Annotated in this window: 24 protein-coding genes and 1 tRNA gene; 5 read left to right on the plus strand and 20 right to left on the minus strand. The window is 52.1% G+C overall.

Going from position 1 to position 42,698, the window contains the following annotated elements:
- Nucleotides 1-37: 37 nt before the first annotated feature.
- A tRNA-Cys gene (locus tag LQZ19_RS07865) sits at nucleotides 38-109 on the minus strand.
- Between the two features lie 405 nt (nucleotides 110-514).
- Between LQZ19_RS07865 and LQZ19_RS07870 the strand changes: the two genes are divergently transcribed.
- The 4 genes from LQZ19_RS07870 to cfpA all read left to right on the plus strand — a co-directional run bounded on the left by LQZ19_RS07870 (nucleotide 515) and on the right by cfpA (nucleotide 25,658).
- A complete protein-coding gene (locus tag LQZ19_RS07870; protein ID WP_411047121.1) occupies nucleotides 515-18,331 on the plus strand; it encodes a hypothetical protein in 17,817 nt (5,938 codons plus the stop codon).
- The gene (locus LQZ19_RS07875) at nucleotides 18,328-19,308 is read left to right on the plus strand and encodes a hypothetical protein (RefSeq protein WP_411047122.1); all 981 of its coding nucleotides are present in this window, start codon (nucleotides 18,328-18,330) and stop codon (nucleotides 19,306-19,308) included. Before LQZ19_RS07870 ends, LQZ19_RS07875 begins: the two co-directional genes overlap by 4 nt.
- 171 nt (nucleotides 19,309-19,479) lie before the next feature.
- On the plus strand, nucleotides 19,480-23,865 hold the full coding sequence (locus tag LQZ19_RS07880) for an Ig-like domain-containing protein (protein WP_411047123.1): 4,386 nt from the start codon (nucleotides 19,480-19,482) through the stop codon (nucleotides 23,863-23,865).
- A 29-nt stretch (nucleotides 23,866-23,894) separates the two neighbouring features.
- Nucleotides 23,895-25,658: a cytoplasmic filament protein CfpA gene (cfpA, locus tag LQZ19_RS07885; RefSeq protein ID WP_411047124.1), complete on the plus strand. Its 1,764-nt coding sequence runs from the start codon at nucleotides 23,895-23,897 to the stop codon at nucleotides 25,656-25,658.
- 119 nt (nucleotides 25,659-25,777) lie between these two features.
- On the opposite strand, the gene LQZ19_RS07890 is transcribed toward cfpA, so the two are convergent.
- The 19 genes from LQZ19_RS07890 to LQZ19_RS07980 all read right to left on the minus strand — a co-directional run bounded on the left by LQZ19_RS07890 (nucleotide 25,778) and on the right by LQZ19_RS07980 (nucleotide 41,524).
- Nucleotides 25,778-26,227 (minus strand): DUF192 domain-containing protein, encoded by a 450-nt coding sequence (locus tag LQZ19_RS07890; RefSeq protein ID WP_411047125.1) that lies wholly within the window; start codon nucleotides 26,225-26,227, stop codon nucleotides 25,778-25,780.
- Nucleotides 26,228-26,269: 42 nt separating this feature from the next.
- Nucleotides 26,270-26,863 (minus strand): hypothetical protein, encoded by a 594-nt coding sequence (locus LQZ19_RS07895; protein WP_411047126.1) that lies wholly within the window; start codon nucleotides 26,861-26,863, stop codon nucleotides 26,270-26,272.
- Between the two features lie 41 nt (nucleotides 26,864-26,904).
- Nucleotides 26,905-28,143, minus strand: a complete 1,239-nt coding sequence (locus LQZ19_RS07900) for a Crp/Fnr family transcriptional regulator (protein ID WP_411047127.1) — start codon at nucleotides 28,141-28,143, stop codon at nucleotides 26,905-26,907.
- Between the two features lie 98 nt (nucleotides 28,144-28,241).
- A complete protein-coding gene (murB, locus tag LQZ19_RS07905; protein WP_411047128.1) occupies nucleotides 28,242-29,198 on the minus strand; it encodes a UDP-N-acetylmuramate dehydrogenase in 957 nt (318 codons plus the stop codon).
- Nucleotides 29,182-29,520 (minus strand): hypothetical protein, encoded by a 339-nt coding sequence (locus tag LQZ19_RS07910; RefSeq protein ID WP_411047129.1) that lies wholly within the window; start codon nucleotides 29,518-29,520, stop codon nucleotides 29,182-29,184. The genes murB and LQZ19_RS07910 overlap by 17 nt, the downstream gene beginning before the upstream one ends.
- 588 nt (nucleotides 29,521-30,108) lie before the next feature.
- A complete protein-coding gene (locus LQZ19_RS07915; protein WP_411047130.1) occupies nucleotides 30,109-30,264 on the minus strand; it encodes a hypothetical protein in 156 nt (51 codons plus the stop codon).
- Nucleotides 30,265-31,687: 1,423 nt separating this feature from the next.
- On the minus strand, nucleotides 31,688-33,082 hold the full coding sequence (locus LQZ19_RS07920) for a DNA primase family protein (RefSeq protein WP_411047131.1): 1,395 nt from the start codon (nucleotides 33,080-33,082) through the stop codon (nucleotides 31,688-31,690).
- A complete protein-coding gene (locus LQZ19_RS07925; protein WP_411047132.1) occupies nucleotides 33,082-33,420 on the minus strand; it encodes a hypothetical protein in 339 nt (112 codons plus the stop codon). Before LQZ19_RS07925 ends, LQZ19_RS07920 begins: the two co-directional genes overlap by 1 nt.
- Nucleotides 33,420-33,713 (minus strand): hypothetical protein, encoded by a 294-nt coding sequence (locus LQZ19_RS07930; RefSeq protein WP_411047133.1) that lies wholly within the window; start codon nucleotides 33,711-33,713, stop codon nucleotides 33,420-33,422. The genes LQZ19_RS07925 and LQZ19_RS07930 overlap by 1 nt, the downstream gene beginning before the upstream one ends.
- Before the next feature lie 30 nt (nucleotides 33,714-33,743).
- Nucleotides 33,744-36,011, minus strand: coding sequence for a hypothetical protein (locus LQZ19_RS07935; protein WP_411047134.1), 2,268 nt, complete (start codon nucleotides 36,009-36,011; stop codon nucleotides 33,744-33,746).
- Nucleotides 36,012-36,014: 3 nt separating this feature from the next.
- Nucleotides 36,015-36,566 (minus strand): hypothetical protein, encoded by a 552-nt coding sequence (locus tag LQZ19_RS07940; RefSeq protein ID WP_411047135.1) that lies wholly within the window; start codon nucleotides 36,564-36,566, stop codon nucleotides 36,015-36,017.
- Complete coding sequence (locus LQZ19_RS07945; protein ID WP_411047136.1) at nucleotides 36,563-36,970, minus strand: ABC transporter permease; 408 nt, start codon at nucleotides 36,968-36,970, stop codon at nucleotides 36,563-36,565. The genes LQZ19_RS07940 and LQZ19_RS07945 overlap by 4 nt, the downstream gene beginning before the upstream one ends.
- A 35-nt stretch (nucleotides 36,971-37,005) precedes the next feature.
- Nucleotides 37,006-37,386: a hypothetical protein gene (locus tag LQZ19_RS07950; protein ID WP_411047137.1), complete on the minus strand. Its 381-nt coding sequence runs from the start codon at nucleotides 37,384-37,386 to the stop codon at nucleotides 37,006-37,008.
- Nucleotides 37,387-37,395: 9 nt separating this feature from the next.
- Entirely contained in the window at nucleotides 37,396-37,905 is a 510-nt protein-coding gene (locus tag LQZ19_RS07955; RefSeq protein ID WP_411047138.1) for an NlpC/P60 family protein, read from the minus strand.
- The gene (locus LQZ19_RS07960) at nucleotides 37,905-38,132 is read right to left on the minus strand and encodes a hypothetical protein (protein WP_411047139.1); all 228 of its coding nucleotides are present in this window, start codon (nucleotides 38,130-38,132) and stop codon (nucleotides 37,905-37,907) included. Before LQZ19_RS07960 ends, LQZ19_RS07955 begins: the two co-directional genes overlap by 1 nt.
- Nucleotides 38,133-38,142: 10 nt before the next feature.
- Nucleotides 38,143-39,642 carry a hypothetical protein gene (locus LQZ19_RS07965; protein WP_411047140.1) on the minus strand — a complete coding sequence of 500 codons (1,500 nt, stop codon included), beginning with the start codon at nucleotides 39,640-39,642 and terminating at the stop codon, nucleotides 38,143-38,145.
- On the minus strand, nucleotides 39,639-40,517 hold the full coding sequence (locus LQZ19_RS07970; protein ID WP_411047141.1) for a hypothetical protein: 879 nt from the start codon (nucleotides 40,515-40,517) through the stop codon (nucleotides 39,639-39,641). The genes LQZ19_RS07965 and LQZ19_RS07970 overlap by 4 nt, the downstream gene beginning before the upstream one ends.
- On the minus strand, nucleotides 40,514-40,924 hold the full coding sequence (locus LQZ19_RS07975) for a hypothetical protein (RefSeq protein ID WP_411047142.1): 411 nt from the start codon (nucleotides 40,922-40,924) through the stop codon (nucleotides 40,514-40,516). Before LQZ19_RS07975 ends, LQZ19_RS07970 begins: the two co-directional genes overlap by 4 nt.
- 9 nt (nucleotides 40,925-40,933) lie before the next feature.
- Nucleotides 40,934-41,524, minus strand: coding sequence for a hypothetical protein (locus LQZ19_RS07980; RefSeq protein WP_411047143.1), 591 nt, complete (start codon nucleotides 41,522-41,524; stop codon nucleotides 40,934-40,936).
- A 292-nt stretch (nucleotides 41,525-41,816) separates the two neighbouring features.
- Between LQZ19_RS07980 and LQZ19_RS07985 the strand changes: the two genes are divergently transcribed.
- Nucleotides 41,817-42,560, plus strand: coding sequence for a DUF4145 domain-containing protein (locus LQZ19_RS07985; RefSeq protein WP_411047144.1), 744 nt, complete (start codon nucleotides 41,817-41,819; stop codon nucleotides 42,558-42,560).
- The last annotated feature ends 138 nt before the right edge of the window (nucleotides 42,561-42,698 follow it).

Consider the following 42,698-nt stretch of genomic DNA (forward strand, 5'->3'; position numbering starts at 1 on the left):
ATGTAAAGAAATATCAAACAAAGTAGACTAAAAACTAAGGCGCCGATTGGAATCGAACCAACGCATAAAGGTTTTGCAGACCTCTCCCTTACCGCTTGGGTACGGCGCCGTATAGTTTCAAATGTAGCAAAAAACGAGGGCCTTGTCTAGGCCTTTCCTGCCTATGGCTTCCCGCCTTATTTTGTCCCCGCAGTTATAATTCTTGTCAAAAAAACCTGCGAAAAGGGCCATTCTACCGATAATATAGACCACTATTTATGGATGAACCGGCATGGGATGTGTTTTTTTCGCATTTTTTGGTTTTATTTACAATTTTCTGATCCGAAGGACAAATATTTTAATAAATCCGGGTAAAAAAATCTTTCATTTACTTTTACTTCTAATTAAAATGAAGTGTAAGTAAAAATGTAAATAAAAATGAAAGATCTAAGTGTCTTTAAAACACTTCATTACTCTCAAATTTTCGAAAATGTTTTTCTCAGCAATGATTTTTTACTTTTTACAGGGGTGCGTGATGATATCGTTTATTAAAAAGAGTGCGGCTTTGGTTCTGGCGGCTTGGATTCTGTTTTCTTGTGAAAGTCCTATTCAAGCAGGGTTGGGCGGTCGTGTAGATATTACGGGACCGGAAATAACCGTTCTTGACCCCGAAGCAGGGGATTATCTCAATGGTCTGGTAAACTTTAGCATCTTTGCCGACGATGACATCAAGGTGGAAAATGTCTTTGTATATGCCGCTCTGGAAGAAAATTTTCACAAAGAAAGTCCGGAATGGGTTGTCATTAACCCGCCGGAAAACGGAAAAATCTGGGTTTGGCAAAAAAATACCGCCAGTGAAGAGGATGGTATCCTCCTGGCACGGTTCAGGGCGGTGGATAATAGCGGAAAAACAAACGATACCGAGATTTTGTCCTATACGATTAAGAATTTACCCCCAAGGATCGACCTCAATATCCCCAATTTTAGCCTGAAAGATCGGACCCAGTTGCTTGGAGAGGAGCTTACCATCGCAAAAAACGGGCTTTCCATCGATTCCGGCGGCGTTTTGATCGGTTATGCCACAGATATTCAGGGGGTTAGGTACGAATCTCCAAAAATTAAGCTCTGGCGCGAGGGTACACCCAAACCGTCCCACTGGGCCGATGTGGATATACCAAATTGGAAGGAACTTGACCCCGCATCCTCCCTGGCAAATTCAAGGGGACGGGAATTCCGGTACTACATCACCAATCACCAGGAACTGGATGATTTGGACCCAACCAAGTTTAAGGACCCCCGGATCGCTAACCCGCTGCCGGTGGGAAATTACCAGCTCCAGTTCCTGGTTACCGATACCAGCAAGGGCGAGGGGATCAGCGCTATTTTCCCGCCCACCCACACTATCGATGGGGTTGAGTACGATTACCTGAAAGTCCGTGTGGTCCCTTCCAATGAAACACCCCGCCTGGATGTAAAATTTACCCCCAACAATACCTACCAAAGCGAATCCTTTGTCATCGAAGCAAAGGCATCCCACTCCATGGGCATCGGTGAGATAGATCTGCTGGTCAGAAAATCCGGCGAAACGGGGCAGCACTCCCTTGCTTGGGCAACAAACACAGAAAACCTGTACGATCAGGATATTAACGGCATAGCGACCAAATCCCGCAGCACGGTAAGCGCTTTCGTAATCCCCGGCTATTCCTACCCGCAAACCAACGGCGCAAACTATCTGTTTGACTCGGGAACCTACGAATTTACGATTCAGGCGGTCTCCAAGGCCGGGGCGCGGTTTAGCCATACCCAGACCATCTACATCGACAACACCCGCCCCACGGTACAAATAACCCTGGTAGCCCCCGGTGTCTATGTGGACCCCGCGGACCCCAACTATTACTCCCTGGTTCACCATGAGCAGGATCGCTCCTCCTTCTTGGCGGATAACGCCCAGCATATTCCGGAAGCGTATATCGTAAACGGCAAGGTAAAAATCAATGTGGCCCCCTTTGACCAGAACGGCCTGGGAATCCAGGAAGTGGATACTGCGGGCAGGGAAATACGGCGCCTCCGCTACCTCCTGGCCAGGGTGAAGTACACCGCCTACGATCTCGCTAATCCCACTGCCCAAACGAATAAACTAAAGAGTATCCTGCCTCTGAACTCAGCCGGCGCCGCTCTGGACATGGATCTTATGTACGACGCCTTACCGGGCGATGAACGTACTTGGCGTTCCCACGGCGACGGCGAGTGGATAGCGGGATTCATGGATAGGCTCCTGGGATCATCCGATACGGGGACCGGTATAAGTTCCACCGCAGCGGACATTATAACCCTGGATACCACCACGGCGATCCCCTCCTCTTGGAGCGGTGAGGGAGAACTGTACCTGTTCATCACCGCCAAGGATAAGGCCAATAACCTGGCCGCCCTGCTCAAGGGTACCGACACCATCGGCTACCACCTCCGGGTGAACCAGGGATCGGATAAGCCCTACGTTACATTTACCGATATCAAGGACACCGTAGACACTCCGGCAAAACTGAAGGGCGTCTATGACAATATCATGGAATCAACGGTGCGTATCCGGGGAACCCTGGAGGACGATGACGGCATTCTCGTTAGCCCGGCTTCAGTCGGGTTCAAGATTCTCAAAGAGGGCGATCCTGAGATCGATGCAAAAATAATACCCTTCAACGCCGAGCTGTATAACGGGCGGGAGGGTAAATCTCTTTCCTTCAACTTTAGCCGCCAGGATCTGGGCAAAGCCTATGGCATAACCAGCGCTCCCGGCCTTCCCGATGGGGTGTACCGTTTAATGGTATACGTGACGGACGACGCCGGTAAGAAGGACGGCGCCCCCACATCGAATAACGAGCCCGTAAAACCGGTCTGGTTTGCCATTGACGCCGAATCCCCGGGGATTGAAATTGTCGGCGTCAAAAATAATGACTTTGTGACAGAAGAATTACCCATGACGGTTAATGTGTCCGATGCCAACGGCCCCCTGCAGCTGGCAGTCAGACCTCCCCAATTAATGTATGAATCCAATATCGCACTCCAATACTGGAACCTTGACTACCTCCGGTGGATTAGCGGGATCGCGCCTGCAAACTGGTTTGACGCTATAACCGATAATCCATCTCAGCACTATTACTTTGGCACATACGGCGCGGATAAGCTAAGCGCCACAGGTATGCCCGCAGCGGCGCTGGTAACCTATATTCAAACCAAAGTACTTCCGGATGTAACGACTATTGCTGTACCGGTAACCACCACGGCTAATGACAAAACGACCACCCAATATAAATTCCACATAAAGGGTATTGATAATACTGCGACCCCTCACCTTACGGTGGGAATGATCGCCCAGGACAGGTTCCTCAAGGACACCACAAAAATCCTCTCGGTACAACTGGACAAGGAAAAACCCCATATTGAAATTACCAATGGGAACAGCAACATACGGTGGTTCCAGGGAATCGGCAGCATAAGCGGCAGAGTCTGGGATCCCTATAGCTCCGCCGAAATAACCGAAGCGGCCGCCACCGGAGCGGTCCGCCAGATCTATTACAAGAAAATCGCCTGGACAAGCCCCTCAACTCCACCGGCCGATCCGGGCCTTCCGGCCATCGGCAGCGAGGCAAGCGCCGGCTGGTTCCTGGCGGCCATAGATTTTCCGAATGAGCCCAAAGCGGGCTGGTCTGTTTCGGTGAGCGAAACCGATGCCGAGGGGATCTACACCCTGTACCTCTACGCAGTTGATCAGGCCGGTAACCGCGGTCCGGAGCCGACGGTAAGCCAGAAATACGGTTTAGATAAACATAGTCCTACTATAACTGTCAAAGTGGGAAATGTCCCCACCGGCGGTACTTCTACCGCAGCCCCCGAACCATTTAATCCCCCTTACCGGGATTTCCGGTTTGATCTTTCCGGGAACATTGCGGATAACCTGGGTCTGCAAACATTCACCATAACACAGAGCAAGGCGGGTGTAACGACTCCAATCCTTACGCCGGATGTCCCGCTCAGTCCCGGCGCCCTATCCCTCGACTGGATGCTGAGCAACCTGCCCAGAAAGGCTGATGGCAGCACCATCACTGATTGGACTACCGCTAACGGCGCCTATGACGGTACTTATACCTATACCCTCACCCTTACCGATATGGCCGGTCACACACCGTCCTCCACCCCTATAACACAGATTGTAAACATAGACACCAAGCCGCCTGTGGTTAAGATTACCTCCCACCATAGCTCACCAACACTGTCGGCTTTCATCCCAACGACCAGCATGATTCTGTCGGGCGAGATGATTGACGCGAATCCCGGGGATGTTTACTTTTGGGACGGTCCTATCGGAGCATCCCCCACGTCTCCCATTCCTGCTACCGCAGCTGCTGCGGAGTTGAGTACCGAATGGACAAAAGCCACAAACAACTCTTGGACTATTGAGTACAACCTTCCTGACGATGCAGTGCAAGGGCCCAGGCATATACAAATAATTGCCTTCGACATACTGGGTCACCGGAATACCGGGATAAGCTATACCGATAATAACGGCGATCCCTACCCGGCTTCTCCGAGTTATGATTTCCCCTACACCCTGGACAAATATGATCCCAAGCTAACGGAAACCGCTGTTGGGTCCGCATATGGGATCGGAAACCGGAAAAAGGTAGCCAGCAGCTTCAACTTAGAGGGAGTTGTAGGGGATGCTAATGGGGTACGGCGCATTACCATTACACAGTCATACCAGGGCGCCCCTACCGACCCCGCCTACAACTTTACCTATGAGGTGTTTAATTGCTGGAACGAGGCTACTTCTGCGTTTGTTTCCGGCGGCGCATATCTGCTGCCCGGATTGGACCATTCCTGGGACACGGGGCATAGATTTACTGTGGGCGGTACTTCTGTAGCCTCCGGCTTCAGCCTGCCCATGAAGAATACCGGAACCCCGGCTATGCCGATCCATGAGGTTAAGAGCGGAGAATTTGACTATATCATCACCGCCACAGATAAATTCGGCAGAGAGTCAAAGGAATACCGCTATGTAGTAGTGGATATAGAACCCCCGGAGGTAACACTCAAGGCCACCAATAAACCGGAGAATAGTTGGTATGACGGCCAAAATGCCCCCAAGGTCCTTGGTAATGCCACCGATGATCTTACCGATATAGACGCGGTCTTCGCCTGGTACGGCAAGGGAACCCTCTCCCCAAGCTATACCCCGCCACAAGCGCCGGCTTATGATACTATTGACCATATTATGTATAACCCGCCTGTTCCTGCAAAAACCTGGGAACGCGTGGGAACCACCGATTGGACTGTGCCCTTAAGCAGCATATTAGAGAACGACTTTGCGGAAGGGTATTATACCCTGTACGTTATTGCAGTGGATGGGGCCGGCAACATAGGCGGTAAAAAGACCGGTACCAGCCCAAGCGCCACCTACGCTCCCCTGAGATACGATTTCCGGGTGGATAAGGAAAAACCCACGGTTACAGAAACCCTGGTTGATCCCACGATCAATGTGGTTTACGATTCCGCTTCATTGACGGGAGCCCAAAAGAGCCCCCTCAGGAAAGGAAGCTTCGATCTTAATGTGAATTTAAAGGATAGCTATGGTGTGTACCGTCTGGAAGTAACTCAGAAACAGACCATTGAAATTGCCGGCAACCCCGTGGCTACCACAAAAACTATTCTTATAACAAGCTATTCCAGTAGTCCTACCGAACAAGCTGCGCCCTTCTCCAATTTGCCCTGGAATGAAGCCAATGCTGCGGACTCCGACGGAAACCGTTCCTATAGCAGCCCCATGACTGCGGTTGACGGCATCTACGAATATGAATTTACCGTGTATGACTTGACCTATTCCGACCCGGCGGTCAGAAAATCCGGCAAAGAGACCAGAAAGATTACCGTGGATACCACGCCCCCCAAGGTACATATCTTAGAACCGGGGGATGGTTACCAGACCTTAAGCAGCCAAATGAAAATCAGCGGTACCTCCACAGATGCCTACCCGGGAACCGACCGGGAAATATGGTATTGGACCGGGTCCGGAACAAGTATTATTCCGGGAAATATTTCGGGAATAGATGAGTTCAATGCGGCCAATAAGGCAGCCGGTAAATGGCAAAGGGCCGACGGAGGCATTGCTGCGGACTGGAACAAGCCGATTATTGCTCTGGGAACCCAGGAAGGCTACCGCAGGGTTGCGGTTGTCGCAGAGGATAGACACGGAAATGTTAGTCCCATCGAATGTTTTGATACGGGCACTAATACGGATCATGTGAATATCAGGTACTTCTCCAAGGACAATGCCCCGCCGGCTCTGCGTGAAGATATCATTGACACCAGGGGAAGGGTATCCAGGAGTCCCCTATTCACCATGGGCGGTAACACCAGCGATTCCAACGGCGTACAAAAAATCGAATTAAAACAGACCAGGGTTGGCCCCGAGCCATCCTTGGTACCAGAGACCATAACAGTTACCCTTAATCTGAACACCAATAGCGCTGATAAAAATCAAATCCAGTACTGGCTCTTTAAGGATCTGCCCTACGTCAGTGATACCGGCATCAGCCAAACTATCTCCAACCCGGCATCCATTGGCAGCGGGACCGGTCTTAGTTCCTTTACGCCCATTACATTAACGGGAACACCCTTTGCGGACAGCGGAACATTTGACTATGTCATAACCGTCTACGATGTTTCCGGAAGAATCACCGTGGAAGAACGGCATGTTACCATAGACACCCAGCCTCCAACGGTGGCGCTATCCACACCGCCGGTTAACCCGGCGCAGGATTCATGGCTCGCGGCAACCACTATCTTAAAGGGCAACGCCTATGATAGCGGCGGCAATAACTCCGGTGTGGACAGGGTGTATTTCTGGTACGGAGATCCTGCCAATCCTCCGACCCCGGCGACCTATGACACCAAGGCTCATCTCCAGGCCGTCGGCTCCGTTTGGACCGCAGTCAGTGCCGGAACGGGCGGCGCCTTTGAAATAACCCTGCCCATTTCCAACAGCACCTTTGTTGAGGGCAAGTACAAACTCCTGGTTCTTGCCCTGGATTTGGCGGGGAACATAGGCGGAACCACCAATATTTCCGCAACCACAGCACCGGTACCATACCTCTTCGGGGCCGATAAGGCTCCTCCGGATGCGGATGAATTAAGCGCCACCCTTCCCACCCAGGATCTCTATAAGACCGCTTTGTTCAGTCTGGAGGGCACCATATATGACTCCTACGGTATCAAGGATTATGAAAATGTTCAGATAACCCAGACCATAAACGGCAATCCTCCGGTACCCATTAAAATCTACGGTACCAATAGCAGCAATAGTGTTGCTAACTATACCGAAACCCAAGGCCATGCGTCCATTCCGTCCGGCAGACCTGCCACAACCCGGTGGTGGCAGCTTACAAACCTGCCCCGTAGACCCGATTCGGTTGGGAACCCAATGGCTCCCCTGGCGGATGGCAAGTACACCTATACTATTTCTGTTAAGGACAATGCGGGTAAAGAAACCACCATTACCCGGGTTGTGTATGTGGACGGAAATGCACCGGTAGTGGAAATAACCGGTCCTTCGGAGGTGGTTAACCAGAAATGGTATGACGGATCATCAATATCCATAACCGGAAGGGCCACGGATGCCGCCCCGAGTTCGGGGATAGACGCCGTGTATATCTGGTACAGCAGCGGAGACGGTACCGGAAGCGGCGCTGGAAACCCTGCGCCATCGGCCTTGGTCGTTGATGCGGCCGGCAACATTACTTCCGGCAGCGGATGGGCAAAGGCGGGCATCACGGTGGACACGGGCAATCCGGGTCTTGCCACTTGGAACAGCGCGTCATACAGCCTAAGCGCCGAAGGTCCGCGTACCGTATCGGTTAAATCCCGGGACAAGGCGGGTCACATGAGCGCCGCGGTAACCAAAACCTTCTGGGTAGACGATGCACCCCCGACTCTGCTGAACATACCTGCCGTAACAAGTCCGAGAAACAGCAACTTTACCCTGTCCGGTAATGCCTGGGACACGAACGGCCTTAAATCCGTAAGCATAGTCCAGAAGAAACTCGGCGTCTCCGGCGCCAACGCAACGGTTGAGATATTTAACGCCGCGGCCTTCACCGTTGGTTCCGGTACCGGTTCCGGCCTGGACAGCAGTAACCTTGCGGCCTGGACCATGGGCACAGAAACGCTCCCCCGCCGGCAAACGGCTGCGCACCCATACGCCTTGGAGGATGGGACCTATACCTATACCATCATCCTGACCGATAAGTCAGGGCGGATCACGGAACAAACGATAACGGTCCTGGTGGATACCACCGAACCCAAGAATATCAGCGGCAGCACAAGCGATATTACGATTACCTATCCCCAAGCCGCTGTTAGCGAAGATGGTGTTAACACCTGGATAGGCGGAACCAGCCTGACGATCAGAGGAAGCGCCAGGGATCACAACCGGAACCTTGACCCCACTCCGCCTGAGGGAACCCTTACACCCTCCGGAATATCCAAGGTACTTTTCTGGGCAAGCCATAACCTCAGCGCCACTCCGGCGGCCCCCGGCGGTCCAACTAATACGGGCGTTTGGCAGGCGGCCACCTACGATTCGTCCACCCAGGAATGGAACCAAACCTTCAACCTGGAAGATTTCAGCCTGCAAGCGGGAGCCAATAAACTCTGGGTGCGGGCCTATGATAATGCGGGAAATCTCAGCGCTTCCTATACCCGTCTTTTCGGGGTGGATCAGGACGATCCTGCGCTTACCGAAACTACCGTTATGAATGACTTCTCTCTTACTACGCATCCCGCCTCATATACCTATGCCCGTGATACTTTCTTTACCCTATCCGGCAAGGTCGAAGAAACCAATATAGACAGGGTGGTAATTACCCAACATGTCAGAAACGCCGACAGCAGCTATGTTAATGCAGCCCCGGTGGTGATCGCCACACTTAAAACCACCGGCGGCATTACCGGAAGCGGGACCACAAAAGACTGGACCTTGCCTGTCAACAACCTGCCCAGAAAATTCGCGGCAGATGGGAGTACCGTCGATTCAACACAAACCCTGACCCAAACTGAACTTGATGTTACGGATAAAACCTTCATCTATTCTATCAAGGCCTATGATCTGGCGGGAAAAGAAAGCAGCGTGGTTACCCGCACGGTTACTATTGACAAAACCGGACCCACGGTTGTTATTACAAAACCCATCCCCTCGGCCAGTTTCTCGGAATCCCCCATACAGATTAAAGGTACGGCCGTCGACGGCAACGCCGTACATTCCGTCTATTATCGTATTACCCAGACCCCTGCCGATAGCTCAGCGGCGGCTACGCTTCTTGAAGCAATCGCTCCCACCGTTGCGGGAAAGCGGACTTATCCCAATTCCTCTGCAAATTCAGTTTCCACCCAATGGTCACCGGCCGAAGGAGCCGAAGAGTGGTCTAAGTATGTAGACTTTTCCACCTATTTCGGCGGCGGCGGTATCGAAGAAGGTGCGCTGACACTATGGGTAATTGGTAAGGACATCGGCGCCAACTTCGGCGGCAGTTCCACAACAGCCGGAAACCCGGTACGCGTGGACTTTACCCTGGACAAGAATCTCCCGGTGATTGGCGATATCACGTATAACACCGAGACCGCTTATCAAAGCATTACCAGAATAACCCGGAACATTTACGCCAACGGCAATTTCTCCTTTAGTTTCGACGCCTGGGACACCAACGTTTTAGCGGCAGCCAACCCGGTGCTGGTAAAACGTAATGGCGCTACCCTTTCAACGGGTGTAACCGTCACATCACAGCTGCCAAATCCCCCTCAGACCGGCATCACCGCCGAAAAGAACAGGCGCGTAATAATCAGGCAGGAGGTCGGCAGCAGTGCAGGCCAGCTGGCGGACGACACGTATACTTACACCATTATTGTTACGGATGCTGCGGGTAAAACAACGGAGAAAACCATAAGCATAGTGGTGGACACCGTAAAGCCCGACTTGACCATCGGTAGTATTACTCCCCTGGTAACGGAGACATCCGGCGGCATCGAGACTAGTAATGTTAACGGATTCTTCTGGTTCAGCGTGAACGCCATGGATGCCGACAGCAATATTTTCCCCTATGTGATGTATCCCACATCCCCGACTCCCGATCTGGGCAGCGACGGCTCCGAATTTGGCGGGGTTAAATATTACTTAGCGCTTGATGGCGTAAGCGGCCACCCCATGGCGAGCCCCTTTACCGACGCCGGCGGCACGGTTCTAACCAAAAGCGCCTACCGGGGTCTTGTTGACAGCACCTTACTTAATCCAGGGGCGAAATATACCCTCCACGTATACGCCCGGGACGGTGCGGGGAATATTGCCCACACCAGTTATATCAACCCCCTTACGGTTAACCAGGACACGGACAAACCGGTGATAAATATTCCCGCCATGGGCGCCACCAATGAAACCGGCATTTCCGGAACCCTGAACTTGGATCCAAAGAATGGCGGCTACCCCATAACAGGGTTCGTCACCGATGACGACAATGTGGACGGCCTAACCAACGACACGAAGCTGTTATTCTACATTTCCCAGAAGGACCCCGCCTCCATCCCGGCCGCTAACTGGGAGCTGATTCCCTACAATAATACTGCCGGCGAAGGCAGGGTAAAGAAAGCGCAGTCCACGAGCAATTCGGATAAGGAATGGAACTTTACCTATACCGTTCCATCGGCCTATTTAGACGGGAGTTACCTGTTCAAAGTTGTAGCCTCCGATAAGGACAAGACCTTCCCCTACACACAAAACCAAACTCCTGCGGTAACCCTGAATGTTCAGGCTGTCAAAACGGTGGAGCCGATTTATAGGCTCAACGTGGACTCCAGGAATCCCGAGATAACGGTAACCCATATAGAAAATACCTATAAAGCCACCCAGACAATTACGGGAACCGTAAAGGAAGCCACCCTCAAAACCTTCAAGGTCACCCTGGACGGCAGCAAGGTTTATGACGCCTTCAATCCCGACGGCACCGTTAAGATCGGCGGCGATCTTTTACTCAGCGGCATTAATGAAACAAAAACCTGGACCCTGAACATTCCCGCTGCGGATTTCAACGCCCTGAATGACGGGCCCCACAGCCTCCTCTGGAGCGCGGAAGACGCGGTAGGCAATCCCGGTTCTCTGGGAAAAACCTTCTACAAGGATTCCTCCGGGCCGGATATTAACTTTACGAATATTAACGAAGACCAGATGTACATCATCAAAGGCCTGGACACTAACTCGGAAAGCATTTGGTACAATCCCAAGGTCATGAACACCGCCGCCATCATCACGAAGGATGAAGAGTCCCTTAAATTGATTGCGGATGTTATTACCGACGGCACCCCAAAACTGACGGGAACCTTCAGTGATGAATTCTCCACGGTCTTTGAGATCGTCTCCGGGAACCCGGTCATTAAGTTCTGGTACCGTTTCGATGCCCCCGGTGCATCCAACACCGATGTCAACCCATGGATTGAGGCGGGTACTACTGACTATCTGCCAAATCTGAGCGACCTGGATGGTTCACAAAAAACCGTGCGCTGGCAGATACCCCTTTCCGGCCTGGGCCAGGGCTACCACACCGTGGACATCAAGGTGTTTGACCGCTGGGGCAGCGAAAACGGCTTAACCGTACGGGCCAGCGCTAACGATCCTACGACGGGTAAGTATTACCCATACGAGCGGGTAGCGTTCCGCCTGGATAGCGATCCCCCGGAAATAATCCTTACACCGAAGGATGCTTCGAACAAAGCCCTGGTAGACGGTGACACCTTTGGACCCCATAGTACCGGGCAACTCATGTTTAATCTCCTGGCAACGGTCAAGGATGTTACCCTCAGCGAAGTTAACGCCAGGATAAATGTGGGGAACAACACCTATTACACCTTTACTAACCTTGGAACCATCGTTGACGGCGCAGTGAAGACCCTGACCATCAACAAAACCTTTACCGAGACCGATATGACAACCCTCCTGGCAGCAGCTCAAGCGGCGGGTGAAACTTCTAACATCTATACGGTTATTATCACCGCAGTGGACGGAGCGCCCCGGCAGACCATTGAAACCATTCAGTTTAAGATGGATGGCGCGCCGCCGAGGATCACCACCAGTAATCTGGTTACCAACAGAAGCGCCGCCACGGGGTACCCCTCGGTTTTAATCGACGCCCAGCCCACCATCCAGGGCAACATTTCTGACGATTCCGGCATAGGAGTGGCCAAATACAGCATTGCCAAGTGGGATTACACCGCCAATAGCGGAGCAGGGGACTGGGGTGCGGGAACCACACACGACCTGTCGGATACGGTATTTACCAGCGCCTTTGTCACCATGGAAGCCTTTACCATCAACCTGGGAAGCTCCGGAACCGGCGCTCTCGGTCTGACCGATGGCAAGTACAAAATCTCCTTCGAGCTTAAGGACAAGGCATCGCCGAATCCAAATGCGGCTGCCAAGATCAACACCACCGTTGGTGTTCCGGCATCAGGGGATGCCATCAACAACATAGAGTTCTTCATCGACAGGGCTGCCCCCGCTATGGAAACGGTGAACTTTAAATCTCCGCCCTTCTACAGCGGCATGGAAGTGAACATCAGCAGCGCTGATTACATGGCCGTCTATATTAAGGCTTCAGATCTTAACACCATTACTACGATCCGGGGAAAACTGGAAAGCGATAGCAACTGGACCTATACCGGCGCCCTGCATACGGATTCAACCGCAGCGCCGGGAGCCAACTACCGGATACTCATCCCCCGGGTTTCCACCGCCGAAGGTCTTCATACCCTCACCCTGGAAGCCACCGATGGGGCCGGGAGAACCTTTACCACCACCAGGGACTTCACCTTGGACAAATCGCAGCCCATGCTGGAGGTTATTGAACCGCAGTATCCGAACCCGGACAATCATACCATTCCTGCTGAAATAACTTCCCAGGCGACTATCCGCGGCATAACCGTGGATAACAACTCGGTGAGCAAGTTGTACTACCTTTTCGGCCGAAGGGAAGTTACCAACGGTACCCTTGATGCGGCCGGCCCGGCCGGAACTACCGCAACGGTGGATGGCAAGATCTGGCGCGAGTTTAACGCCGGTATTAACAAGGCCGGTAATACCATAGCTTTTGGTTCCTACACCGCCCCATCTGCGGCCAACCCGGACTTAGCCCAGGGCGGAGGCAGCTTGTACAACTGGACCATCATGCTCCCCAACTCCGTGGATCTTACCACGGACCTGGTATCCGGTGTCGGAAGATACGTTTCTCTCCGGAGCGGCAGCACCTTCCTTTGCGATCTGCCCATCAAATTTATGATGATTGACTCAGCGGGAAACAAGGCGATTGTGGACTATACGATCATCGTGAATCCCAAGGGAGATGAACCTATGGTCACCTTCTCCCAGCCCAATCCTGCCCAAACGGCGCTTCAAAACGAAGTGGGCGGGGTAATCCAGGTAGTTGGTACCGCCAAGGACAACGACTGGATACACCGGGTGGTATTCCGGGTGTTTAAATCAGCCGACCCCGCCACCGCCACGATCACCGATGTGTTTACCGATACTGGTTGGACGTCGGACCAGGCGACAAACGACGCCTATGCAGCCCTGGGCGACAATCGCGGCGGCTGGTTCCAAGCCCCAATACTCGGTACGCCGGGTTCCAACATCAGTTGGAGCTTTAACCTCAACAATAACGGCGGGCTCAACCCGGTCGGCGGCAGTAACGGTAGGGTGGTCACCATCCAGGCCCTGGCCTATGATACTTCTCCCTTCAACCATCTTGCGGCAAAAACCATGGGAGAAATCGCCACTGTCCAGGTTACCTTTGTAAACGGCCTGCCCTTCGTGGTTAATAACAGCACCATCATTACTCCGGATTCCAAAAACGGAAGGCCCTTCTTTTACAACACCAATAATCAGAATATTGGGGGCATATTTACCATAACAACCAGGATTAGGGATGATAACGGGTTGAAAGAACTTACCTATCATGGCGAGGACTCCACCGCGTGGTCTACTAACATTTTCACGATTACGCCGGAAGTCGGAGCAACCACCTACGCCAAACCGGTAACGGTAGTGCCAGCCGCCGGTCTTAACCCCAGTACCTATTACCTCGTCTTGGAAGGTCCAAACCGGACCAACCTCCCCTTCCTGGGCAGTAGTCCGCCCGCAGGTTTGATTTCCGCATCACCGGCGCTCAACGAAACCGGCGACGGCCCCTACACCTATGCTGCGGGCAAGAAGGGCTATATCGAGTATGAGGTACGCCTCGAATTCGATTCCACCGCCCTTAAGAACAGGGACCAGCAGCTCTTCGTTAACCGGGCCGGACACTATGTGCTCTCTATTCTGGCCACGGATCATACGGACTTCAAGATGCCCCTGGAATTGACCCTCAATATCGACAACTTCTTCCCCCTGGGAACCTATACCGGCAACGGTGTGGCCGCAGGCACCAGCTATCAACTCCAGGGCCTTGCCTGGGATACCGGCGCCGGCGTCACGGTCCAGGGTATAAAGAAGGTGGTGGCATGGTTCAGCCGGGGCGAGCAATTCGTCCCCCTGAATGAAAAAGCCATGGGCAGCGGCGCCGCATTCAAGCCGGCCGACGGGTCAATCACGGTGGCAACGGGCCGCACCGACGCCAACTCCGGCGTCACCCCGGCGCCCACCATGACTATCAACACCGGAGCATCCTGGATTAAATTCCCGGACCTACGGTACACCAGGAGATATGTCGACAACGATGCTACGCTGGGCAATGAACCCCTTTATAATCTGTCCTCGCTTAATATTTCGGGGATCGAGATCGATGCAAACGAGCCGACCCAGGACAATGACCTGGACGGATTCCTGGAAGGTCTGGCGGATGCGGGAACGAATTACCAATGGTACGGCCGTATCGACACTACCAAGTTCAACGATGGTCTGTTAACGGTACACTATCTGGTGTACGACAAGGCGGGGAACGCCAGCTACTACAACAATACTATTTTCATAAGCAACAACCCGCCCAAGGTTACCGGCGTTGATATCGGCACCGATGTCCTCAAGGTTGGGGCCACCACCGACCCCAGGGGCCACCGGACCATTAGCGCCAACTACGGGAACACCAACTTCACCGTCCGGAACCAGCAGCTGAGCTTCAAGATCAATATCTCCGGCGACGACGGGGCCAAACCCTTCCACTACCGCTTTGGGTATGTTACCAACCGTGTTTCAAAATCGGCAAGCGTACTGGAAACCGGAAAAATCTACTCCATTGAAGCGGTGGGAACCGTGAACTGGACCGCGGTGGGTGCGCCGGACGGCTACGATGTGGGCACAACCTTTATGGCAACCGACCACACCAGCTTTGGTACGGGCACCGCTCTGGAACTTACCATAACCGACGTACGGGCCCATAACACCAATGCCCATGAAATTTCCTACAATTACTACAACGGCAGCGGCGCCGATGGTACCCGCAACGATTTCCCCGCCATAGCGGACACCACCATACCGAACGACGCATGGTTCGTCCTCAGGGTGTACAACTCCCTGAAGATCCCCATGATTCCCGATACGGGATGGATGATGGACGGCGGGAACATAGATGTAGGTCCCGATGGCACTACCCCGGTATATCGTGATACCCCATACGGGAACCCGGACTTGCGGTTCAACATCTGGGATCAGCCCTACGACGTGGTCCGTATCGGGCTCAACGTGGCTAACGACGATACGGTTAAGCCGGAGGTTAAACTCTGGGACTTCAATCCCGGAGGGGAAGCGGCGGGCATCACCGGAGCAACCGGAACGGCGGCGCAGCCCCCCAGTTCGATAAACATAACGCCGAACGCGGCGCTCAGCCCCAACCTGCTTAAGGGCGGCCTCTACAATCCCAGGAACAACAATAGAAATATTGAGCGTTCAGGCCATATTGAACCCCGGTTTGCCGCAGGCCAGAATAGCTACTTCATCGAAGGCAATTACGGTTCCGCCAACTTCGCCAAGGACACCCTGAGCGGGGAAGTAATACTCCGGGGCTTTGCCTACGATGATCAGCGTCTGGGCGCAGTGTACATCAAGATCGGCAGCGACAATGAATTCAAAATCCTCCAGTCCGATGACACCACTCCCTACAATCCAAGCACTCCCAACAACCGGGGACTTCTGATCCCGATGAGCGGTCAAAGCGCCTTTGTGTACAACCAGATAGATGTTGCGGGGCATATGGCCGAATGGGCCTATGTCTGGAACACCGCTACCCTGCCCGCCAATTTCGTGGCCGGGGACAACGTGAAAGTCCAGGTACGGGTCGAAGACAAACGGAGCATCCCCAACAGCAGCGTTACAAGACTGCATCCCAACACCGGCGAACCCGCCGACGGCTCCGCCATACTTACGGGCAGCAACAACGGCCGGTATCCCCTGGTCCTGCGGAATGCCGACGGGTGGCGTCTGAACTTAGCCGCCGATATGGGTTACAACCGTATCGCCGTAACCCTGGCGCCCTACCTCAATTCCCTCCAGCGGGAAACCGGCAAGGGGTACAATTCCCTCCGGTCCCGCCAGGGCTGGTATAGCTTCAGCCGGGGTGAAACCATCGTTGCCCAGGGCTGGAACCTTAAATTCCCCGGCGCTAATACCACCGTAACCTTAGATACCGACACCGCCACCGTAAACGCAACCGTGGGCAATCAAACCACTACGGGCATTACCTTTACGGTACCCGCAACCGCCGTCAGCGGCAATGTTAGGCTGCTGGCCAACGGCGTCACCACGGTGAACGAGCGGAACGACAACCGGAACCCCTGGAACCGGGAGGATTACAACCTCAGCATAAGCGGCAACGACCTTTGGAAGGATGACCGGGCCGCTCATATCTGGCATACCACCGGAGACATTGGGAGCGATAGAACCCAGATCGCCGGTAGTAATAACCCGACGGACCCCGCCATGACCATGAATCCCGCAAACGGAGTGCTCTGGTCTTCCTGGTCGGCGCCTTCCCATTCGGCGGTCTACATGGCCGCCAATAATGCTACCAGTTCTACGAATGTTTTAACGAACACCGGCGGCGGCGGCATGGATAGCACGGATATCTATTATGCGTACCCCCAGCGGAATTATCCGGTCGGCAGCAGTAACCCCACCGCCTATCCTACGGTATTCTTCAATAGTATCCGTAAGTATAATAGTAATTTCGGCGTCACCCAATCGGGCGGCATTAAGGGTTATGATCCCGCCGGCGCCTCCCGGTTTGAAAATTACGGATCAGGAGAAAACCACCAGTACAACGTGGAATTGGACATCCATAATGAGATAACCGGCCAGTTTGGAAATCCACGGGTGGTGTACCGGGGTGATAATATGCATGTTACCTACTACGACTCCAAGGATAAATCCCTGAAGTACTGGTTTGGCAGGACAGGGTATTCTATCAGCAGCGGTAATTATACGAGCAACGCCACGCCCTCCAGCGGAAACCAGCATGGTTTGAACGCCCCGGCCCAGCACTGGATCAACCTTGACGGCGGTTCTGATGCTCAGGATACCACCGGTTCAAACCGGGTCAGGCCCAATGGCGCCGGTGAGGCGGGTACCAATAACTTCCCCCGCGCAGACAATGCAGGCCCATGGAGCGCCGTTGATGTGCAAAACACCGGAAGACCTGTGGTCGCCTACTTCGATGACGAACATGCAACGCTGCGTATAGCCTATGCCACCACAGACCTCAATCCCGTGGCGGCCCAATGGAATGTGCAGTACGCCATGCAGACCGGCGATGAAAACTATTCCTTCGCCGGGGAATACGTCAGTATGCAGATCGATCAGACCAACAACGACGCCCATCTGGCCTTCTTCAAGTCCAATAGCACCCAGCTTATTTACCTTAAATTGGCGTGGGCAGGTGGAAAGTATGTCCAATCCTACGGCCCCAGCATCATCATCGACGAGTCGAGCGCCAACGGCAAATGGGTGGATCTTACCCTTGACAAGCAAAATCGCCCCTGGATATCCTATCTGGATATTTCCCGGGCCGGCAACTACGACGGTATTAAGATGGCTTACTACAACCCCAGTAAGTACGAGCAGGGTGAGCACTCCTATGATGTAAACGGCATCGAGAAAACAGGATGGGAAACCATGAACGTCCCGGCCCTATACAAGGCATCGGATAACCGTACCAACATCGAAGTATGGCCCCACAGGGATACTCCGTCGGGCTGGACTTCCAAGCCCTGGGCTGCAGCGGTGGGGTATACGAACCCCGACTACTGCCGCATCGCCTACTACATCAGGCCACAATCATGAGCAAGCGAAGAGGGGGGGGCCTCCTTTTACTGGCGGCTATGGTAATCGGAGCGTTCACCCTCCACCGGAATTGGCCCCGCCCTGTCTGGTATGTGGCGGAGGGGCTTGAAAAACAATGGGGTGAACTATTAGAAAAAGCGTCATCCCCTCCCCCCTTCACGCGTATCGCCGTCTACGATCCGGAAGCCGGGATTAAGAAGGGGCAATACGGTATTATTATTACGAAGGATTTCCCGGCCGGCCAATCCGACATCGAACCAAACAGCGATACTAACGCCGAAACGCCGCCCGTGCGGGTATTCCCCCGGCTCTACGAAAACCGGGCCGGCTACCGGGGAACCATACCCCTGGCTTTGAACCCCTGGCTCATATTCCGCAAAACCGGAGACCCCCAGCTTACCCTGGAACGTATCAGGAACCCCGCAGGCGGCGAAGGCAGCCTCATCATACCCGGCGCCGAAGCCGATGCCGTTCACGCCTGGCTGTGCCAGCTTTTACAGGACAGCCCCGGCAGCTTCTCCCGGGACAGGCGATCCTGGGAACTTGCGGAGGAGCGGCTCATCTACGGCAACCGCCGTTTCCAGCAGGGCGCCCTAACCTACACCTGGTTTGATGTATGGCTGAACCTGCTGCGGAACGATCCCGCCTGGGTATACGCCCCCCTCAGCATGGTCCGGGGCCTCTCCTCCTACGACGCCGGCCGCCTGGACGCCGCCATCTTCCCCATCCCCAGGGACTGGAACGAGTACGGCCTCCAGGCGGACATACTCTGGGCCGTCCCCAAAGCCCCGGAAAAGCTGCAACCGAAGCTTGACCCCGCTAAAACCTGGCTGGCCGCCCCGGAAACCCAGGCCCGCATCGCAGAAATACTGGGCTGGATCCCCGCCCACCCCAATGGCAGGCCCTACGACACTATCGCACGGGAGGCGCAGGTGGCATGGTTTAGTAGCTCCTTTATTTGGCAGGGCGAACGGTAATTCCGCCGTGGGGTAACGGATTTTGCTTTAGTTTGGCATACTTTCTGCCGATACCTTAAGTTAGTTTTCCCTAAGCTACTCCGGAAGATCGAGTTTTTTTGAGAAAAGCTTATTTTTATCTTCCAATTTTGGCGTTTTTTCTATAAGCTTATAAAAAGAAAGGAGCGAATAATGGGCAGGCAGGCTATGAACATAAGCCAAATAAAATCCACACTAAGAAGCCTCTATCCGATTGGCGTTTTCCTTCTCTTAACCGCTTCTTTGTGGGGACACGGCAAACAAGAAAATTGGCTGCCCGTGGACGGACAAGAAATATGGCAAAAAGAATACGATATTACGGGCCTCAAACGGGGAAAACATAACTTTCTGGTCCGCGCCCGGGATTCCGCGGGGAACGAGACCATCGATGGTCCCTACAACATCATCGTGGACCCCAATGCCGGGCTTCCAATCGTCCGTATCGTTTATCCCGACTCAAATGCGGTAATACGCCAGGATACGGATTTCCTGGGGGTCGCCAGCGGTCGTTTTGGGGTAGAACAGGTCACGGTTCGCCTGGACGATCAGGCGCCGGCCCTGGCGGAGGGCACCGAATACTGGAAATTCCACATCAGCACCTTTGCCCAGGACGTAACCCTGATGAGCGGGGAAGTCCAGGAACGGACCATGCAAGAGGGAAGGCATATCCTGCACGTTAAAGCCCTGGATCTTAAACGAACCGAAGGGCCGGAACTTGAAATACCCTTTATATATGATAGAACCGTTCCCTCGGTGGAATTCGTTGGTATAGAAACGGGTCAGCTCGTGTCGGGTAACTTAAAGCTCCAAGGGCAGGCATCGGATATTAACGGCATTGTCCTGGTGGAATTCAGCGCCAATGGGGGCGCCAACTTTACTGAACTGGATTTTGTACGGAATAGAAAGAACCCCCAAAGGGTTGACTTTACGGTCCCCTTCAACACCACCAAATTCCCCGATGGTCAGGTTTTCTTCCAGCTCCGGGCAACGGATTCCACCGGTCTGGTCAATACCCAGCCCTATCTGCTCTACGTGGATAACGAACGCCCACTTATCCAGATCCTTTCCCCTGCGGACGGCGAGAATTCCCTGGGGGCTACCAGGATTACCGGAAAAATATATGATGCCGTGGGACTTTCCAAATTCTACTACGAATGGGTGGGGGAAACCCACGAAATGCCCATACGATCGGGAGATCCCTACTGGGATATCAATCTGAATATTTCCTATCAAAACCGTAACCCCATACTCCGGGTAACCGCGATAGATAAAAGCAATAACACAACCGTATTGGTTAAACGTTTCTCGGATAACCGCAAGGTAAAAACCCCGGCAATACAAACCGACTATCCCACTTCGGGGCTTAACAATCTCGAACCGGATCAGTCCATCTACGGGCGTATTGCCCCGGGTTTTATTCCCTTTTCTATTATTATGGAAGGCAGAATTGAGGAACTTCCCGCCCAACCGGGCTTCCGGATTTCTCCGGATATGATTCCCCAGGGCAGACGTACCATACGGCTCTGGGCCAAGGCCGAAGACGGTACCGTAGGCGCCCCATTTACCATGCGGGTCAATAAACCCCAGGGCAGCGCAGCTGTGATGGACCTTAAACCCTCCCCCATAGTGATAACCAGTCATAAGGCTTATGACTATGTCCGGGATGATTCGGTTATCGTCCATGGACATATCGCCCAGCAGAACCTCAGCGGCGCCGGCGCCGGCCTGGATGCATCTATCCTGGAAGAGCTTTCCGCCATGACCGATATTTCTCTTGCGGCAAGTCTTTTGGAAGGCGAAGAGGGAGATACCGACGAACCGACGGTGGTCGATGAAGTCCCCTACTCAACCCTCGTTGCCCAGGGCGGCGCCTTTAGGCTGGAATACCGGCTTAATCCCCAGGAGGAATGGAGTCCGCTGACCATCCATGGAGACGGCAGCTTTGATCTGCCCATCGATTTTGGCGCCCTTGGGGAAGGGCCCCTCCATGCTGAAATACGGACTATCCAACGGGACCTGCCCGCTATTCCCCTCTATTTTCCCCTAAACCGGACAACAACGGAACCGGAAATCATCTTTATATCCCCTATTCTGGATGGAACCTCGGTTAACGGTTCCGTAACCATCACCGGCCGGGTAAACTCCTACGTGCCGGTCACCGCCATCGATTTTACCACCGACGGCAATATTTTTACCCCCATCCCCATGAAAGCGGGGTTCCAGAGATATGAATTCTCCACCTTCTTCGATTTCACCGCCATGGACAGGGCGGGGGGCACGTTTACCATCCGGGTAACCGATAAAAGCGGCAATACCTTTTTAGCGCCCCTGGATGTTCCGGTGGACGCCGCGGCGGATAATCCGGTTATTACCTATAATATGCCCCTGGAAAAAGAAGTTATCACCGATGATTTGACAATCACCGGCCTAGTCCAGGACGATGACGGGGTTTTCGGCGTCCATTGGCGGCTGGTTAAGCGGGAAGAAAGCGTCGCCGACCGTACCCGGATGTTCGCTTGGGCGGAGGAAGAAGAGGAAGCTCCGGCACTCTCTACGGATTTTACCTTTATCCAAACCAAGGAGGCCTTTCGGATCGATATTCCCATGGAGTATCTCTCGGATGGCGAATGGTTTATCGAGACTTTTGGCGAGGATATTTACAATGTCCAGGGCGAGATCTTTACCAGGACTATCCGGGTAAGTACGGCAAATCCCAAGGTTACCCTGACTGATCCGGTGATGTCGGTCTACAACCGGGGGGTCATTTATCTCCAGGGCCAAGCCATCGACAACAACGGTATCATGGGGGTCTGGGTGTCCATGGATAACGGTAACACCTACCAACAGGCGGACGGCGGCGAGAACTGGCGGCTTACCCTGAATACCAAATTCTACGAAGACGGTGAATATGCCCTGCTCATGCGAGCCCGGGACCGTTTCGATCGGGAAACCATAGACAGCGCCATGATCAACATCGATAATACTCCGCCGAAAATGGTTTTCCAGGTTCCCTATGATGATGCGACTGTGGGCAATGACTTGGAAATTGCCGCCCGTATTCTGGATAATATCGAGATCCAGGATATTACCCTGGAGGTTATCGCGGTTACGGATTCCACCTTCCGGCTTAGCTTTAACCTTGATACCACCGCCCCGGTTATACTGGACACCCTGGATATTACCGATGCCCCCGAGGGGGCCTACAATATCCGTATTGTCGCCACGGATCTGGCGGGCAATACCGCCGTGGTCAGCAGGAATGTCACCAAAACCAATGAGGCTGCCGCATCCGAGGCTTCCTTCTTCAACCCCATGCCCGGGGAAGTTCATACCGGGATTATCAATATCAGCGGAAGAGCAAAGGGCCTGAAAATCCCCCAGGAAGTGCAAATTTTGGCTAACCGGGAACCGCTTACTACGATCCCCGTGGATAAATACGGAAACTTCTACTATAAATTCCCCCGGGAAAAGATACCCGAAGACGGATTCATAATCCTTTCTGCAAGCTTCCAAACTCCCTCGGGGGAAACGGTGCTTAGTAATGAACATCCCATACTCTACCGGGACACCGGACCAATCGTGTCCATAGAAAGCCACGTTGACGGTGACGTCATCAATAAGCGGCCCTGGCTCAAGGGGAAGGCATGGATGGGATTTTCCCCATCCCAATGGGCTTCCATGTCCAGAAATGAGCGCAGCTACTATCAGGTAAGCCGGGTTATGGTAAGTTTTGACAATGGCCGGACCTTCCACCGGACTAAGGGCGCCAAGGACTGGAAATTCCGTCTGGAATGCAGCGAGCTTGGCCGGGGCCCCCTGCCCATACTGGTCCGTGCGGAATTCGCCAACGGCGAAATAGCCATACGCCGGGTGGTGGTAACCATTGACCTGGACCCGCCGGAGCTCAAGACCCTCGACCCCGAAGAGGACAGCTTCCACCGGGATACCCTCTATGTGTACGGTACCGCCGGTGAAGAATATTCCTTTGATTCGATTATGATCAACCTGCGCCCCGGGGATAAGATGCTGTACATGATCCCCCCGATTATCCAGGGCCTGTACATTGATGTCACGGCTTTCCAATACACCTGGGTCAGCGGCGGCTTGGGGATTACCTTCTTTGACAATAACGTCAAGCTCCAGGTCCAGGCGGGCCAGTCGCCGGATGTGATAAACGGGCAAAACGCCCGGTATCCCGGCTTCGTTATTGGGACAAAGCTCATCGCCGGTCTCTACAACCTCCCCTTCCGGTATGTCTTTGGACCGGACTGGGAAATGTTCTCCATGACCTGGTCCTTGGGGGCTAACTTCTCCTATACCAGCATGGGCGGAGGGGTTAAGGGAAACGAGCCCCAGGTATTGGCGGCGTTCCTGGGCCAGTGGGAAGTTGCCCGGTTTTCCTTCCCTGAAATGAAGGCCTTTAGTTCCTATGCGTTTTTCGTGGAACCCGCCGTCTGGTTCACCCCCTTGGTACAGGGCTTGCAGGCAGACCGGTTCATGTTCCGTCTCGGTTTCGGGCTACGAATGAATGTGTTCTAACCAATATATTGATAAGGAGGAGTCGGGGTATGGAATCCACAAATGACGACGATGTGAACCGGCTCATGCAGGAGGAGACCGAAAAGGTCATCCACCATATAAGCGCCAAACTGCCAAAGGAAATTCTTGAGAACCTGGATCAGAACGGCGGTTTGAAAGAAAAACTGTTCAGCTACTTTAACCAGAGCTTCCAGGCCGTTGCCCGGTATGTCCCAAAGGATATTGGGGAACTCTTGGATCAGGTTGGCGGATCGGATAAGTTCAATACCCGGGAAGTAGAAAAGTCCCTGGTCAATATGTACGGCCACCTCCAAGGCCATATCCAGCGGGGAATCAACGAGCTGGAAAACCAAACCAACAGCCTGCTTCGGCATAACAGCGACAGCGGTGTCTTTATCCGGGGGGATAAGTCCTATACGGTGGTAAAAAGCGCCTTTCGTGACAATCCGGAAAGGCCCAAGACCGTAACGGACCTTAAACTTTGCGTCAATATCCTTGAAGCGGAACTGGTCAGCCCCATATTCCACTACCAGGTAACGATGGAATACCTTATCAAGGATATCCTCTCCAAAAACATTATCGAGACCATTGATAAGGAAGTAGAAAAACTGCGGGACGAAAGGCTGGACGAGGGGCTGGATGAACTTTCCGATTCGGAGATTATCATCAATAAATTGGAGAAGGTAGAAGAATTTACCGACGATAATCCGGGACAGGCCAAAGCAAAACGGTATTCCCTCATAGCGAAGGAAATTCTCGACCGTCTTAAGGATACCCGGGCGGAAATAGATCCATCGGAATATGATCAGCTCAATATTCGGGAGAATCTTAAGAAAATAGTGGATGGTGAAAATATCCGCGACCGGGGCTTTAACACCGCGGTAAATTCCCTCACCTCTATTCTGGATAACTCCCGCCTTGGGTTTCAGTATGTGGAAAATTTTAAGAATGCCCGGGAACTCCTTATCCGCGAATACGATGACAGCGATGCTGCGGACCTTCCGGACGAACACTACCAGATACGGATGCGTTACTACGACGGCAGCCAGATCCTGGAGGAACGCAAAGCCTACGATGTGCAAATGAAGAGCTTTGAGACCGAGATCCTCCACGTCTGGGACATACTCCAGCTTATCTACGAGGACAGCAAATCCCCCTTTAAGGTGAGCGACTTCAAGGACCTCACCCTGAAAACCAGGGACCGGCTCCGAAAAATGAACAAGGGGAAACCCGAAGCGCCCCTGTACGAGGACATCGAAAAACCCTGGGACGGCTTTAGTTTTGTAAAGGCCGCTGAAACGGACGTGGAAAGGATGAACCGTACCTACACCTACGAAAAGGAACGGATACGGCAGCGTTTTGCATTGATGCGGGAAATGATCAAGGATCTCTACGGCGAATATGACTACCCGGCGGAGCGGCGTTCCCTGGAGGAGCAGTTAAACTTTCTGGAAAAGGAATATAACCGTTTCGACTATGGCATAAACCCCTATCATCTGCACCCGGGGCTGGTGCTCGACGTGGACATTACATCGATCAAGCGGAAACGGATTACCCTGGAAGCCATGTCCAAGGCCCTCAACGAATTCCTCCAGGGAGTTTCCAAGAGCTTCCGGGACACGGCCTTCTCCGCCCCCAGCCGCCCACCCTTCCCCGCCGCCCAAGGCTTCGGCGACCTGGTTAGCAGCGTTTCAGGCGGCATCTACCTGGACCCGCCCCCTGCCAAACCTGCCGAGAAAAAGCCCAAGGCCGCGAAACCAAAAAAAACTGACGGCGATATTCGGGAAATATAAACGCAAAGAAAAAAAAGAAAAACAACCGCAAAGGCGCAGAAGGCGAACAAGGCAAAGATAGAAAAAAAGAAATTCTTGTTCGCCTTCTGCGCCTTTGCGGTCTATAAATTCTTCATAGCCTATTCTTTCGGTAAGTTTGGCCCAAGTACATCGCCGGGTTTGATGTTCGCACGGGCGAACCAGCCCTGGGGGACTTCCAGGGCGTAGCGGGCGGAACGGCCGGACTGGATTGTACGCAGGCTTTGGGGCTGCATGTCGTGAATTTCCAGGATACGTCCGTCATAGGCGACATAGGCAATGGAAAGGGGGATCAGGGTATCCTTCATCCAGAAACTAAGTATGCGGTCCCGTTCAAAAACAAAGAGCATCCCCTTCCCATCCGCAAGGGATTTCCTTCCCATAAGGCCCCGGGCGCGCTGATCGTCGGTACGGGCTATTTCCGCTAAGACCGGCGCCAGAGTTCCGTCATCCCGCAATATTTGTAATTCCAGCGTTTCAAGCCGGCCCTGGGCTCCGGAACCCCCGGCGGCGCAGTTTAGGACGGCGCAGAAAAACAGAACTAAACACACTAAAACTGCGAAACAATATCTATGGCGCCGGGGATGTTTCAATTAAAAACCTTCCAGAAATTCATTACGGTTAAGCAGTTCCCGAGCTCCGTCTGCGGAGGGCCCTACAAGAATTTCGGCGGGGGATAGCTTTAACATATCAAAGTTATATTTATCGATATATTTCACCGTCAAGGGCCGTTCAATAGATATCCGGGTATCATCGTTCTCCCATACCGCTTCCTGGGGGTTTAGGGAACTGGGTTCCCCGTAACGCTGCCTAAGGGAAGAAAAAACCGAATAGTGATCCACCAGGGTGGTGTTCAGGGTAAAGGACATGACAAAAACTTCCCCGTACCGGAGCTGAAAAAATGCCCGGCGTATGAAGGAAAAGCCCTGGGTTTCCACCAGGGTCTGCTCCCGGTCGGAGGGCATCAGAGAAACATCCCGATCCTCCCGGAAATAAAAAATATTGTCCGCCCGGAGGGCTGTCTTAAGCGCCTCAAGGTCAATACCTAAAAATATATGGCGGAAACTGCGGGATAGAGGGACGGGTTCCCCGGAATTTTCCGTTGGAACGGTTTCACTACTCTGGGGGTAAATAAAACCCGGCAGAGAGAGAAAACATATCAAAATGAGGAAGTAGGGGTATCTCATTACGTTTAATGTCGGCAAATCCGGGATCAAAACTAAATGCATTAGTGTCTTGTTTTTTTGGTTGCGCTGTGCCGGGATTTTTCGATCCGCTGCATGTTCCGGTAATACTGGGTTTGTTTGGCTATTTCAAAGACATCAAGTACGCAGATTTTACCATTGACGAGCTGTATATTCCGGTTATTCATGAGCTTCTTAATCATCTGGTTACCATCCGCCGGGGAGATGCCCACCATGTTTATCAATTCATTGGGACCAAAATCAAAAATGTACGATTGCTCAACATTGGCATCCACCCTGTTCTTTTCAAGCTGAATCAGCAGGGCATCGTAAATGCGCCCTGTGGGGTCCTCAAGCAGGGTATTGGCGATTTGTTTGTAGATGAACCAAATCCGTTCCGAAAGCAGGGTGGTAAGCTTGGCGATGATCTGGGGTTGGGAGGTGACCATACGGGCAAAGTTTACCCGGCTCACCGTGAGGAGCACGCAATTCTCGTAGGCCACCGCGCAGGCCGTCCTGAGTTTGGATTCCAGCAGGGCCATTTCTCCAAAAATATCCCCGGTTTTTAAGACCGCCAACAGGACCTCGTTGTTATCGGCGATCTTAATAATCTTCACGGAGCCCTTCTGGATAATATACAGCTCATCCCCCGGTTCCCCTTCGGAAAAGATCATTGTATCCTTGGCGTATTTCCGGACAGATTCATTTGGGGGGAATACCTGGGGCGCCGATGTTACGTAGGGGGCTATCTTCATCAGCCGTTCCCGGGTGGCATTGAAATTCGCCCCGTGGGGGCAGTTCTTGAGGTACTGGGAATAGGCGTAAAATGCCAGATTGTACTGGCTTATCTTAGCATAATATTCCCCTACTTTAAAAAGCTGGGAAACATCGTCTTCGGAATTGTTCTTCAGGGTCAGCTTCGTAAGGGCTTCGTCCAGATAGCGCATTCGCCGGGAGAATTGAAGGATAATCTTCATGGCCACGGCGCTGTTTTTCTGAATCAGTTCGCCGTACTGTTCCTTCTGGACCGAAATCAGGGTAACATCCGTTATAGCCTGGGCAGTTTCGATATGACTGTGATTAGACATGGTGGCTACAACGGAGAAAAAATCGCCGGGACCTAATAGATTCCCCCCCTCTTCTTCCACTACCTCCACGGCCTTGGAAATCTGTACCTTTCCCTCGCGGATAATAAAAAAACGGTCTGCATTCCGTTTCCCTTCCACCACGATATATGAGCCTCTCTTAAAATTTACAAACGTCAGCAAGAGCGGTGTATTCATAACGACCTATTAGAAAAGTATAAAAACCCTCACCGATTATGTCAATGAAAGAATTGTAGTTTTAATATATACCAGAAAAACAAAAAAAACTTCCCTTTTTAGTCATTTTCTGCCCAGTTTCCCGAAAAAATAATCTCCGGTTCCAGCTCTATCCCCAGGGCATCCCTCACTCTTTGGGCTAGCTGCTCCGTCAGCCTGCGTATATCAGCAGCGGCGGCATTCCCGGTATTGATAATGATATTCCCGTGCCATGGCGCAAGCTGGGCCCCCCCTATCCGGAGGCCCCGCAAACCAAGCTCATCAATAATCTTCCCCGTGGGTCTCCCAAATTCCCGGTTATTCTTAAACACCGATCCCGCCGATGGATACCGGTAATGCCCCTTCTCCTTCCGGTCCTGCCTATGGGCCTCCATCTCCTGCCGTATATCCCCGGGCTCCCGTTTTTCCAGGCGAAATTCTGCCGCCAAGATCAGTACATCCCTTTTTTGAAAGGGACTCCGTTTATAGGCAAAGTCCCCCGCCTCGCAGGGAACCCATACTTGTTGTAAATTTTCGTCCAGAATCTCCGTCCCAATCAGCACATCGGAAACCTGCTTTTCATAGCACCGGGCGTTCATCCACACCGCCCCCCCAATAGTACCGGGCATCCCCGCCAAAAACTCGAGCCTCCCCCAGCCCCGTTCAGCCGCCGCCTCCACCGCCGCATCCACCACGGTCCCCGCCCGTAGCTTCACGGAACCCTTCCACCCGCCAAAATCACCGGACCAGTCCGTGGTATCCAGCACGATTCCCCGTATCCCCCGATCCGCCACCACCAGATTCGCGCCGCCGCCCAGGATAAACAGGGGTATACCCAAAGCCCGGGCCTGCCCCAGGATGGCCGCCGCAAACCCGGGAAAGCAGTCAAAACGGGGACGCACCCAAAGATCCGCAGGACCGCCTACTTTAAAGGACGTGTGGGATGCCATAGGTTCGTTACACCGCATCTCTCCGGAGAAGCCGGTTTCTGCGGCGATAGATTTGGCGATATCCAGAAGGTTAGTAGGGGTATACATATACTGTAGCATATCGGCAAAGACGGGCGGGGGGAGGGGTATCCCTGGCGCTCACACGCTTGTAGAGTCTGCCTACGGAGCCCCTGCGGGTCTCCTCCGGCAGGGAATTCCAAAATGTGTTCGGCCAGGGATACCCCTCCCCCCGCCCGCCGGTGTTTATTGTACGTATAGGGGTATTCCCCGAACCGGGTTCACATGACGGGGTGGCAGGCTGGGTAGCGGTATAGGCTCCAAATGTGTTCGGCCGGGGACGCCCCTCCCCTCGCCTGGCGGCGGCTCCCAACTCGATAAAAACATTGTCTATAACGGCGTCACCACGCATACCTAAAACCTCCCTAACCGTTTGGTCATTTGCCTCTGCCGGCATGTATAAATACGCCCCCACGCTCTCTAAGTCTAAACCGGCCAGCCGGCGCTGTCCCCGGGGGGTAGCTTTTTCCGGTTTATGATCCGTATGGGCATCACATCACCCGCCATTAGTGTAATCCCAGGCCATTTTTCCGTCAATCTATACTGGGGTTTTGTAAAAAAAGCTTATAACGATACTTTATCGGCAAAGACGGGCGGGGGGGAAGGGCATCCCCGGCGCTCACACGCAGGTAGAGTCTGCCTACGGAGCCCCTTCGGGTCTCCTCCGGCAGGGAATTCCCTAATGCATTCGCCTGACTAATCCTTATGTACTTTTTAGTATGCCTTATTAGGTCTATTTTATTGTGACATAAGGAATTAGTCAAGCCTTATTTACTCTTGCTAAAACCCACCATATCCCTATATATTTCACTGTTTTGATGTCTTTTTTGCTAACGTTTTCTTGGTTTTAACACTTATTCTGCTTATTGGAACTCCCCAAGAGAATCAAAAAAGTCAAAAACCCTCCGGGTTTTTCCCAAATCATTAAAGCCAAGCGGAGTTACCAACCTTCACCCCCAAAGCTCCAAACTCCGGGCAGCCCCTCCCCAACCCAGGTTGCCCCCTGGCTCGGCCCTTCCTTCCGCTCTGTCCCTTCGGTCCTCCGCTCCCTCCAGTCCCGGTCCAGTTCCGCCGCTCCAGGCCGGTTCCCTGGCACCGGACCTTCCGCTCGCCTTGCTCCCTCCAGGCTCCGGCGCCGCCCTCCATTTTCCGCCCTGGTCCTCTAAACGTAATCGCCATAGCTGGACCTGCCGCCCTTTTTTACGCCGGACCTCCCTCGCTCTGCTCCTCCGGCACCACCGTAAAAAACCCCGGCGCCCACCCTCAAGATAAAGAGCAGCATCCACACGCCTTCATCGGCAAACCGCCCTCCCTGGTCCATCCTCTCCGCTCCCGCCACTCCCTTCGGTCGTTCTGGTCCCTACAGGGACGCACCAGTCCGGGCCGCCCTTATCGCCAGCCGTGTCCCTTGCGCAGGGCTGGAACCAAGCACTCCGGGGGCGTCCTGCCCCCTCCGTGCCGGAACGGGGGTTACTCCTCACACCCCCGTTCCGGCATTACCGTTTAGGATAAAGCCCAGCCATTCAGAGACACCAAACAGAATCACTATCAGTCCAAGCCAGCCCTCTTACTCCCGTAGCAATCGCAGACCGTTAACAAATCCCCGGGTATTCGTTCATCAGCCAGACACCTCCCGGCGTCAGGCTTCTTCACTCACAATCGCATTTTTTTCAGGGGTACGCTCTGCCCCCCCCACACCCCCCCCGCAAAAGGTAGCGTATGTGGGGGGGGCTCCGCCCGGCTACGCCCGCCCCTGAAAAAAATGCTCCCACGCCTACGGCGTGTTGGCTGCCATTATCGGTTCTGACGACCAATAAACAATTTTTGTAAACCTAATCGCCCCTTTACCCTTCGTAACTGACGTAGGGGCATATCGTAAGCCGCCCCGCCTCCGGGGAGGCGGCCCGCCCAAGGCGGCCTGGTACTGCAGGCCCCTCGTATTAGGCGGTATCCCAAGCCGCCCCCTATCGGGGGCAGCCCCGCCCCTTCGGGGCGGCCTGGTCCATCCTGTCCACCGGTGAAACCGACAGCCGCCGTCCCGGACCTTCATCACCGCCATTAATGACAGTTTGACGGCCTGCTTTCAATTTCAGACATTTTTCTAAGGGATTACAAGGTAATAAGTCTTCTTTTGTAAATGACAGAAGTGTCATAAAAATTAATATAGGGGTAAAGCGTATTTGAGATGAACCGAACCGCTTTCTAAACGCAAAATTCCAATGACATACACCGAAAAATCGAAGCGTCAGAATGACACCTTAAGCGTCATTTTCACGCTTGAATTTTATTTCCTCGGGGAGCGTGCGCGCCCGCTTAATTTGTTCATCTTTGCACAGCCGGAATTTGCACCATGCCGTAATCAAAAACCAGGGTGGAAAATCGTCAAAACCCGGTATAAAAAAAGCTCTGTTGCCTACTCAAGAGCAACAGAGCGCATATTCAGAATAGCCCATCTACTATTTTCTGCCATTTCCCAATCTCCCAAAAGGGGGGCAGGGGGGGAAACCCACAACAAAAAATTATAAAAGCTCCGTTTTCAGCATAATCCCTTTCCAGTATCGCGCCTCCGCGGTCCGCCACTTCTCAAGCCCCAATTCCTTGAAGCGCATAGCCAGAACTCGCTCACAGGATGCGCGTTCATTATTTTCCTCACACCACTCCTGGTATGCCTTGAAAAGCTCCCGCGCCCTAACCGAAATCCCCGGTCCCTGAATACAGCACTCCTTGATAAATGCCCCCAGGACATCCATCTCGCTGCGGTACTCCTCCGTTGCGGAAGTAATAATCTGCGGAGCCGCAAGCCCCTTTTCAAACCACCGCTGGGTCCCCAAGATAAGCCAATTCAAAATCCCCGATTTTTCTGCCAACAGTTTTTCTTCCAGGTGTTTATCCTGCCTTTCAGGCGCAATCGTGGTGGTAAAAGGAATCAAGGTAATCCGCCGCCAAATCCCAAGATCCGTCCCCCGGATCACCGGTTTATGGTTACTCGCCATAAATATTTTGAAGGTCGGAATAAATTCAAAATACTCCCCGTAGAGAAACCGTGCGGTCATCGCGTCAGTTCCGGTCATCAGTTTAATCAGCGGTTCAGAAAGCCGCTTCCCCTGTTCCGCTTCCGAGGTTACCACAAACCGGGTACCCCGCAGCCGGGCAATATCATTACTAATCTGGTCGCCATTCTTTTTCATAAAAGTCTCCGTAGAGGCCGCAACCGCATAATCCCCTAAGAGTTTCATCAAAACATTCAGAAATGTACTTTTCCCATTGGCGCCGGAACCGAAGGAAATAAACATGGTTTGTTCCGATGTATCTCCTGTCAAAGCCCATCCCGCCGCCCGCTGGAGAAATTCGATCAAATCCGGCTTAAAATCCATAATCTCCCGGATAAACTGTTTCCACACCGGACAATCCGCCCCTTCCTCATAGCGCACATGGGCAATCTTGGTGATCATGTCCTCCCGCTGATGTTCCCGGAATTCCCCCTTTTTCAAATCGATAGTCCCATTCTCCACATTGAGTAACCAAGGGTCCTTATCAACATCATTACTGGTAATATTCATCCCCGGCATTAAAGAGGCCGATTCAATAAACGCCTTCCTTCGCCGCAGGGATTCACTCTGTAACGCATATTTTTCAATATCCATCCGGTCCCGATAATCGGTGGTTTTGAGCATCTCATCATAAATACTGTGGATAACTTCGATACTCTTATTGTGGATCAAATACCCATCGTCAATTTGCCAACGGTCCCCGGTCCACACTATCCATTTTTTCCAAGCTGCATTATACCGTATATCCTTACCATGCTCCCGCACCAGCCGGAAAGCATTACTGGTATCGGTAAACTGGATAGTCCCCTCTTTAAGCCCCTGCAGCCGGTAATAAATCGACTCATCCCCAACCGTTTCGCCCATTAGTCATATCCCCCCTGTTTCAACGCCGCCGCATACATCCTGAACCGGAAGGCCAGTAAATCAAACGCAATCTCCGGTGTAGGTTCCGGCAGTTCAACCGTCATCCGGGAATACATCGAGTAGAGTAGGGTCAAAGACCCCCGCTTGCGGAGAAATTCTTTGTTCTTAAAAAAAGCTACCGCCCGGTATTCATCATCAGGAATTTCCCGTTTCCGAACCCGGTACCACAAAAGCAAATCATCCGCCCACTCAATCTCATGGCCGGCGTATTCTTCGAGTACCTGCTGTTCATGGCGGATATGCTCCTTATACCGTTCTACAACATCTTTCCCCCGCATTACCCGGCCCCTTCCTTCCACACAAAAACCCGAGCCGCTTCCCCCGCAGCCGTCCGCCCATCGGCAAAGGTAATAAACGCCCAAAACATCCACCACCCCGCCTTGTCTAGCTCCCCTTCAATGCACTCATGAAACAGAACCCCCCGCGCCACATCCCCAACCCCCGCCGCAAAACTCCCCACAGAACCGTCAGGTTTCCGGTACCGAATCACCGCAGATTCAACCCCCTCCAAATCGGTAAAAGTCTTAACCGTAATCCGTAACGCCGACTGTCCCTTATAAATCCTATTCATCCTACTTCCTCCCCCTCATTCCTCATTTCCCTAGTGAATCCTGCTGTCAATTTCAATAACCCTGCACACCGGGCTTTTAATAACAAGCTCCTCATTAGATTTCAGGAACCGCCGTACAATAAAATCCCGCACCAATCCTACCGTTACCAGCTTAATAAAAACCCCAACGCTCCTAAGCGGTATGCCCCCAACCGCTGCCATATCAAAGGTCTCCCGCTGATATTCCCCCCGATGAACCGTCCCAGCATGGTTCCATGCCGCCACATACAGCCCCCGGACATAATCCCCCCAATGCCCCGTTATGTCAGAGACCCCCGCCTTTCCGGAAATAAACCGCAGCATCAATGCCATCCGGCCAACAGTATCACTACCTTTGACCGTCATCGGCATATTCCGAAATAACCCCCGCTTAGTTCCAGCGCCCCCGGTAACAATCCTGCCGGTATCCGTAATACTCCGCTTATTGCCCGCAAAACGGTTTTGCACGGTTGTTGATTTTACGGTGTCTATAGCCTTTCGCAGTAAAGCCCGGCTCCCGTTGAGTAGCTCCCCGGCTTTTATCTGTTGGATCAGTTTCCGGTATACCCCTACAAAACGACTGAGCAGATCCGTCCCCTTCACGGTTGCCGTATGTTTTCTGATATAACTTGACCCATGCCCCAGGTTCATCGTGTTTCGCTCGGTCATGGCCAGAGTCTTTTGATATGCCGCTGTTAGTTTCCGAATGTCCGTTAGCTGTATCCCCTGGCTGAGTGTTTTGATATAGGATGCTATAAGCTTCCTGACATCCGTTCCTTTTACGGTTGCCGTATGCTTTCTGATATAACTTGATCCATGCCCCGGGACAGCCTTGTTCTGCCCATTCTGAACGCAGCTCCGCTTATATGCCGCTATATGCTTCCGCTCATCCCCTCCCTTCACCGTTGCCGCATGTTTCCTGATATAACTCGACCCATGCCCCAGCGCCGTAGTATTCCGCCCATTCATCGTCAGTGTCTTTTTATATGCCGCCGTCATTTTTCGGGAATCGCTCAGCTTTACTCCCTGGGTTAACGTCCTGGTATAGGCATTCGCATTAATTTCCAAGTACATACTTGCTTTCATGTCATAGCGCGATCCAGGATACGCATTCGGCGGATGACCCGAATTTGTACTACTATAATTATCGGTGCAGTAACTAATGTCATACAAATCATAATCATCACACATATCAATTAAAGAATTATAATCTCCCATATCGTCTATAGGGAGTTCTGCGTCCCAAGTCTGGAAGAGAGGGACCCCGTAATCAAATCGGGTTGAGCCGCTTTTCGCCCAGTAGCCAAACCAAACATCGGTATTGGCTGCAATAGCGCCATAGGTGGTGAGCGTTGATGTAACCCATCGGGGTGTAAAAGATCTTGCGTTAGGCAGGTTTGCTATGGGGTTTCCAGCCGCACAATTATAGGTGAGCAAATTCTTTGGTTTATTATAATAATCACTATATAAAATAGGATACACATTATAATTATTACCACTAGGCGGTATCCAGCCGATATATACAGAGGTATTATATGTTCCATTCAACTGCAAAGGAGTTTTATATTTATTGAATATCCAGGTCCAATCAAATTCCAAGACATATTGTTCACTATAGTCCGCTATATTTGTATTTGTATCCGATTTCTTGTCCGCCAGATATTTTGCATAATCTGCGGCTGTTATATAATCATAGGTCTCATACGCCCCAATCGTATTACTGCCAATAACCGGGTCCACCACCACCGGGTATGTCGCATCCCCCAGCCATCCCTCTGGAACTGTCAGCGTCATCACGCCCCGGTCAATAAAAACATCCCCCCAGGTCCACCGCCCCCGGGCGTCAATAATCTTCGGCCTATGGATATGACATATCTTACCGGTCCCCACATGGTAGGCCAGTGAATTGATCACCCCTTCTTTTTTATATACCGCATAGCTCCCCCGCAAAATCTCCGGCCCGAATGTATCCGGCTGCCGAAAAAAGTCAAATGCCTCCCAGCCCTCAATCGCCATATAAAATCGATTGCTTTCCGATTCCCGGTTCAGAATAAGGTCATACTCAAAATGTGAACCGTCAAGGATAGTAAACCGGTGACTTTGTTTCTCCCCCAAATAATGCAGCGTATTCCTATCCCCTCGAAGGGAGTAGGAACCCCCGGTAACAGGACTAAACCGCAGGACATCCCGCCCCCAGCGGTTCAGTTCCCAGGAAGGGGTTTCATGCCCCAAGCTAACCATAAGCGGAAAATCATTGTGGGATTGTAAAAATTGCGCCATGTTTTACTGCCCGAGTATGGTAATTTCCCATAACACTTGCAGGGTATCGCTGGTGGTCACATTCACCACCGGTGTAATCTGCGCATACGCCAGGCAGTTAGAAGCCGTAGCGTTCCCGTTCAGCAGACATGCCTCATTTATCCCGTTTGCGTTCAAAGCCCCGGCAGCAAAACTTGCCCGGTAGGTAATCGTAGTATCCCCCGTATTCCCCCAAGCCGCCTTCAATGCCGGATACCCGCTGTCCAGGGCTTTCATACTCCCCGTGGGAGTATTGCACCGGGCATTCGTTTTCGTACTATTCCCGGTCCATCCCGTCCCCACCTGAATAAACCCGGCGCTGCTTGATACCTTCGTTTTTGTAGGCGTTACCAGCAAAGCGTCAGCAATCAGCGCGTCCCCTTCCCTGGTAACAATATTGTGATGCCGCTGTTCCATAGGCCGCCCCTGCAGCCGCAGGAGCTTTCCAAACCAACCCGGCGCCCGCCGCTTGATAATCCCGTCCTTATCCAGAACCCGCACCGTAACCATCCCCCGAACCCTAATCCCATCTTTCATAATTTCTCACTCCTCATTCCTATAATCCCAATAGCTCCAATAGCAATGCCGCCAAGAAAACAAACTACCCCGGCAATAACGACGTTCTTAATCCCCCGGCCTTGTGCCGTCCGGTATTCCTCCTGCCAATGCCGGGCTTCCGCGACCGCTGCCGCCGCTTCCCTTCGCGCCGCCCCCTCCCGTTCCAGTGAAGCCAGGGCTGCCGTCTTCGCCGCCTCAGCCGCAGCCCCTTCAATCGCTTCCTCCGCTGCCTCCGATAGCTCCCCCACTATCTCCCGTACCTCCGAATCGCTGTAGAATCGCATCCCGCCGTTCCCGGAATCGTTCAACGTTACGGTCGGCGCTTCCCCGAACATCGGGCAGTTCAAGAAACTCACGAGGATCACGGCTGCCGTAATCTTCATACAACATTTGTATTTCATGCTCCTCCTCCATTAGCTCATAGAGCTTTCGGTCCCTCTCCCGGAAAAACCGGAACACCGCCGCCACCAGAACTATCGCCAAGACCGCCCCCGCCCCGGTAACCACCCCCCGCCAAAAATCCTTCATCCCGAATTCCTCCTTCCTCATTCCTCCATCGTGCAATCACCTTTAACCCCACAATCCCAAAGAGGACCATCACCACCACTGCAAACCATATCCAATCCCGTATCAGCCCCTGCATAAGCAGCCATGTCGCCAGGTACAAACAAAACGGCTTAAACCCCAACATCTTAGACGGCAAGGATAAAGCCCGTTTCCCCAAAATAATTACCAGTTCCCTCCCCGAATGTTCCCAACTCGCCTTGTCTGAAATCTGAATCCCATCACTATCGCTCATTCCTCCCTCCTAATTGCTGAAGTAAGCCGCCAGTTCCTGATCCCGTTCGTACCGACCCCCGGCTAGTCTTACTAAAGCTGCCCGGTCCAACCCCCGTACTGCGGTGGATGCCCCCTGATTCCAGAACCATGCTGAAATCCCATCCAGACTGCGTACCCGCGCCCCGCCTTCCTGGGAATTGAGAATAACCCCATCCCCCACCAGCCCCGCCACATGGCCCGCTTTCCCGGTGTTTCCGTCAATAAAGAACGCCGCACGTATGCCCTGCTGCGCAGGGTTTACCACCGTGAACACCCTCCGGTACAAATCATCCGCCGTGGTCCTGATAAACAAACCCGTAGCGGCATATAACGCCAGGCAAACCGCCCCCGAACAATCCGAACTTTCCGGGTTTTCCTTCCCCCACCCGTAGGGGCTTCCGTACTGCAGCAGCAGAAAATAAATAAACCGTTCCGCTTCTGTCATTTTTTCAAATTGCTTTTTTTCATTCAGAAAAAGCGCATCCCATTTAATCCCCATTATTTACCCCCGGGCTTAAAAAAATTGATAATAATACTCACCGCCAAAGCTGCCGATGAAACCAGAAGGCTCAAGGTGGAAAACAAATTCCGGGATTGTTCCCCTTCCTTTTTTTCCAGCTTTTCAACCCGTCCCATGACATGAATTTTGAATTCTCGCAGTTCCCCCTTGAGTTCCTTCATTTCCGCAATGGTATCAACCAAAAGCCGCTGTAATTCTTCCCCCATAAAAAACCTCCTATTCCTCGATAATCTTGAACGCTGCCACAAATGCGGCGTCCCGTTTATACCGCAGTGATACTGCGTTGATAGTCCCTTTTACCGTTCCCTCATTGGTAATAATCTCCGCCTTCGCCCCAACCCGTGCGTGGAACAGTCCCCGGTGTGTCTTGACCGTAAACTCCCGCCGCTCCCGCAGCCGTTCCGTCAGTTCCCGTATGGTCCAGTCTTGATAGTGGGAAACACCGGAATCTACCGTATCCTCCGAGAAATACGATCCGGTAACATTCAAAGCCGCCGTGCCATACCTTTCGACTCCCCCGGTATCATGGAGAAAACAGGAACGGTTCAGTTCCAGCACAATAGGCCGCCCATAGAGCGCAGCCCCGTAGAGGTCCCCGTCTGTTTCAGTTTCCAGCGTGATAATTGCCCGGTCATGGTGGGTGGTTATGTCGTAAGCGGAATAGGCAAAGGGACCGCCCTCATAATCGAGCCGATCCGTTGCTTCTTCGATGGTGTCAATCTGGTCGGCATACAAAACCGCCCGCTCCGCTCCCTTGCTGTCCCGAATATGATACCGAGCTTCATACCCCTGCTTTTGAATATCCCGCATGGCGGTAGAACGGAACGGATACACCGGCATAAGATCCGCGTCATACATAATGGGCGAATCTTCATAACGCCAGATTTCCTGCCGTTCTAATGCTACCGGTATATTGATTTTCAAGCGTATGGTGTTTCGGTACTGTTCCGCCCGCGCCGTTTCCCGCAGGTAAAAAATATCTTCCCCGGAAAAGGTATAGGAAATACCGTCAATATCCTCCGGTTCCCGCTGGTATACTGAATGGGCAAATACCAGGGGCTTTTCAGGAGCGCACTCCAAATGCGCCCGATAGGTCTTTGCCAATTCTGAAAGCTCCGCCCAGGTATTCTTGGTTAATTGCACATAGGGAAGGGTGATAGGAATCGTAGCGCAGTCTATATCTCCGCTCTCAATTCCCGCCCGCCCGGCTATCAAATGTACTAAGGACCGTTCCGGCTGGGTCTTATCACAAATAACCACATAGGTGAACATTACCGGAGCCGTCCAATCCCGGCTCTCATCGGTTTTCCCCAGCTTCGCCGATAAATCCCGCAGGACCATGCGCAGCATCCGTTTCCGTCCCGGTCCCCGAATATCCTGAAACCCCGTATCATCCACATACAAAACAAACCGCTCAAAATAGGGCAGGCCATCCCCGATAGAAAAACTAATCCGTACTTCCCGCCCGGCGCCCCTGCCGGTATTCCCCCCGCAGGCATAATGGCCATAGGTATTATCTAAAAGAATATCCCCCCGCGCCGTGGTTCCCCCGGCAGTTTCCTGTAGCCCAAAAAAAGAGGCTTCAATAATGTCCCGCTCAAAAACCGTCTCATAATACCCATGGCCGGACCAATCAAGGCTAATCCGTACCCGGACCGGGTTATCTCCCCTTTCGATGGCTTCGCTTAAGGCGGTGTCTATCTCATAGAATTTCATTCAATAATTCCTTCGTCAGTAGTAAACACCTCAGCGGAAACCGTCCCGGTAACGTAATACCGGAGCGGCCCAATAACCGCATCCCCGCTATCAACGTTGGTTTCATCAGCCATCAGGACCAAGCGGGTAAGCGTAAGATAGAACGCCCCATAAGACCGCCATTCGTAGGAGTCTCGGAACAGGTGGGCTTGTATTTCTAAGCTTTCAATAGAGGTGGGCAGTTCCCCAGCGGTATCCAAAATTCGGTGTATCCATACTTCCATTTGTGTTCCCTCTTGTTTCCGTCCCGCTATGGTAAGTCCGTAAATAGTTTTATTTTCCGCACCGTTGATCCGGTACTGTACGCCGTCCTCTTTGAACCGTTCGCAGAACGCTCGTTCACCGTCATCCATGGTTAGACTGTCCTGGTATAGATAGGTTGCCGGAGCAATATCCCCGGCAATATCCAGTTTCAATTTGATAGCCTCGTCCCGCAGTATCCGCAGTTCAAAATCCCGGACACTACACCCTTCATAGAGGGTCCGCAGAGAACCCCGCTCCTGAATCAGATCAAAGCGGAGCCCCATCTCCATTGCGGAAAGCCGTATGGAATGCCGGTACAAATTCCGTGTCCCGCTCACAAACACCGGAAGCCCGGACCGTCCCAGGGCCAGCACAAACAGTAATGGCGCCGTTTCGATGGTCAGCGGCGTAACCACGCACCCCGTAACCCCCCGGCTTTTCCGAATCGCCCTGCAATTCCCGGCCCCCTCGATGGGGGCCTCCTCCTTCAAAAGCGATATCGCCTCCCGGATCGTTTCCTCGGCGTACGGCAGCCCTATTGCCCGGTATGGTGTTTTCAAGGTGATACAGCAATCCCGCCCCTGGACATTCATACGCTGCGTCCTTCCGTGGTTATTCGCAGGGTAAGGAGTGTTTCCCAGGCGTCCCCGCAATGGGGTGTTTTTGGTGGTATATAGTGTTTCTTTACCAGCACAGCCCGATCCACCGTACCCCCCAGGGTGGGATTTTCAACCAGGGCTTTTTCAATCACTGCGGCATAGGCATAACAATGGGCTTCGCCATCCTTCTCCGGGATGGTAAAACCGATGGTGAGCGTAAAAGCGTCAACCGTGATGATCCGGTCTTTTTCGCTCCGCTCGCCCCCGGAAAGCGTCAGCACCGGGGTAACGCCATACGGCCTCCCAGTCGGAATATCCCACTCCGCATCCTCCAGGAGTTCATTGACCCGCCCGGTTAACAGTGTATTAACTGCATTAATGATAATTTCCTCAATATTCACTCTTAATTCCTATATCATCTTTCTCTGGTAGCTCTCCAAAAGCCCCCTGACGTTCTCCGGCATAGACGCTTCCAGCTGTTCGCCCCCTGTTTTCCCACTGCCCACAACCCCGATTTTCTTTCCACGGAACCGGGCCATATTCCAAGCTGCTAATTCCAGGCAGGCGGTGGCCAAATCAGCGGGGACCTCCCCGGTCCTATACCCCGCTGCATACTGCACCTTAATCGAAACGGGTTGCCGCCGTATTTTGACCCTTGGACTAAGCTCAATGCAGAAAGGAATATCCTCAGAAACACCACAGTCCGGTATAGAACGGTATAGTTCTGGATCGATAAGCTCTTGGTCCTCCCATGTCCACAACCGGTACATTTCCAAAATTCTTCGTACCGGGTATTCCTTGAGGGGGATTATGAGATTCCCGGAAAACCCCAGGATTTCAACGTGTTTTTTCCGAAAAAGCCGTCTTCGGCAATACTGCTCAATGCTGTGGGTAGCAGTAACCAGGCAATACTGACTAAAGGCGTCATCCCGGTCATCTATGCCCAGGATTGTCTTGTAGTCCGCCAAAGGGATAAGGGAATGTAAATAGCCTTTTTCCATGAAGTTATGGTATAATGGTTCCTGTATTTAGGATTTACGTAAAAAGTGCAATTTTTAGGGGGTGGCCTATGATGGCAATGCCATATACTTTAATGCCAGTTCAGATTATGAATGGAGAATAATTAATAAGAGATTGAAAAAGAGATAAATACGGATTTGTTTTTATAATAAGGATGTTTTTAAGAGTATTTCGTATAAAATAAGTTCTCCAATATGCTTAAATATTTTTCTCTAAATATATACATAGACAAATATAAATAACATTGCTACAATTAATTAAGAGGTTTAAATTATGGAAACAAAAATTACTGAAAATATATCAAAAGATAAGACTTGTAAAGTCTTATGTACAGTTTGTAAACATAAAACGAGTCATAAAGTATTGTATTCTCTATCGTTACACGGGAAAGAAGAATTTGAATATGAATCATGGTATGAATGGGAAAATAACTACCAAGTTATTCGATGCTTAGGTTGTGATGAAATTTCATTTAGAATTACAAAATCAGATTCTGAATCACAAAATCCAGAAACTGGTGAATACGATATTGAAGAAATTTTATATCCAAAAAGAACTAAAGAAACAATAAATACTAAAGCATATTTAAATCTACCATTTACAATAAAAACATTATATCAAGAAACAATCGACTGTTACAATAACAATATTCTCTTGTTGTGTGCCGCTGGGATACGTAGTTTAGTTGAAGGTATATGTCAAAATAAAAATATCACAGGTGGCAATGTTGAGATAATAAAAAGTGACGGTACAAAGGAAACAAAGCGCAGTAAAAATTTAGATGGTAAAATAAATGGTTTATACGAGAAAGGTATATTAACTGAAGAAAATGCAAAGGTTTTGCATGAACATAGGTATTTGGGAAATGAAGCAGTTCATGAATTGTCGATACCATCACGCAGTGAATTGGAATTAGCGATTACAATAATTGAACACATTTTGGATTCAATTTATGAAATACCGGCAAAAAGTAGTGAACTAGTGAAATTACGCAAACGTGCAGGAAAAAAGATTTGAAGAAATTATATTTTTCTAGTTCGTATTAAACAAGCATTTAATGATTAATTTATTAATCTTAAGGATATAATATGTTGAAGGATGAACTTATAATTTTTTTAGTGTAAACGGTAATCATAGGGGGACTCTGTCTTCCCC

The sequence above is a fragment of the Treponema primitia genome, from assembly GCF_046533075.1.
Lineage (GTDB): Bacteria > Spirochaetota > Spirochaetia > Treponematales > Breznakiellaceae > Termitinema > Termitinema primitia_B.

What these genes read in the sequence shown, in the direction of transcription:
- murB (WP_411047128.1), bottom strand. Translation starts at nt 29,198, where the DNA reads ATGTATACCCCTACTAACCTTCTGGATATCGCCAAATCTATCGCCGCA.
- LQZ19_RS07870 (WP_411047121.1), top strand. Translation starts at nt 515, where the DNA reads ATGATATCGTTTATTAAAAAGAGTGCGGCTTTGGTTCTGGCGGCTTGG.
- LQZ19_RS07880 (WP_411047123.1), top strand. Translation starts at nt 19,480, where the DNA reads ATGGGCAGGCAGGCTATGAACATAAGCCAAATAAAATCCACACTAAGA.
- LQZ19_RS07930 (WP_411047133.1), bottom strand. Translation starts at nt 33,713, where the DNA reads ATGAATAGGATTTATAAGGGACAGTCGGCGTTACGGATTACGGTTAAG.
- LQZ19_RS07920 (WP_411047131.1), bottom strand. Translation starts at nt 33,082, where the DNA reads ATGGGCGAAACGGTTGGGGATGAGTCGATTTATTACCGGCTGCAGGGG.
- LQZ19_RS07960 (WP_411047139.1), bottom strand. Translation starts at nt 38,132, where the DNA reads ATGGGGGAAGAATTACAGCGGCTTTTGGTTGATACCATTGCGGAAATG.
- cfpA (WP_411047124.1), top strand. Translation starts at nt 23,895, where the DNA reads ATGGAATCCACAAATGACGACGATGTGAACCGGCTCATGCAGGAGGAG.
- LQZ19_RS07910 (WP_411047129.1), bottom strand. Translation starts at nt 29,520, where the DNA reads ATGCGTGGTGACGCCGTTATAGACAATGTTTTTATCGAGTTGGGAGCC.
- LQZ19_RS07985 (WP_411047144.1), top strand. Translation starts at nt 41,817, where the DNA reads ATGGAAACAAAAATTACTGAAAATATATCAAAAGATAAGACTTGTAAA.
- LQZ19_RS07965 (WP_411047140.1), bottom strand. Translation starts at nt 39,642, where the DNA reads ATGAAATTCTATGAGATAGACACCGCCTTAAGCGAAGCCATCGAAAGG.
- LQZ19_RS07955 (WP_411047138.1), bottom strand. Translation starts at nt 37,905, where the DNA reads ATGGGGATTAAATGGGATGCGCTTTTTCTGAATGAAAAAAAGCAATTT.
- LQZ19_RS07945 (WP_411047136.1), bottom strand. Translation starts at nt 36,970, where the DNA reads ATGAAGATTACGGCAGCCGTGATCCTCGTGAGTTTCTTGAACTGCCCG.
- LQZ19_RS07950 (WP_411047137.1), bottom strand. Translation starts at nt 37,386, where the DNA reads ATGAGCGATAGTGATGGGATTCAGATTTCAGACAAGGCGAGTTGGGAA.
- LQZ19_RS07895 (WP_411047126.1), bottom strand. Translation starts at nt 26,863, where the DNA reads ATGAGATACCCCTACTTCCTCATTTTGATATGTTTTCTCTCTCTGCCG.
- LQZ19_RS07970 (WP_411047141.1), bottom strand. Translation starts at nt 40,517, where the DNA reads ATGAATGTCCAGGGGCGGGATTGCTGTATCACCTTGAAAACACCATAC.
- LQZ19_RS07925 (WP_411047132.1), bottom strand. Translation starts at nt 33,420, where the DNA reads ATGCGGGGGAAAGATGTTGTAGAACGGTATAAGGAGCATATCCGCCAT.
- LQZ19_RS07935 (WP_411047134.1), bottom strand. Translation starts at nt 36,011, where the DNA reads ATGGCGCAATTTTTACAATCCCACAATGATTTTCCGCTTATGGTTAGC.
- LQZ19_RS07875 (WP_411047122.1), top strand. Translation starts at nt 18,328, where the DNA reads ATGAGCAAGCGAAGAGGGGGGGGCCTCCTTTTACTGGCGGCTATGGTA.
- LQZ19_RS07900 (WP_411047127.1), bottom strand. Translation starts at nt 28,143, where the DNA reads ATGAATACACCGCTCTTGCTGACGTTTGTAAATTTTAAGAGAGGCTCA.
- LQZ19_RS07940 (WP_411047135.1), bottom strand. Translation starts at nt 36,566, where the DNA reads ATGAAAGATGGGATTAGGGTTCGGGGGATGGTTACGGTGCGGGTTCTG.
- LQZ19_RS07980 (WP_411047143.1), bottom strand. Translation starts at nt 41,524, where the DNA reads ATGGAAAAAGGCTATTTACATTCCCTTATCCCTTTGGCGGACTACAAG.